The organism is Marinobacter sp. SBS5 (assembly GCF_048285575.1).
Lineage (GTDB): Bacteria > Pseudomonadota > Gammaproteobacteria > Pseudomonadales > Oleiphilaceae > Marinobacter.
This window is the reverse complement of sequence record NZ_JBLWAZ010000001.1, coordinates 114872-172365: the sequence shown is the minus strand read 5'-3', so window position 1 is coordinate 172365 and position 57494 is coordinate 114872. Positions and strand designations below refer to the sequence as shown.

At 55.4% G+C, this 57494-nt stretch carries 53 protein-coding genes (2 of these 53 running past the window's edge); 13 read left to right on the top strand and 40 right to left on the bottom strand.

The window, feature by feature from the left end; all coding sequences use genetic code 11:
- The 4 genes from ACNQ6O_RS00820 to ACNQ6O_RS00805 form a co-directional block, all read right to left on the bottom strand.
- Positions 1-73, bottom strand: the 5' portion of a protein-coding gene (locus ACNQ6O_RS00820; protein ID WP_418051359.1) for a GlsB/YeaQ/YmgE family stress response membrane protein. It extends 170 nt beyond the left edge of the window; only the first 73 of its 243 coding nucleotides appear in the window; its start codon is at positions 71-73; its stop codon lies beyond the left edge, outside the window.
- A gap of 67 nt (positions 74-140) precedes the next feature.
- Positions 141-860, bottom strand: a complete 720-nt coding sequence (locus tag ACNQ6O_RS00815; RefSeq protein ID WP_418051358.1) for a lysophospholipid acyltransferase family protein — start codon at positions 858-860, stop codon at positions 141-143.
- Positions 861-908: 48 nt separating this feature from the next.
- The gene (locus ACNQ6O_RS00810; protein WP_418051357.1) at positions 909-1490 is read right to left on the bottom strand and encodes a class GN sortase; all 582 of its coding nucleotides are present in this window, start codon (positions 1488-1490) and stop codon (positions 909-911) included.
- On the bottom strand, positions 1487-3733 hold the full coding sequence (locus ACNQ6O_RS00805; protein ID WP_418051356.1) for a marine proteobacterial sortase target protein: 2247 nt from the start codon (positions 3731-3733) through the stop codon (positions 1487-1489). The genes ACNQ6O_RS00810 and ACNQ6O_RS00805 overlap by 4 nt, the downstream gene beginning before the upstream one ends.
- A gap of 71 nt (positions 3734-3804) precedes the next feature.
- Here ACNQ6O_RS00805 and pdsR point away from each other — a divergent pair, with 71 nt between their 5' ends.
- From pdsR to ACNQ6O_RS00790, 3 genes are read left to right on the top strand one after another with little or no spacing between them, the layout of a single operon-like run.
- Positions 3805-4506: a proteobacterial dedicated sortase system response regulator gene (gene pdsR / locus ACNQ6O_RS00800; protein WP_418052247.1), complete on the top strand. Its 702-nt coding sequence runs from the start codon at positions 3805-3807 to the stop codon at positions 4504-4506.
- A 3-nt stretch (positions 4507-4509) separates the two neighbouring features.
- A complete protein-coding gene (locus ACNQ6O_RS00795; RefSeq protein WP_418051355.1) occupies positions 4510-6543 on the top strand; it encodes an ATP-binding protein in 2034 nt (677 codons plus the stop codon).
- Entirely contained in the window at positions 6540-7847 is a 1308-nt protein-coding gene (locus ACNQ6O_RS00790; protein ID WP_418051354.1) for a DUF3422 family protein, read from the top strand. The genes ACNQ6O_RS00795 and ACNQ6O_RS00790 overlap by 4 nt, the downstream gene beginning before the upstream one ends.
- Positions 7848-7853: 6 nt before the next feature.
- On the opposite strand, the gene ACNQ6O_RS00785 is transcribed toward ACNQ6O_RS00790, so the two are convergent.
- The gene (locus tag ACNQ6O_RS00785; protein ID WP_418051353.1) at positions 7854-8633 is read right to left on the bottom strand and encodes an ATP-binding protein; all 780 of its coding nucleotides are present in this window, start codon (positions 8631-8633) and stop codon (positions 7854-7856) included.
- A 110-nt stretch (positions 8634-8743) separates the two neighbouring features.
- Here ACNQ6O_RS00785 and cysK point away from each other — a divergent pair, with 110 nt between their 5' ends.
- Complete coding sequence (gene cysK, locus ACNQ6O_RS00780; protein WP_114335329.1) at positions 8744-9715, top strand: cysteine synthase A; 972 nt, start codon at positions 8744-8746, stop codon at positions 9713-9715.
- A gap of 54 nt (positions 9716-9769) precedes the next feature.
- Here the strand turns inward: cysK and ACNQ6O_RS00775 are convergent, their stop codons facing one another.
- From ACNQ6O_RS00775 to ACNQ6O_RS00765, 3 genes are all read right to left on the bottom strand, one after another.
- On the bottom strand, positions 9770-10300 hold the full coding sequence (locus tag ACNQ6O_RS00775; protein ID WP_418051352.1) for a porin family protein: 531 nt from the start codon (positions 10298-10300) through the stop codon (positions 9770-9772).
- Between the two features lie 134 nt (positions 10301-10434).
- Positions 10435-10746, bottom strand: coding sequence for a hypothetical protein (locus ACNQ6O_RS00770; RefSeq protein WP_418051351.1), 312 nt, complete (start codon positions 10744-10746; stop codon positions 10435-10437).
- Positions 10743-11654, bottom strand: a complete 912-nt coding sequence (locus ACNQ6O_RS00765; protein WP_418051350.1) for an esterase/lipase family protein — start codon at positions 11652-11654, stop codon at positions 10743-10745. The genes ACNQ6O_RS00770 and ACNQ6O_RS00765 overlap by 4 nt, the downstream gene beginning before the upstream one ends.
- A gap of 226 nt (positions 11655-11880) precedes the next feature.
- On the opposite strand from ACNQ6O_RS00765, the gene ACNQ6O_RS00760 reads away from it, so the two are divergent.
- A complete protein-coding gene (locus ACNQ6O_RS00760) occupies positions 11881-12486 on the top strand; it encodes an ATP-dependent zinc protease (protein WP_418051349.1) in 606 nt (201 codons plus the stop codon).
- A gap of 4 nt (positions 12487-12490) precedes the next feature.
- On the opposite strand, the gene ACNQ6O_RS00755 is transcribed toward ACNQ6O_RS00760, so the two are convergent.
- The gene (locus ACNQ6O_RS00755) at positions 12491-13378 is read right to left on the bottom strand and encodes a DNA ligase (protein WP_418051348.1); all 888 of its coding nucleotides are present in this window, start codon (positions 13376-13378) and stop codon (positions 12491-12493) included.
- A gap of 209 nt (positions 13379-13587) precedes the next feature.
- On the opposite strand from ACNQ6O_RS00755, the gene ACNQ6O_RS00750 reads away from it, so the two are divergent.
- A complete protein-coding gene (locus tag ACNQ6O_RS00750; RefSeq protein WP_418051347.1) occupies positions 13588-14997 on the top strand; it encodes an SPFH domain-containing protein in 1410 nt (469 codons plus the stop codon).
- Positions 14998-15116: 119 nt separating this feature from the next.
- Here the strand turns inward: ACNQ6O_RS00750 and ACNQ6O_RS00745 are convergent, their stop codons facing one another.
- The 6 genes from ACNQ6O_RS00745 to ACNQ6O_RS00720 form a co-directional block, all read right to left on the bottom strand.
- Positions 15117-15554, bottom strand: coding sequence for a YtoQ family protein (locus ACNQ6O_RS00745; protein WP_114335322.1), 438 nt, complete (start codon positions 15552-15554; stop codon positions 15117-15119).
- Between the two features lie 124 nt (positions 15555-15678).
- Positions 15679-16356: a type 1 glutamine amidotransferase domain-containing protein gene (locus ACNQ6O_RS00740; RefSeq protein WP_418051346.1), complete on the bottom strand. Its 678-nt coding sequence runs from the start codon at positions 16354-16356 to the stop codon at positions 15679-15681.
- A gap of 56 nt (positions 16357-16412) precedes the next feature.
- On the bottom strand, positions 16413-17441 hold the full coding sequence (locus ACNQ6O_RS00735) for an NADP-dependent oxidoreductase (protein ID WP_418051345.1): 1029 nt from the start codon (positions 17439-17441) through the stop codon (positions 16413-16415).
- Positions 17442-17457: 16 nt separating this feature from the next.
- The gene (locus tag ACNQ6O_RS00730; RefSeq protein WP_418051344.1) at positions 17458-18615 is read right to left on the bottom strand and encodes an iron-containing alcohol dehydrogenase; all 1158 of its coding nucleotides are present in this window, start codon (positions 18613-18615) and stop codon (positions 17458-17460) included.
- A gap of 169 nt (positions 18616-18784) precedes the next feature.
- The gene (locus ACNQ6O_RS00725; RefSeq protein WP_418051343.1) at positions 18785-19540 is read right to left on the bottom strand and encodes a hypothetical protein; all 756 of its coding nucleotides are present in this window, start codon (positions 19538-19540) and stop codon (positions 18785-18787) included.
- A 177-nt stretch (positions 19541-19717) separates the two neighbouring features.
- On the bottom strand, positions 19718-20311 hold the full coding sequence (locus tag ACNQ6O_RS00720) for a TetR/AcrR family transcriptional regulator (RefSeq protein ID WP_418051342.1): 594 nt from the start codon (positions 20309-20311) through the stop codon (positions 19718-19720).
- Positions 20312-20499: 188 nt separating this feature from the next.
- On the opposite strand from ACNQ6O_RS00720, the gene ACNQ6O_RS00715 reads away from it, so the two are divergent.
- Positions 20500-21129: a glutathione S-transferase family protein gene (locus ACNQ6O_RS00715; protein ID WP_418051341.1), complete on the top strand. Its 630-nt coding sequence runs from the start codon at positions 20500-20502 to the stop codon at positions 21127-21129.
- 18 nt (positions 21130-21147) lie between these two features.
- Here ACNQ6O_RS00715 and ACNQ6O_RS00710 read toward each other — a convergent pair whose 3' ends face one another.
- Entirely contained in the window at positions 21148-22083 is a 936-nt protein-coding gene (locus ACNQ6O_RS00710) for a LysR family transcriptional regulator (RefSeq protein ID WP_418051340.1), read from the bottom strand.
- A gap of 213 nt (positions 22084-22296) precedes the next feature.
- Here ACNQ6O_RS00710 and ACNQ6O_RS00705 point away from each other — a divergent pair, with 213 nt between their 5' ends.
- From ACNQ6O_RS00705 to ACNQ6O_RS00695, 3 genes are all read left to right on the top strand, one after another.
- A complete protein-coding gene (locus ACNQ6O_RS00705) occupies positions 22297-22473 on the top strand; it encodes a hypothetical protein (protein WP_418051339.1) in 177 nt (58 codons plus the stop codon).
- A 210-nt stretch (positions 22474-22683) separates the two neighbouring features.
- Positions 22684-23262, top strand: a complete 579-nt coding sequence (locus tag ACNQ6O_RS00700; protein ID WP_418051338.1) for a biotin transporter BioY — start codon at positions 22684-22686, stop codon at positions 23260-23262.
- 16 nt (positions 23263-23278) lie between these two features.
- On the top strand, positions 23279-24373 hold the full coding sequence (locus ACNQ6O_RS00695) for a rhomboid family intramembrane serine protease (protein ID WP_418051337.1): 1095 nt from the start codon (positions 23279-23281) through the stop codon (positions 24371-24373).
- Between the two features lie 36 nt (positions 24374-24409).
- Here the strand turns inward: ACNQ6O_RS00695 and ACNQ6O_RS00690 are convergent, their stop codons facing one another.
- The 18 genes from ACNQ6O_RS00690 to tssB all read right to left on the bottom strand — a co-directional run bounded on the left by ACNQ6O_RS00690 (position 24410) and on the right by tssB (position 51450).
- The gene (locus ACNQ6O_RS00690) at positions 24410-25429 is read right to left on the bottom strand and encodes a hypothetical protein (protein WP_418051336.1); all 1020 of its coding nucleotides are present in this window, start codon (positions 25427-25429) and stop codon (positions 24410-24412) included.
- A gap of 14 nt (positions 25430-25443) precedes the next feature.
- Positions 25444-29022 (bottom strand): hypothetical protein, encoded by a 3579-nt coding sequence (locus tag ACNQ6O_RS00685; protein ID WP_418051335.1) that lies wholly within the window; start codon positions 29020-29022, stop codon positions 25444-25446.
- Positions 29023-29061: 39 nt separating this feature from the next.
- Positions 29062-29601, bottom strand: a complete 540-nt coding sequence (locus ACNQ6O_RS00680; protein WP_418051334.1) for a DUF4123 domain-containing protein — start codon at positions 29599-29601, stop codon at positions 29062-29064.
- A gap of 18 nt (positions 29602-29619) precedes the next feature.
- Complete coding sequence (locus tag ACNQ6O_RS00675; protein ID WP_418051333.1) at positions 29620-31743, bottom strand: type VI secretion system Vgr family protein; 2124 nt, start codon at positions 31741-31743, stop codon at positions 29620-29622.
- Positions 31744-31845: 102 nt separating this feature from the next.
- The gene (tssM, locus tag ACNQ6O_RS00670; protein WP_418051332.1) at positions 31846-35439 is read right to left on the bottom strand and encodes a type VI secretion system membrane subunit TssM; all 3594 of its coding nucleotides are present in this window, start codon (positions 35437-35439) and stop codon (positions 31846-31848) included.
- 24 nt (positions 35440-35463) lie between these two features.
- Positions 35464-36903 carry a type VI secretion system protein TssA gene (gene tssA, locus ACNQ6O_RS00665; protein WP_418051331.1) on the bottom strand — a complete coding sequence of 480 codons (1440 nt, stop codon included), beginning with the start codon at positions 36901-36903 and terminating at the stop codon, positions 35464-35466.
- A 10-nt stretch (positions 36904-36913) separates the two neighbouring features.
- Positions 36914-37555, bottom strand: a complete 642-nt coding sequence (gene vasI / locus ACNQ6O_RS00660; RefSeq protein ID WP_418051330.1) for a type VI secretion system-associated protein VasI — start codon at positions 37553-37555, stop codon at positions 36914-36916.
- The gene (locus ACNQ6O_RS00655) at positions 37552-39117 is read right to left on the bottom strand and encodes a sigma-54 interaction domain-containing protein (protein WP_418052246.1); all 1566 of its coding nucleotides are present in this window, start codon (positions 39115-39117) and stop codon (positions 37552-37554) included. The genes vasI and ACNQ6O_RS00655 overlap by 4 nt, the downstream gene beginning before the upstream one ends.
- Before the next feature lie 170 nt (positions 39118-39287).
- The gene (gene tssH / locus ACNQ6O_RS00650) at positions 39288-41960 is read right to left on the bottom strand and encodes a type VI secretion system ATPase TssH (protein ID WP_418051329.1); all 2673 of its coding nucleotides are present in this window, start codon (positions 41958-41960) and stop codon (positions 39288-39290) included.
- Positions 41926-42747 carry a type IVB secretion system protein IcmH/DotU gene (gene icmH, locus ACNQ6O_RS00645; RefSeq protein WP_418051328.1) on the bottom strand — a complete coding sequence of 274 codons (822 nt, stop codon included), beginning with the start codon at positions 42745-42747 and terminating at the stop codon, positions 41926-41928. The genes tssH and icmH overlap by 35 nt, the downstream gene beginning before the upstream one ends.
- A gap of 3 nt (positions 42748-42750) precedes the next feature.
- Positions 42751-44085 (bottom strand): type VI secretion system baseplate subunit TssK, encoded by a 1335-nt coding sequence (gene tssK / locus ACNQ6O_RS00640; protein ID WP_418051327.1) that lies wholly within the window; start codon positions 44083-44085, stop codon positions 42751-42753.
- Entirely contained in the window at positions 44085-44618 is a 534-nt protein-coding gene (gene tssJ / locus ACNQ6O_RS00635; RefSeq protein WP_418051326.1) for a type VI secretion system lipoprotein TssJ, read from the bottom strand. The genes tssK and tssJ overlap by 1 nt, the downstream gene beginning before the upstream one ends.
- Entirely contained in the window at positions 44618-45940 is a 1323-nt protein-coding gene (gene tagH / locus ACNQ6O_RS00630) for a type VI secretion system-associated FHA domain protein TagH (RefSeq protein ID WP_418051325.1), read from the bottom strand. The genes tssJ and tagH overlap by 1 nt, the downstream gene beginning before the upstream one ends.
- Before the next feature lie 15 nt (positions 45941-45955).
- Positions 45956-46972 carry a type VI secretion system baseplate subunit TssG gene (gene tssG / locus ACNQ6O_RS00625; RefSeq protein WP_418051324.1) on the bottom strand — a complete coding sequence of 339 codons (1017 nt, stop codon included), beginning with the start codon at positions 46970-46972 and terminating at the stop codon, positions 45956-45958.
- Positions 46936-48708, bottom strand: coding sequence for a type VI secretion system baseplate subunit TssF (gene tssF, locus ACNQ6O_RS00620; RefSeq protein ID WP_418051323.1), 1773 nt, complete (start codon positions 48706-48708; stop codon positions 46936-46938). The genes tssG and tssF overlap by 37 nt, the downstream gene beginning before the upstream one ends.
- A 258-nt stretch (positions 48709-48966) precedes the next feature.
- On the bottom strand, positions 48967-49404 hold the full coding sequence (tssE, locus tag ACNQ6O_RS00615) for a type VI secretion system baseplate subunit TssE (RefSeq protein WP_418051322.1): 438 nt from the start codon (positions 49402-49404) through the stop codon (positions 48967-48969).
- Positions 49405-49407: 3 nt separating this feature from the next.
- Positions 49408-50889, bottom strand: coding sequence for a type VI secretion system contractile sheath large subunit (gene tssC / locus ACNQ6O_RS00610; RefSeq protein ID WP_418051321.1), 1482 nt, complete (start codon positions 50887-50889; stop codon positions 49408-49410).
- Positions 50890-50952: 63 nt separating this feature from the next.
- Positions 50953-51450, bottom strand: coding sequence for a type VI secretion system contractile sheath small subunit (tssB, locus tag ACNQ6O_RS00605; RefSeq protein ID WP_418051320.1), 498 nt, complete (start codon positions 51448-51450; stop codon positions 50953-50955).
- 271 nt (positions 51451-51721) lie between these two features.
- Between tssB and ACNQ6O_RS00600 the strand changes: the two genes are divergently transcribed.
- Together ACNQ6O_RS00600 and ACNQ6O_RS00595 are read left to right on the top strand one after the other, a co-directional pair.
- On the top strand, positions 51722-51982 hold the full coding sequence (locus ACNQ6O_RS00600; RefSeq protein WP_305896641.1) for an acyl-CoA-binding protein: 261 nt from the start codon (positions 51722-51724) through the stop codon (positions 51980-51982).
- Between the two features lie 150 nt (positions 51983-52132).
- Positions 52133-52444, top strand: coding sequence for a phage integrase N-terminal SAM-like domain-containing protein (locus ACNQ6O_RS00595; RefSeq protein WP_418051319.1), 312 nt, complete (start codon positions 52133-52135; stop codon positions 52442-52444).
- 11 nt (positions 52445-52455) lie between these two features.
- Here the strand turns inward: ACNQ6O_RS00595 and ACNQ6O_RS00590 are convergent, their stop codons facing one another.
- Positions 52456-52929, bottom strand: a complete 474-nt coding sequence (locus ACNQ6O_RS00590; RefSeq protein WP_418051318.1) for a hypothetical protein — start codon at positions 52927-52929, stop codon at positions 52456-52458.
- A 107-nt stretch (positions 52930-53036) separates the two neighbouring features.
- Entirely contained in the window at positions 53037-53549 is a 513-nt protein-coding gene (greB, locus tag ACNQ6O_RS00585; RefSeq protein ID WP_418052245.1) for a transcription elongation factor GreB, read from the bottom strand.
- A gap of 292 nt (positions 53550-53841) precedes the next feature.
- Here greB and ACNQ6O_RS00580 point away from each other — a divergent pair, with 292 nt between their 5' ends.
- On the top strand, positions 53842-54123 hold the full coding sequence (locus ACNQ6O_RS00580; RefSeq protein ID WP_418051317.1) for a hypothetical protein: 282 nt from the start codon (positions 53842-53844) through the stop codon (positions 54121-54123).
- A gap of 2 nt (positions 54124-54125) precedes the next feature.
- Here ACNQ6O_RS00580 and ACNQ6O_RS00575 read toward each other — a convergent pair whose 3' ends face one another.
- The 4 genes from ACNQ6O_RS00575 to ACNQ6O_RS00560 form a co-directional block, all read right to left on the bottom strand.
- Complete coding sequence (locus ACNQ6O_RS00575; protein ID WP_418051316.1) at positions 54126-55604, bottom strand: sensor histidine kinase; 1479 nt, start codon at positions 55602-55604, stop codon at positions 54126-54128.
- On the bottom strand, positions 55591-56271 hold the full coding sequence (locus ACNQ6O_RS00570; protein ID WP_418051315.1) for a winged helix-turn-helix domain-containing protein: 681 nt from the start codon (positions 56269-56271) through the stop codon (positions 55591-55593). Before ACNQ6O_RS00570 ends, ACNQ6O_RS00575 begins: the two co-directional genes overlap by 14 nt.
- Before the next feature lie 104 nt (positions 56272-56375).
- Positions 56376-57155, bottom strand: coding sequence for a hydroxypyruvate isomerase (gene hyi / locus ACNQ6O_RS00565; protein WP_418051314.1), 780 nt, complete (start codon positions 57153-57155; stop codon positions 56376-56378).
- A 22-nt stretch (positions 57156-57177) separates the two neighbouring features.
- A protein-coding gene (locus ACNQ6O_RS00560) for an NAD(P)-dependent oxidoreductase (protein ID WP_418051313.1) crosses the window boundary here: on the bottom strand, positions 57178-57494 show its final stretch. 595 nt of this gene lie beyond the right edge of the window; 317 of the gene's 912 nt are visible here — the last part of the coding sequence; the start codon falls outside the window, past its right edge; it ends in the stop codon at positions 57178-57180.

Below are 57494 nucleotides of genomic sequence, written 5' to 3'. Positions count from 1 at the left end.
CTTTGCCTTTCATAATCAGGCCGGCTAACCAGCCAGCTAGACCACCAATAATCAGAAACCAGATCAGACTCATCTATCGGTTCTCCTAAGCTCATTCATTCAACGATATGCGCAAAGACTGCCCTGTTTCTCTGAGCTGTTCAAGCAGCTCCTGCAGTTCCCGAAAGCTCTTCAATAGCCTCGGCCATCTGCTTGTGACAGCGTTCCATCAAGTCCGTGACATCGGCGTTGGTTAAACCTGCGGTTTCAATCGGAGGAAGAATTCGAACCGGCACCGGAGCCCTGCGGCCAAACAAGCCCTCGGTTTTGCCATGGTAGTTGGCTACGCACACCATCGTAATAGGGGCACCCGCGGCAATCGCCATGTGAAAGGCGCCTTTTTTGAAGCGACCAAGACCACGGCCCCGACTGCGAGTGCCTTCCGCAAACACCCAGATACTTTTACGGTCTTTATTAATGGCGTCGCTGGTGGCTTTCATGATCGCCACAGCTTTATGGGACTGGCTCCGGTTGAGGATAATGTTGTCACCCAACCAAAACACCTGACCAAAGAACGGAATCCAAAGCAGCGCAGACTTACCCACCGCGACCGTACTCGGAGGTAGCAGGTCACCAACAATCATCAAATCGTCGTTCTCCTGATGATTGGCCACTATCACGGTTGGCCTGTCTTTCGGCATATTCTCGGCGCCATACAAAGGGCGCTCCATACCCAGCACCCGCCGACAAAAACGAGCAATGAATCCCGCTAACAAGCGATTGTTGTCCGGGTTGAAAGGCCTCGCCAGATACAGCACCAATGACAACAGACAGATAACAGCAACCGACAACCAAGCCACTAATTTTCGTACGACACCCATACCGCGCTTCCGGATCTCAAAAATTTTGGCGTACAAGTGTACGCCAATTTATAAAATCGCAACAGCACTGTTTGACCCCGTTTGAGACACAGGCCGCGCCTTTACAACATAGCGCAAGGGCCCTCTCGCATCAAAAGAGTCAAATGGGTAACAGGTAATCAACAGCACAGAGTCTTGGGCAAGTTGGAGGGTGTCTATAGCCTCTGTGCGACTGTCTACAATGCTTACATCGGTGACCTCATAATGCCGCCACTGCTGGCTCCGGTCCTGTACACGGATTTGAGTACCGGTCTGCACATTTTTTAGATGACGAAAATGGGTATCGCGGTGACCAGCCAGAATCAGCGGCCCACGCTCGCCGCCAAGCACCCGCCCCGGGCCAAAGGCCAGGCTTTCGCCGTGGCCGCCCTCCAGCACAATCATGGAAACACCCAGCTCCGGCAGATCCAGCTTTGCCACTGGCCAAGTATCCGCCCAAGACCACGGTCGCTGCTCTGTATGTTGGGCCTGGCTTTTAACCCACGCTCTTTCCAGCAGCTCTTGAGCCAGCAGCGCTTTGAACGGTATCCACAGCCCGAACATCAGCATTACCAGCGAGGCACTGGTTACAAGCATAAAAGGCCGGATCATGCTGCAGTCCTCCGGCTCAATAGCGCCATAGCCAGAGCAAACATCAACCCAACTAAACCCAACGCGGTGAGCAACGGCCAGAACGTGGCGGTCTGCGGATAGCGCAGCATGCCGGCCCCACTACCCGCGGGCAACAGGGTGGGCAATTGCTCACTTTCAAGTTTTTCAGTCACCGGCCGGGCAGGTTTTTCTTCTACCGCAACAAAGCTGGTCAACGGAGACATCACATTGTGTGTCATCGACAATTTGATAATGCTGGACTCGTCTGGCGACTCACCACTCAGGCTGGCCGCATCCATCAGCTCACCAATCCGCCCTCTGGCCCAGTGCCGGTTCAAGCCCGTCGCCTGCGCGGCGTGTTCCAGATTTAGCCGAGTGCTCCAGCGGCGACCTCCGGGGAGTTTGCCAGACACTTCCAACTCGCCAGCAGCGGGTATTCCTTGAACCGTCTGCACCAAAGGTCGGCCCCGGAACAAATCGCCGGGCTTGGCCGGCACAGGCTCATAAGATTGCCCCTGAGACGGCCAGCGTACTTCAATATCGGTGAGCACCGGCGCGTCCATAGCGGAGAACAGCGTCTTCAAGGCCTGATTCACCTCACCGCTGTTGTGGATGGCTGTGTACTCACCTCGGCCCCAGCGAGCCGCTTCTCGTAAAAAATGCATGTTCGGCGCCGAACCAATGCCCACGGTAAACAAGCGGCGATCTCTCAGACCACGGCGAATCGTTTCAAACAGCGCCGTTTCATTGCCCACGGCGCCATCGGTGATGAACACCATCTGCTGCACCAAAGCATCAACCGGTACCTGATCCATACTCATGGCCAACGACAAAGCCCCAGCCATCTCTGTACCACCGTCAGCCTGCAGGTTGTGAACATAGTGGCGGGCACGGGCCAGGTAATGCCGCTCCGCCGGCACCGGCTGGGCAAACAGCGCATGGGCTTGGCTGTTGAACTGAATGACATTGAAGTAGTCGCCCGGGCGCAGGGTATCAAGACCACGCAACAAGGCCGCGCGGGCCTGAACCATGGATTCACCGGCCATGGACCCCGAGGTATCAATCACAAACTGCAGCTCACGGCGCAATACCGGGCCTGTTGTTTCCGGGGGCAAGACCATCGCCATCAGAAAGTCCTGCCCCTGCCATTGCTGATGAAACACCGCGGCGGTCGGCTCCCGGCCCGCCGCTGGGCGCCAACGCACGATCACATCCCGATCCATCAAAATTCGATCGCCTTCGGGCTTAACAAGCACCCGGCTGCCGTCGATGTCTGCATGCAGGCTATGGCTCGGGCTGGTAACTTCCGCCAGCGGAAAACCGCTTTCGATATCCAGTTCAATAGTGGCCCGGTGGCTTTGGCGATCTACGTCTCCCGGGCGCACGGTGAAGGGGCTGATTTCATGGGCATCGGGTACTTGTTCGGTAGGCATAGCCCAACCTGCCTGCCAATCTTTTGGTGTCTCAACGGCTGGCTCACCCGGGATGTAGCGAGGCGTTAACGTGGTTGGCAGGCGCAATTCGAAATCTCCCTGACGGTAGCTGACCGGTTGCTGATACTGAATTTCCACCCGAATGGTTTCGCCCGGTGGAATGTTGGCGATCTTGCTGGTGAACAAATTAGGGCGCTGTTGCTCAACGGTCGCGGCATGCTGGCCTGAAGACTTGGCCTTTTCGTAGGTTTGCCGGGCTTTTTCCTTCGGTTCGAGGCGCCCCACCACCCGGCGTTCACCGACGGTCATGACCAAGCCGTATACCGTGGCCTTTTCAGGCAGCGGGAAGACAAAAAGGCCTTCTTGCCAACGGTCGCTGGTGTTCTTGAATTCCCGAGTCAGCCGGGTCTGGGCGAACAGGCCCGACACCTGAACGTTAAAATCACTGTTCAGTATCAGCGCCGGTTGTTGCCAGGCGCTTTGATCGTTCGTCAGATAAAGTTGCCCAGCCCCTTTCCCATCTTCCTGACTGGCTTCGGCATACAACGGGTGCACAAACAGCATCATCAATATAGCCAGCCACAGGCTGATGCCTTCGGCGATACGCAGTCTTTTCTGGGCTCCCAGTTTCAGCTTTAACGGGCGTGTGGCACACAGGTCGGCTCTTGCGGCCGGATTGGCAAACAGCGGTAGCAACATCATCACGTCATCCTTTTTGTGGCAGTGAGTGATGCCATTGCAACAGCCCGACACGGCTTCACCGTGGCAAAAGCGGGCAAACTGACGGAAAACTATGATGAATTGTGGCAATCCAGCTGCTCTTGCTTGAACCGGCTCTTGAGCATGGTTTAATGGAGCGACATACCGCTGAACGACTGGCTATGAAAAAACACATTGCGCTGATTGAAGACGAAGCAGGCATTCGCGACAACTACCGGGCGGCTTTTGAACGCCGGGGTTATCGGGTGTCCACTTATGGCGACCGGCCTTCGGCCTGGCAGGTGCTGCGCCAGAGCCTGCCCGATCTTGCCATCATTGACGTTGGGCTGGGCGACGAACCGGAAGGCGGCTTTACCCTGTGTCAGGCGCTGCGTGCCCAGTCAGCGACCCTGCCCATTATTTTCCTGACAGCCAGAGACAGCGACATCGACACCGTTCACGGACTGCGCCTTGGAGCCGATGATTACGTCACCAAAGACATGAGCCTGGACCACCTGCTGGCCCGGATCACCGCTCTGCTTCGCCGTGCCGAGGCGTGGGCGGAAGCCCTGCAAAAACCCGACGAAGTGGTGCAACGAGGGCGCATGGCGATGAACGTGGACCGTATGACGGTGAGCTGGGATCAACAGCCGGTCGATCTCACGGTGACAGAGTTCTGGATGCTGCATTCGCTGGTACAACACCCCGGCCACGTTCGAAGCCGCGAACAACTGATGGAAGCGGCCAGCACCGTGCTCGATGACAACACCGTGACCTCGCACATCAAACGCATCCGCCGAAAATTTATGCAACTCGATGGCAGCTTTGACGGCATTCAAACAGCCTACGGTATGGGGTACCGGTGGAACGCCCGTGAGGTCTAACCTGTGAGCCTCAAGCGCCAGCTATTTTTGGCCAGCGTGCTGATGTTGCTGATCCCCTGGGCCGGCCTGAAGTTTGTGCTGGAACTGGATAACGCGCTGCGGGCTCAAGCGCTGCAACAGCTGGAAGAGAAAGGCGCTCGCTTGGCCGAACTGGCCGGGGATTTAATGCTGGGCGTGCCGGTGGTGGATGGCGCTGAAGCCCTCTATGCAGCACCCACAACGCAATCACCGAAAGTGGATGGTTTCACCACCACCTGGCCCGATTTCAGGGATCACGAAGATCAGTTGCCGTGGCAATCCCGCCCCGGGCAAGACAACCTGAGGTGGCTGGCGACCAGCAACGATCGCCACCTGTATTTGCTGGTACAGAACCGGGATCAGGGCCTTCAACCCTACAACCCCAGCCAGCCGGAACACCCTCATGATCGCTTCAAATTGGTGCTCCAACCACCCGCTAGCCAGCTCGAATCCGGCCTGCCACGGACATGGCTCATCAGAACCACAGCCCCCGGGGCGAATGTCCCTGCCCTGGTTGATGGTGACCCCAACAAACCTGACCGCCGGCTCGACGTGGCTTGGGAAGATCTGGGCTCTCGCTGGCAGTTAGAACTGCGCATGCCTAAACCCGCACCGGGCAGTCGGCTGGGTTTTCAGGCGTTACAAACCGGTGAGCAGCCAGTTACTCAGGGCACGCCCATCACGCCCCCACCCATTCTGGTGCAGCGCAACACCGGCCTTGAGCGGGCTCTGGAGCGCCAGCTCAGTGATGGCCAACAAGTGACCGTGTTGGAACCGGCCGGCTGGGTAGTCGCCCAAAGCCAAGCGGAAAGCCCGAACTCAACAACCGATTTCGACGAGCTGTCCGCCAGCCAGATCCTTGAACAAATTACCCTTAACGCCTTGCGCAGTTTGGTCAGACTGTATCAGCCTCAGCCCAAAGTGCTGACGGAGGCACATCATCAGCTCCACACCGGCGGTTTGCCGGAACACCACTTGGTTCAGCAAGGCGGCGAGGTCTGGCTGGCAACGGAACACTCATTCTTCGGTGGCCGCTCGCTGCTTCTGAAACAGTCTATGGACCAGCTGCTCAGTGTATCGGGGTCTGCCTTGGGCAGCGTATTGGCCCGTAGCCTGCTGATCATTCTGGCACTGACTCTGGCCCTACTCGGTTATGCCAGCTGGCTGTCCTGGCGTATCGCCCGCCTGCAGCGGTTGGTCAGCGCCAGCGTTGACGACGATGGCCGCATACTCGACACCATTCCGCCAGCCCGTTCGCGAGACGAATTGGGGCAGCTGCAACAACATTTCGGGCAGATGGTGTCGCGCTTGCAGAGCTACAACCACTATCTGGAAAGCTTCTCTCGCAAGCTATCCCATGAACTGAAAACACCGGTGGCCGTGGTTCGATCATCGCTGGAGAATCTGGCGCACAGCCACTCCGAGGTGGAGCGTCAACAGTATCTGGAGCGAGCCTCGTCCGCGGCCGAGCGCCTCAGGCGCATCCTGCACAGCATGAGTGAAGCGGCCCGGCTGGAGCAGAGCTTTGATCAGGCCGACAAGGAGCACTTCGATCTCGCCGAGGTCGTTAGTCAGGCCAGTGCGGCTTACCAACAGCTGGACCCACACCACCAGTATCACTGCTATTTACCCGACACCGCCTGCCCGCTGCTCGGATCCCCGGAAATGCTGGTGCAAATGCTCGACAAACTGGTTGATAACGCACAGGACTTCACACCTGAAGGCGGCGCTATTGAAATGCGTTTGGAGCTCGACCCGGAGCACTACACCATCGAAGTATTTAACGAAGGTTCAAGCCTGCCGGTGAACCCGGGCGTGGACATTTTCGGGGCGTTTGTTTCCCAACGGGAAGGCAAAGCCGAGGGCCATCTAGGCCAGGGACTGCTCATAGTTCGTTTAATTGCAGAGTTCCATAGTGGCCGAATTGACGCCCAAAACCAGTACCTTAATGGCATTGACGGCGTAGCCTTCCGCGCTATCATCCCGAGACTTCCCAACGAACCAAGGACTGCCCCGTGACAGCCAAGCCCGTTGCTTTGGATTTTCATCCCCTGCGTGCTGACCTCTATCAAGAGCTGCATTCACGGCCATTTCAGGTGTTGCCGCCCCGAGCCCGAGTCAGCCACATTGCGGTCGTGACCACACCAGAGCAGCGCAAGAGCCAGTTCAAACACCTGCAAAGCCTGCACCGAATGCTGGGAGAACCTTGGCCGGAAGAAGAAGTGACCTGCTACGAGCAGACCTTTGATCAGCTTCGCGTTCGCCGGGAAGTGCATCTGGAATTTACCGCTTACACCTTTACCAACCTGGCCCCGTCAGACGCAGAGCCCTTCGAGGAAACCGGCATCAGCGCTCTACCTCGCGACTGGCTGGAAAAGCTTGAAGGCACCGTGGTGGCGGCCTTTCATATTGATGTGAGCCCCTCATCGGAACACGCCCGCAACGAACCCGCTTTCATGCGCCGGCATTTTGAAGGCATGCGGCTGGTAGGCAGCAGCCCGCAGGAAGGCGCCGCACGAGTACTGGCCACCTTCCAGCTGCACAGCGACAACTTCGGCCGTTTTATGGTGATCAACGACAGTATGTCGGACAGCCAATTAGGCCGTCTTGTGCAGCGCTTGATGGAAATCGAAACCTATCGATTGATGTCTTTGCTGGCCTTGCCAGTGGCCCGGGAAATCACCCCGGCTCTGAACGACATGGACCAACAACTGGCTACCATCACTCAGGCGCTGGCTGATAACGTCACGCTGGATGAGCAAACCATTTTGGCCAAGCTCACCCACATTGCCGCCAAGATCGAGGCCTTCCGTGCCCACTCCACCTTCCGTTTTTCCGCTACCAAGGCGTACCATCGGCTTGTGCTGACCCGACTGGAAGAACTGCGAGAAGATGAAGTGTCCGGCCACCTGACCATCACCGAGTTCATGACGCGGCGGTTAACCCCCGCGGTCAAAACCTGTGAATCGGTAAGCGTTCGGCTGGAAGACTTGTCGCGCCGGGTAGACCGGGCTTCCGACATGATGCGCACCCGAGTGGAACTGGCCATTCAAAGCCAGAATCAGGAACTGCTCAGTTCCATGGACCGTCGCTCACGCATTCAGCTGATGATGCAGCACACCGTAGAAGGCTTCTCGGTGGTCGCCATCTCCTATTACCTGATCGGGTTGCTCAGCTTGGGGCTGAACGCACTGTCAGAAGCCGGTTTTTCCGTCAACAAGCCGGTAGCGCTGGGCGTTGCCATTCCGGTGGTTCTGGCGTTCGTATTCGTTGCCATCCGGCTGATCCACCACCGGTTTATCCGCATGGCGAATCACCAATAGCGGGCCTTAACTGAACCTAGGGTCACCCGAAAACTGGCGGTAGAATTGCTGGGCAGAGCGGCCGTTGCGCACCCCTTTGCGAGTCGCAAAGCGAACCGCTTCGAGGTGCAATTGCTCACGATCAGCCACCGCGGGAAACAGGGCATCCACCGCCTGCAAGTAGACATCCTGCGAGAAGGGATAAAACGACAGCTGGAGCCCGAAACGGTCTGCCAGCGACACTTGTTCCTCGATGGCTTCAGCGGGGTGTAGCTCTCCGTCACGCACTTCGCTTTTCAGGTTGTCGCTCATGAACTCGGGCATCAGATGACGGCGGTTCGAGGTGGCGTAAACCCGCACGTTCTCGGGTGGCAGCTCCAGGGAGCCTTCCAGCACACTCTTTAGTGCCTTGTAGCCAGACTCCCCCACCTCAAAAGACAAGTCATCGCAGAAGATCACGAATCGGAATGGCAGATCGCAGATGTCATCGACAATTTCCGGCAGGTTCACCAGATCGTCCTTATCCACTTCGATCATCCGCAAGCCCTGATCCTGATAGCGGTTTAACAAAGCCTTGATAAGCGACGATTTACCAGTACCCCTAGAGCCCCAGAGCAAGACATTGTTGGACGGCTGCTTGTTCAGGAATCGTTCAGTATTGCGAGACAGAGCCGCTTTCTGCGTGTCGATGCCAGTGAGATCATCCCAGCTAACCGGGTCCAACCGGCGAATGTCCCTCAAGCCTGACCGATGACGACGCCATACTGCCGCTGGCGTATGCTGCCAATCGAAAAGACTCTCACTCATAACCTTACTCCTTTTGGTTCTTAATTTGCCTGTGCACGGCCTAGCTTTGCTCAGTCGTCCGGGGGTAGGATCTATAACTATTGGATATTACCAGACACTAGGAGCAAAGCATGGCACGTATCTACGACGATAATTCCCTTTCAATCGGCAATACCCCGCTGGTCAAACTGAACCGGGTAAACGACGGGGCCACCATTTGGGCAAAGATTGAAGGCCGCAACCCGGCGTATTCAGTCAAATGCCGTATTGGTGCGGCCATGATCTGGGATGCCGAGAAACGTGGTGTGCTGAAGCCTGGCATGACCATTGTCGAGCCTACCAGCGGTAACACCGGTATCGCCCTTGCTTACGTAGCCGCTGCCCGGGGCTACAAGCTGGTATTGACTATGCCTGCGTCGATGAGTCTGGAGCGACGTAAGGTGCTGAAAGCGCTTGGTGCAGATCTGGTATTGACCGAGCCAGCCAAAGGTATGCCGGGTGCCATTGCCCGCGCGAAGGAAATCGTGGATGCAGATCCAGACAACCACTTCCTGCCTCAGCAGTTCGAAAACCCGGCTAACCCGAAAATTCACGAAGACACCACCGGTCCGGAAATCTGGAACGACACGGATGGTGCCGTCGATATTTTCGTAGCGGGCGTAGGCACCGGCGGCACCCTGACCGGCGTATCCCGTTACATCAAAGGCACTCAGGGCAAGGCGATTACCACTGTCGCGGTGGAGCCGACCGATTCCCCGATTATCGGCCAAGTGAAAAGCGGACAGGAACCGAAGCCTGCGCCCCACAAAATCCAGGGTATTGGTGCCGGCTTTATTCCGGGCAACCTGGATATGGACTTGGTGGATCAGGTTGAAGCGGTATCCAATGAAGATGCGATGGCTATGGCACATCGCTTGATGCAGGAAGAAGGCATCCTATGCGGCATTTCCTGCGGAGCCGCTGTTGCTGCAGCCGTTCGAGTCAGCAAACAGCCGGAACACAAAGGTAAGAACATTGTGGTGATTCTGCCGGACTCGGCCGAGCGCTACTTGTCCAGCGCACTGTTCGCTGACACCTTTGGCGAACTGGAAAATCAGCAGTAATTAAAAAAAGCGCAGCCGAAATCGGCTGCGCTTTTTACTTTCTAAGTTTACGGATCAGAACTGGAATTTCAGACCAACCCGACCGGTATCAAAGTCCGGACCGCTGTTGTTCACCTGGCCGTTAAAATCGTCTTCATCAATGTCAACGTTGTAGCGGTTGTATTCCGCAAAGGCGGTGAGCTGTTCCGTTACCCGGAAGTCCACGCCGGCACCTACAAACGGGTTCACTTCATCGTAGGTTTCGCTTTCATCGAAAGCGTCCACATCAAACGCGGAAGCAAAGGCACCCGCTTTAGCATAGACACCAAAGCTCTGAGTTAAGGGCAGGCGACCAATGGCACTCAGCCCAGCACCTTTGAGTTTACCTTCCACATCATCGTCACCAAAATTGCCGAAATCGATGTACTCGGCCTCAAGCGCAAAGAACTCGTTGAACTGGTAACCCAAAGCGGCACCCAGCATATCGTTTTCATCTTCAAATTCGCCGCCATGGGACTTATAGCCACCATAACTACCACTGATATACGGACCTGAATTATCACGGCTGACATTGTCTTGTGCCCAAACTGCCGGTGCCGTCAGCACAGCAGCACAGCAGCACTTAGAACCGTGACATACACAACATGAGATTTATAGCTCATAACGCGTCTTCCTCCGTGGTTGGGTTAAGCGTGTTATCACCCTACCAAGGACAATCGCGTTTTTGGGTTAACCCCGGACTAAGATTTGTTCATTGTCTCTTCATCTACTGACCCAGCGGCTCTCTGGCTTGGACTCACCACAGCCAGCTCAACAACCATTCGCCCAGCACAAGAAACACTGCTGTAACTCAGCTTTGAAATACCGTGATGACAAGCCCTGACACTACGGCTTACCGGCCGAACGACCGGGATCGCATCCAGCATCTGAAAGGTCTCATCCGCGACAGATAAGTGCACCCGTTTAAGCTTTGTTGCGCCGTGCTGCAAACCGTGACCCAGCACATCCGCCAAGCCCCGCCACCATTGCAGGTTGTTGTTCATATTGTTCATACCAGCCACTCCTGCAGTTGCTTGCTCACTAATGGATGATGAGCAAGACGGACATGATCCACTCCCGGAAAATTAGCCTTCGCCGTCAACTCCCACCCTTTCCGACGCACACCGTGAGCGCTGGACCGATGCACCAGCGCATCGCCAAACCAGGCGTTCACGGGATGGCGCTCACCTTTCATCAACAACCCACTCACAGCAAAATGCCGCGCACCAGGCAGCAAAGGTTTCTCATCCGTTCCCGGTTCAAAAACCTCACCACGGGAAAGGTTTCGGATACCTTCACTGCGCAAATCGATCACTTCACCGACTACCTTCACGTAATCTCTGGGCACTTTATTCAACTTACCTGCAGCCTTATGGGCTCCAATAGCGAGCCAGGAGCCGTCATGAGGCGAGCCGATGTAGACACAATCCAACAATTTACCGGCCCAGCTGTGGCCCTTTGTGGAACCGTAATAACAAGCACTACGGATCAGCAAGCCACCCATACTGTGGCCCAGAAGAATCAGGCGTTTCACCGGCACCGGCCAGTTCACCACCAACCGTTCTATCAGGTCAGCCAAATCCTGGCCATTGCGGTAAATGGGCCGCCCTGAGTTGAAGCGCAGCTTCAAGGCAGTGGTATCGCCTAGGGTTTGTGCCAGCTCAGAGCCGTAATGTTCTTCATCCCTACCGGGGAAATCCCAAACCGATTCCAACTCCATTAAGCCATGAAGGGAGAGGCACAGCGTACTGCCCGGTTCAGCCAGTTCCGGATGGCCTGCATTCAGCACCTTACCACCGGCAAACAGAGTCATAGGCACTGCCAGCCCATTGCCACGAGCTTCCAACCAGTCCCCTAAAAAGCCACTGGCAATGGCCGAAATGTGTTGTTGAATTTTTCCAGCTGACACCGAAACCACCATGAACGTCTCCTCGTTATACGGGCAGTGTACGCTCTTCCCCAGCTTCCGGTATGGCCCATGTGCAGCCTTGCGACGCGCGCAAAGCAAACACTCGGGCAGTGAGTGTTTCAGCCACTTCAACTATTCTTAATAGCGTCGCAATCTCCATATCAAAAGAATACTGTTAGCCTTACGGCTATTCACTCACGAATACACTCTAGTACCGTGCAAACTCAGGAGTTGATGAATGCGTTCTGCCTTAATGATCACCGCTCTGATGAGTGCTTTCTTTATCACGGGCGCCCACGCAGCCTCGCCATCAAATACCTCAGCGAAGGACCCGGAGGTGCTTGGTTTTGTTGAATGGGTGGTGATGGACGACACCGAAGTCAGACTGAAAGCGAGGCTCGACACCGGAGCCAAAACCTCGTCTCTGCATGCCGTTAACGTAGAACCTTTTGAGCAAGACGGTGAGGAATGGGTTAGGTTCAAACTGCCGTTAGGGGACCATGAAGACCAGCCCAGTGAGGGCCAATTGGACCACGAAGATGTCATTCTGGAATTTGAGCGCCCGGTGCACCGTACCGTACTGATCAAGCGAAAAGGCGCACCCTCGCAACGGCGATACGTGGTGAATATGGAATTCTGCATTTCTGGAAACCTACACGAAACCCAGTTTTCACTGACCGACCGAGGACGTTTTTCCTATCCGGTCTTGTTGGGCCGACGCTTCATGCGCGACGACAACATTCTGACCGACTCCGCCCAGAGCTTTATGGCCACCAAAGAGTGTAAATACCGCACACTCGAGGAGCTGGCTGAGCGCCCGGAAGCGCTTAAACGACAAAGCTAAAGGGTTATCGAGCCGTTTCTGGCTCGTCATTTCGAACCCTCAGAAAACTGGCAAAACGGGGCAACCCGGTTGCGGTAAGCCCCCGGTAGCGAAAGGTCACCATCGCCCCGAGTGGCGGTGGATTCCGGCGGTCAGCATTACTGAATCCGGTTCCGATACGGAACCGGCGGCCATTCTCAAGCACCACTTCCAGTGCCCCCATCATGTCCTGATACTTGCCGTTACCGGGTAGGTGATCAACCACTAAGGCTTCTGCATCCTCAAACGTTTTCACCTTGAGTAAATCATCCGAACGCCCGGCGTGGTATAGGCCGGCTTTGCGCTTGAGCATCAAGCCTTCCCCGCCGGCAGCCACTGTCGCTTTTAGCTTCTCCATCAGGGCTTCATGGCCTGCGATCGGGTGCTGTTCAACCAACACCAGATAGCGCGAACCAGACTCTTCCACCAGCCTTTTCAATTGCTGATAACGACTCGCAAACGGCATGTTCTTAATGGGGATATCAAAGGCATGAAAGCGCACACTTTGCCATTCGCCCTCAACCGGTTGCTGCTTGCGAACCACCCCGGATAACTGGGAAAACTTCCCTCGCCCGCTCCATAACTCGCCATCCAGAGGCTGATCCGGAAATTGCTCGGTGAACCACGGCGGAGCAGCGTAAACGTGCCCGCCCCGAGACCAGAATTGCTCGCCATCCCAATAGGCACGCACACCATCTAGCTTCTCGCTGACCCAATAAGCCTGAAGATCAACGCCTTGCTGGTACACATTTGCCAACGGGATAGCCGGAGGCTCCGCCCGGGCTAGCGATGAATGTATGAACGTAGTGAATAAAACGATAAGACCGACCACCAAAGCCCATGCCCTGACAGGTCGGATAGTGAAGAGTGGCATCATCCTTTGCCTTATAACGTCCTGTAAACGGTTCTTTAGCACTGAAGCGAAGGGGCAACTCTAACTTACTGGGACCTATCGCTTTTATGATCTGGTTGGAGCTTTTCAGCACTGCAGACATTTCTCACAACGCCAACTGCAATGGTCCTACACAGAAAATCCGTCGTTAAGGTAATTTCAGCCGCCCCAAAAACCATCAGGATTATCGAATGGATTCCCAAACACTCTCAAGGACCGAACAATGGCTAGGCTCCGTACTGGCTAACCTGAAAAAATACATCCTGGCGATCGTTGGTGTTGCTTTCGCTTTGTTCCTCGCCATGTCGTCCTTCTTTACAACTCAGCTCGGCTACACCTATGTGGTGCAAGATACCTTGTTCGGCAGTATCCGAGTGTTCACCGAGCCCGGCGTTCACTTTAAGGTTCCGATGTTTTCTAACGTTTATACCTACAATCAGGCCATGACGCTCAGCTTTGGCAACCAGGAGAGCGGTGAAAAGATCAAATCCACCCGCCAGCTGACGGAAGTCGAGGTTCAGTTCGCGGACACTTACACTGCCCGCATCCCCGCTACGTTCCGCTTCCGGCTATCGGCCGATCCAGCAAAGATCGTCGCCATGCATCGAGAGTTTCGCAGCTACGACAACCTGATCGACTCCTTGCTCATTAAAAATGCCAAGAATGTCACGGTTGTAACAGCAACGCAGTACACCGGGGAGGAATTCTTTCAGGGCGGCCTGAACAAGTTCAAGGTGCAGCTCGAAGATCAGCTACAGAACGGCCTGTACGAAACCGAAAGGCGCCAAGTGGAAATTGAGCAAACCGATCTTGCCGCAGTCTCTTCCTCTAACGACGACGGCGACCGGCTCGAGCGGAAAGTTCAACTGGTGTGGAAGAACATCATCCTTCAAGACAAAGCGGGGCAAGCCAAGCGAATTGCCAACCCTCTAGATTCCTACGGCATTCAGGTTCGCCAGGTAACCATCGGCCGGCCACTTCCCGAAAAACGTCTGGATGAACTTTTGATCAAGAAAAAAGACCTAGTGGCCAAGCGCATCACCGCGATCCAGGCACAGGAAACCGCTCGTGCAGAAGCCAAGACCGCACAGCTGGAAAAAGAGATCGAAAAAGCACGGGCAATTCAGGACGCTCAGCGCAGCAAAGAGCTCGCCATCATTTCGAAGCAGAAAGAAGTAGAAATGGAACGCCAACAGGCTCAGCTGGAAACCGTTCGAAAAGAGAAAGAAAAGGCCGTTGCCGTTCTGGAAAAGCAGAAGCAGCTGGAGATTTCTGTCGCTGAGCGTGACATTCAAAAAGCCAATGCAGAAGCCGCTACCTATGCCGCTAAAGCCATTCGTGAGCAAGGTATGGCTGAGGCCGAAGTCGCTAAGGCTCACCTATTGGCCAAGCAGGCTGCTCGGGATATCTACATGGCTGAAATTCAGCGGGATATTGCTCAGGTGATGTACCCGGCACTGAAGGATGTCACCATCGACATGCCCGATTACTACGTGGGCGGTGACGGCTCAGGAAGCCCGGTCAGCAGTTTGGAAGTGTTCACCAGCTTGGGTGCCATGGAACAGCTGCGCAGAGCCAGCGGTCAAACAGCGTCCAGATAACCCACGGATAAACGAAACTCAATCTATCCAGAAATAGCCCTTACAAGCGAGAAACTCACCGATTGTAAGGGCTACTAATCCGTCTGGTTGTTGATAGATTCGCGGTTAGACCGTCATCATTACGCGGTAACGTACTTCAACAATTCAACCACCTGCTCGGGGGTTTGCGCCCAAGCCATGGCGGCGGCATCCACTTCTTTCAGCGGGTGCACAATGTCTTCATCGTGCAGGGTGACGTAGGGCGTACCCATCGCAGCACAGTAGCCGGCATCGAATGCTGCGTTCCACTGCTTATACTTGTCGCCGAAGCGAATCACCGCCAGATCACATTGCTCAAGCAAGGTCTTGGTGCGGATTGCGTTGACCTTGGAGGACTGGTGATCCCGCCAGAAGTTGTTCTCCGGCTTACCCAGAAAATCACCGGCCGCATCGCTGGAATCGTGGTCGGTATTGGCAGACACAAACTCTACCGGCAGGCCAGCGGCTTCAGCACCGGCAGCAATCTGCTCGCGCCAGTCCGTATGAATTTCACCGGATAGGTAAACAGTCCAGATCATTATGCTCTCCTGTTGGCATTCAAAGGCTTTGAACTGGGGATGATACGCCAATGCCCGTAGATGTTCACTGCGGGTTACCGACCCTCAGCCGTTAACCCGCATGCCCTATGCGCAGCAGTCTGCGCTACGCCATCAGCTTCAACAGTGCTTCCGCCGCCGCCCCGGAAGACGCCGGGTTCTGCCCGGTCACCAGAAGACCGTCGGTTACGACATAGGACTGCCAGTCATCACCCTTGCTGTAATGACCGCCATTTTCTTGCAGCATATCTTCAACCAGAAAAGGCACTACATCGGTCAGGCCAACTGCGTCTTCCTCGGTATTGGTAAACCCGGTGACCTTCTTGCCAGACACCAGAGGTTTCCCGTCTTCGCCTTTGACGTGGCGCAGCACTCCGGGTGCGTGACAAACCGCCGCTACCGGTGTACCTGCCTGAATCGCGTTTTCGATCAAGGCAATGGATTTCGGATTCTCCGCCAAGTCCCACAAAGGGCCGTGGCCGCCCGGGTAGAAAACGGCGTCGAAGTCTTCGAGCGATACGTCCTCCAGTTTCGCGGTTGACGCCAATGCGGCCTTGGCTTCCGAATCGGCCTCGAAACGATGCGTGGCATCGGTCAGGGCGTCTTGTTGATTGCTGTTAGGATCGAGCGGAGGCTGGCCACCCTTCGGTGACGCCAGGACCACCTTGGCGCCCGCGTCTTTAAACACGTAGTAAGGCGCAGCCAGCTCCTCGAGCCAGAAACCGGTCTTTTCACCAGTATTTCCTAGTTGATCGTGGGATGTCAGTACCATTAACACGTTCATAGTCTTACCTCACCTGATCTGAATTGGGTCGTTCGTTGGCGCGAATGGCGCGCAGGTTATGCTCCGAAATCCACCACCACTTTGCCGAAGTTCTTGCCTTCCAGAAGACCAATGAAAGCTTCCGGCGCGGCTTCGATGCCTTGCACGCGATCTTCTTTGATACGAATCTGACCGGCCTGCAACCATTGGGTCATTTCTTGGGCGAACGGCGCGTACCCGGTTTCGTAATGATCCATGATGATGAACCCCTGCATTCGAATCCGTTTGCGCAAAATCATGCCAGCAAGCATGGGCACGCGATCCGGGCCCTGCGGTAGTTCCGTCGCATTGTAGTGAGCAATCACGCCACACACCGGAATACGGGCGAAATCGTTGAGCAGCGGCAACACCGCATCGAACACCGCACCACCCACGTTCTCGTAATACACATCAATGCCATCCGGTGCGGCTTCGGCAAGCTCTGCCTCGAAATCCGGCGAGTGCCGGTCTAAGCTCACATCAAAGCCCAGAGTGTCTTTTACGTAACGCTGTTTATCGCCGCCACTGGTGATCCCAACCACCCGGCAGCCTTTGAGTTTCGCGATTTGACCCACCACCGAGCCTACCGCACCGCTGGCTGAAGCGACAACAACGGTTTCACCGGGTTTCGGCTCGCCGATATTCAGCAATCCGTGATAAGCGGTGAAGCCGGGCATGCCCATCAGGCTCAAGGCGTATGAGGGTTCGGGCAAGCCTTCGACAGACATCAGTTCAGAGCCGTCAGATACCGCGTACTCCTGCCATCCGCTGCCAGCCAGCACCCGGTCACCTTTGGCGAACTTCGGGTTTCTGGATTCCACCACTTCCGACACGGTGCCGCCTACAATCACTTCGCCGATGTTCAAAGACGGCGCGTAGGACGGAGCCTCACTCATTCGACCGCGCATGTACGGGTCCAAGGACAAGTAGCGGGTTTTGAGTAGCACTTCCCCTTCATTCAGGCTCGGCACCTCACTCTCCACCAGTTTGAAATCCTCGGGTGTCGGTGCGCCGTTCGGACGCTGATTCAAAACCCACTGTCTATTTTTCAACGATGAATTTTCCATGATCTTTTCTCCTCCGTTACAGGCTGGCTTCGAGGGCACGACGGCTGATGTCCGGTGTCACATCTCCGTGCTCACCCAGCTTAGTCATACCGTGGCGCTCAAGCTGGCTGATGATGTCGTCGATGGAACTTTCATCGAGTCCGTAATCTGGCAACCGCGTAGGAATAGACAGGCTTTCAAAAAACTGACGGGTGGCCTGAATCGTTTTTTCGATGCGCTCTTCTTCAGAGCCTTCACGAATGTTCCAGACCCGCTCACCATACTGTAGCAACTTTTCAGCTTTTGACTCGCGACGCACATCCAGCATCCCTGGCAGCACAATAGCCAACGTCCGCGCATGATCGATGCCGTACAACGCTGTCAATTCATGGCCAACCATGTGGGTTGCCCAATCCTGAGGTACGCCAGCACCGATCAAACCGTTCAATGCCAGCGTAGCCACCCACATCAGGTTCGCTCTCAGTTCATAGTTTTCCGGGTCTTCCAGCACTTTCGGGCCGATCTCGACGAGCGTTTGCAGCAAACCTTCCGCAAAGCGGTCCTGCACCAAACCATTCGCCGGATAGGTCAGATATTGTTCAATGATATGAGTGAACGCATCGGCCACTCCGTTGCTGACCTGCTTCGCGGGCAGTGTGAAGGTTTTAACCGGGTCCAGAATGGAGAACGCGGGATAAACCAGCGGGCTGGCAAACGGCAGTTTTGCTTGAAGCGCCTTGTTGGTCACGACAGCGCCGCTGTTCATCTCAGAACCGGTGGCCGGCAACGTCAACACGGTGCCAAACGGAATGGCTTGGGTAATGTTCCGCCCCCGTTTTTCCAGAATGCTCCAAGGGTCACCGTCAAAACCAACGGCGGCGGCTACAAATTTCGTTCCGTCGATTACGGAACCACCACCAACCGCCAGCAAGAAGTCAAACTGGTCCTGCTCGATTAGCGCGACGGCTTTCATCAAGGTTTCGTAGGTCGGGTTTGGCTCGATACCACCAAACTCGGCCACTTGCCGGTCGCCCAACGCTTGCTTGACCTCGTCGATGGTGCCCGTTTTCCTGGCACTTTCACCGCCGAACAGCACCAACACCCGCGCATCGGCAGGCACCAAGCTATCAAGGCGCTGAATAGTGCCTTCGCCAAATACGATTCGCGTGGGATTGTAGAACTCAAAATTATTCATAACGCCTCGCTCTTAGACCAGTCGTCTAGTGATTAGGTAAATAAAAAGCCGATCAGATCGGCTTAGTTTTTAACATCTGCTCTCAGTCTAAAACATGATTAGACCAGTCGTCTACAGCTGCAGGGGAATTCTCTTAATCTTTAGGTGCTCAACTCCGCGTTCTTTTCCCCTAAACTAACGACACCAACGCCATCAGCCCAAAGAACAAACCGAAAATCGCGGCCATGGGCAAAGCCTCTTCATAAGTGCGGAGCGGCTTCAAAAAGCCCCGTTTTAAGGCTTTTATAAAGCGCTTGGGAGTGTAGATATTCTTCCTGTAGTTCGCACGATAATACGCTTGAGTTGCCGTGGGCATAGTGTCTCGATCGAAGCGATACCAGAGTTTCAACACCCCCATCCGATCCTTCTTGCGAGCCCAGTCCCCTAATACTCCCGGCAATAAACGAAAAAACACGGCAGACCCGAAATCGATGATCTTCGGTTCGCCCGCTGGCGAGCACAGCACATTACCGGAGTTTCCCAGATCAAAATGAACCACGCCGCTTCTGTGCATCTGTTGCACGGAGGCGTAAAGCTTCACAAAGAAGTCTTCCGGAACCCCGCCTCGCTTCCCCAGCTCTTTTAGCGGCACTCCATCAACGTGCTGGTACTGAAAAGCTCCGCTGTCCTCAGCACACCGGTACACATCGTTAGGGGTGAACGGCAGACCTTCAACGGCCTTGAGCATTCGGTATTCATGCTTGGCCAGCATTCGAAAGTATTGAGTCAGCGGAAATACAAAAGAGGGGTAGGTTTTCACCACCTGCCTTTCGCCCATTTGGCTCTCGGCCACAACCGTTGCCGGCTTATGCCAACGCCGACCACGATCACTTGCTCCAGCACATTGAGCACTGACATCGAGAAAGGTGCCACCACGAGAACTCATTACGCATTCCTTTTGATTGATATTACCGAGCAATATCGGGGGAATGGCTATTATTGGTGGGCAGGAGGTTTTTGAATAATTCAGAAGCCGTATCCTTCATATCACTATGAGTGATATGAAGGATAGAAAGGGGCCGTCGTTTGTATATTCCGTGATTAAACAGGGTTCAACGCGGTTTTATAGCCCGAGCATTTCTCTAGTCGATGCCAGCGCGCACTCCATGGGATCGCGGTCGCGGGTGATCTTGCTGCGCAGGCTCGCACCGAGCCACAACTGGTAAAGGGTTGAGGCCGTTACCTTTGCGTTCAAAGTCGCCGGCAAGGAGCCGTCAGCGATGCCCTCGGCAACCGCTTGCTCCAAACGAGCGACTACCCGGGATGTTTCCCGAGCCAAAACAGCTCGCATAGTTTCGGACAAGTCGCTGACCTCGGCGGCCAGCTTCACAGTGAGGCATTTGCCTTTCGGATCGCAGGCCGATTGGGTTTCCAGCCAGGTTTCCCAGTAGCTGATCAAGCGCTCGGCACCGCTCAGGCCCGGGCGCGAAAGCATGGCATCCAATGTTTCGTGGTAGTTGGCAAAATAGCTCTTGAGCAACTCTTCACCAAACGCTTCTTTAGAGCCGAAATAGTGATAGAAAGATCCTTTCGGCACGCCGGCAGCCTGCAAGATCTGGTTTAATCCCACAGCACTGAAGCCCTTGCCACTGATAATGACCTGGGCGGTTTCGAGGATGTGGGTGCGCACATCTTGAGTTGCTACTTTTGGTTCCATGGCGAAATTCTAAGCGGGATTAGACCAATTGTCTAGAACGCACACTCCGGCTGCCCGTCAGGAGTTTCCGAAGCTTCATCATTACTCCCGCCTACCAATTTTCAAGATCGATCATTAGGATTAGACCAGTCGTCTATACTGTGCGATAGTGACTGCTGAAACTGCCAACACCTTCCGGAGCTAATCACATGATTCTTGTTCACCACTTAAACGACTCACGCTCTCATCGCATTCTCTGGCTGCTTGAAGAGCTGGGCCTTGATTACGAAGTTCGGCGCTACGAGCGTGATCCCGACACCCATCTGGCACCACCCGAACTTTTCAAAGTTCACCCTTTGGGCAAGTCTCCGGTTATTGAGGATGGCGAGAACATCATTCATGAATCCGGCGCGATTATTGATTACCTCGTACGGGCATACGCGGACAACCAAGCCCTGCAACCTGCACCGGACAGCCCGACCTACGAACAGTACGTTCAATGGCTGCACTATGCCGAGGGTTCCGCGATGCTTCCGCTGCTGTTGAAGATCTATGTTGGCCAACTCGGAGATAGCGGCGAACCTCTGCAGCCACGCATCAACAGCGAACTGGACAATCATTTGGGTTTCATTGAGTCATCACTGGCCGGTAAGACGTATCTGGTTGATGAGCAATTCAGTGCTGCGGACATTCAGTTGAGTTTTGTTGGTGAGGTCGCCCATTCCTTTGGGCTGTTGAGCCAGCGTCCCAACCTGAAAGCTTGGGTTGAGCGCTTCCAAGCCCGCCCCGCCTACAAAGCGGCGGTTGAACAAGGCGGGGCTTACAGTCTGGCCAGCTGACGGAGGCCAGCAATTACCTCAGAGGGACGAGCACGGCGAGGCTGTCATAATTTCTTGCCAGCGCTCCTGAAGAAGCCGCTCAAGGTGATCACGCATCCAAATGATGCCGGGGTCACGATCGTGACGCGCATGCCAGATCAAATAAAGACTGGTCGGGTCCACCTTGAACGGTAACTCACTCATCCATAAACCGTTGACGAAGCCGCAATCCTGACTGATCAGCTCGGGCACTGCGGCGATGAGGTTGGTTTCTCTGAGGAGTTCGGGGGCAATAGAAAATTGGTTGACCGTTGCAGCAATCCGGCGGCTTTGGCCTTTCTGATCAAGGTAACTGTCCACGAATCCATGAGCATCACCGGACATGGTCACCAGCAAGTGGCGCGCTTCCAGAAATTCGTCCAGCGTGATGGGCCTTCCAGCAAGAGGGTGGTCTTCGCGCATCGCCAAAACATAACCACTTTCAAACAACCAGGTACTACGCAGGCTGTGATCGTGGTGATTCAACACGCCCACCGCTAGGTCAACGTTTGCTTCCCGAAGATCATCATGAGTACCGTCGGGCGTGTACGGTACGGCATAGACATCCACACCCGGCGCTTCTTGCTCCAGCAACTTGATCAATGGGCGCCACACCATCTCTACGATGACATCTGTGACCGCCAGCCGGAACTTCCGCTTAGAAGTTTGGGGATCAAACTGCGTGGCACTCACGGCATTCGTCAGGGAATACATCGGCCCACCCACTTGATCCCACAGGCTCAACGCATATGACGTGGGCTCAATGTTTCTGCCTTTACGCACGAACACCGGGTCGTTCCAGATCTGGCGCATTCTGGAAATCGCATTCGACACCGCCGGCTGGGTCATGGAGAGGCGGTCAGCCGCTCGAGTAACCGACCGCTCCGTCATGATGGCATCAAAAATATAGAGCAACTGGAGCTCTTGGGTTTTCATCAACATTAACCTCGGGTGGGTTTATTTAGATGTTCAAAGGTAATCTTAACAATCGCTGCCAAAACCCTAAGCCCCTACATCATACTCAGTGATGTATCCCATACTAACTCCGAATTATTCACCGACCCAGTTGAAGCTCATACTTCTTGCCATCTGATACCGCGTCACTCACGACCTCGATATCAACCATTGTCCGAAACAGGAGAAAGAATTATGCGCAATATTATTCTGGCCGCCCTAACTTCACTCGTTGCCATCACTGCCCTGCCTGCACACGCAAGCCTTGCAGACCGATACTCAGACGAGGCACGGGTAGAGACTACAGAGCCTGCCCCATACAGTGGCCAAACTGTCATTCGTGGTGAGATCGTGTCTGACAGCCAGGGCTAAGCATTTCATGTTTCATTTGCATCTTGGCACCAGGGACGGTGCGTTTTTTGATCAGCAGTTCAAGTTAATCCAGACTGACTGACACCCCCTTCCTCCAACGCTCGCTTGGCTTATCCTCATCATTTTCCTTCCGTTTTAGTGGCTCCCACTACCCGACTCCGTTAGAGTTCTAGACCAGAATCCCGCGCTCTAGATAAGGTAAGAAAGATGATGTCTGAACCCAGCCGTAGTATCAGTCCTGCTGGCCCAAATGCTCTGTCAGTAAGCTGGAAGCTGGCGCTTATCGCCATCGCCGTTGTGTGCCTCTCCATCGCTTCGTACATTGAGATCCCCATGGTGCCCGTGCCTATTACCGCGCAAACCTACGTGCTGCTTACCGTTGCTGGGGTTCTAGGCTGGAAACTGGGCACCGTCTCAACGGTTTTATGGCTGGCGCTCGGCGCTACAGGGCTACCGGTTCTTGCGGGCGGCGGAAGCGGGCTGGATTACTTCTTCGGACCAACAGCGGGCTACCTTTTTGCCTTTCCCCTAGCCGTTGCCCTTGTTGGTTTTCTCTTTGCCCGTGGCTGGGACACCAAACACCTGAAACTAGCCTTCATCGCAATGCTGTTGGGCCATGCTGTATGCCTGGGTTTTGGCGGGGTATGGCTCGCTTTTACCATCGGGCCAGCTGATGCATTCCTGAAGGGTGTTCTGCCGTTCTTGCTCGGGGGCGTTATAAAGTCCGCTCTTGCGGTTGCTACCGTCGTTTTCGTTAATCGTTTTACCGTACAGAGTACTTCCCGCTAGGGGAAACAGGGACCTCATGCCTAAAACACGTGCTTATAACTGCCCTGCATGCTCCAACTCTTCTCTGGTGGCTACCGGCAATCCGTCGATCTTTAACTGCCGACACTGTCACGGCCTGTGGTTTGAAGACGGTGCGCTGAACCAAGCCATTGCAAACCAACATGACCACATTAATGACTACGACCATGAGCGCCACCTAGGCTCCGCGCTGCGGACCAGCGACCGGCAATGCCGGCGCTGCCGGGTTTCGATGGTTCATTACCAGCTGCTGGAACACTATACGACCGAAATCGACTGCTGCCCGACCTGTGACGGTGTTTGGCTGGATAAGCATGAAGTCGAGCAAGTGATGCACTCTCCGGAACTGAAACGGGCGCTGAACAACCTCAATGAAAAGGTGAGCTGGAAATCTTGGCTATTTCAGTTTTTTACGGCCATGCCCGTGGAATACAACATTAAGCCCCACCGCACACCTTGGGTCACCCGAGCATTAATTACACTTTGCAGCATCGTGTTTATCGCCGGCCTGCTCTCCCCCGAAATCAACGACTGGGTGTTCGCATACTGGGGGTTCAACTCTGAAAACCAGAGCCCTGCACATTTTGCCATCCAGCTCCTCACCTACCAGTTCGTCCATGGCGGTTTCATGCACTTGGCCGGCAACATGTATTTTCTTTGGATCATTGGGGACAACCTGGAAGACGCTCTCGGGCATGGCGCCTTTCTCGCGCTGTACCTGTTTGCCGGCGTGATGGCGGCTTTGGCAGAACTGCTGTTCTTCGACAGCAGCCAAGGCCCGCTGCTGTTGGTGGGAGCCAGCGGGTCTATCGCCGCGCTATTCGGCCTCTACTTAATGTGGTTCCGCCACGCCAGCCTGACCTTCATGTTCTTTGTCTACCAGAAGAAACTCGCACCCCATTGGTACTTCCTGATCTGGAGCCTGATTAATCTGGTTGGCATGTTCTCCGGCCAAGGCGGTGTAGCTTGGGTGGCCCACTTGGGCGGTTTCGCACTTGGCCTATTGTTGGGCTATCTGCTGCGGGATTATGTGTTCAGGAAGAATCCGCTGATTGCGATGCTGAATCGGCCAGAGGCTGAGTTGCGGCGGTAGGGTGTCAGTACCAGACGTTTCCTAAAAATTTTGTCACTACCACTTGTTGTTATACAACTTATGACGATTGTCTTTCATAAACTGCTCGTAATCCTGCTCGCTCATATCCCGCCAGTAACGGGGGTTACGGCTGTTTTTTTCATCATGGCGTACAGTGCGCGGATCTTCGTGGCGAAAGGACTCGAACAGCGGAATATCCGGCAGTGGCTGGGTGACATCCATATACCTGCAAATCATCAACCAGAACGCCAAAACATCTTCCCGATTGGTGGTGGCAGGCATAAGCTGGTTCAGAGGTAAGGCCCATTCTTCAGTTTTGTGCACTAGGTTCAGACGATACCAGAGGTTACCCTGACGATCTGGCAAGGTAACAAGGTAACCATCCCACTCGTCAAAAGGTGCCTGAGCACTTATCTGCCCCGCTCGCTCGTCGGTGTCCGGGTCATAGTAGAGGGTGACCATTCCGGTACGGCGGTTTAGTTCCCATTTGGGACCTTTGGGCCGACGATAGATTATGTGAGGGAAGTATTTTTCGACGACATAGCCAACTGCCCAGCATATGGACATCGGAAAATAAAAAAAACCAAGGAATGGAAAAACAGCTTCCCACCAGAAGGTACTCCACCCTGTTTTTTCCCCCAGCTCAAACCACATCATTAGCATGGCTAGAACGAATGGTATTAATAACCAAGTAGACGCAAATCGACCGCCATAGCGCATCCAAAGTAGAGCCCAACTGACCCTAGGAAGAGTGGCATAACGAATACTATTTCCGTTGATCCAGCCTGCGGGGTTATAGGGCTCTCCACCGTCTGCTGCTTCTTTCTCAAATTGCTCTCTGTAGTTTTCTTCCTCGACTATTCCCGCCGGCGTCCACGTTTCCAAAGCCTTAGGGGGAAAGACGCCAGATCGACTACTCTTCTCAAGTGGTCGGCTCCCTTGGGTCCAGCCCTTCAGGAACAGCTTGCTATGCCCCGTGGGCATATTTGGTTCGGGACTCTTCCTGTTACCGCGATAAGCGGTATCTTCATACTTTATCCACACAGTATTGGTCATAGCATCATGTCTGTTTAGCTTATACCGTGAGTCTTCTGGTTAGCCCAGAAGGACTGGTTAACTGATGTAAAATCCGGATCTTTATGGATTTCGGGATCAAATCGGGTGTCGTCAGCCAGTTTTGGTGCAGGAAAAACCAGCTTCAAACATTGATCAACACCATTCCAGATCGCCGACCATTGAGCTCGTACTTCAATCCTCGAAACCGTAATACCAGACTTGCGTTCAGGTACCACCAAATACAGTTTTTTCCCGCTTGCATTGGACTGTTCAGCCACAACCTTTACACTTTTAACCTTCGTTACCTCACGAGAGCCAAGCCCCCAGTTTGATCCTCTATACGATGCTTCAACTAGTCTTATTTCTGACCTTAATAAAACCTCATCCAGCAAACCGCACAAATTGTTCTCTATAGTTACTTCCGTATTTACCTTGGAAAACTCTCTTTCCTGATCTGCGGTCAAAACAACACCACGTTTAACTACATTACTGTTAAAATTAGAAGCATTCTTTACAACAATTCGTGGCCGGCAAAGCAAGTTGGTTAACCGATAGAAAGACTCGTCTGGATTATTCCTTAAATACTTAAACTCGTTATCATGCTCGCCACCAAAGGGGCCACGCTTCAGCCATTCTTCCAACGGCTCGTCGTCGAGAAAAATCGCTGCAACTCCGCCAGCAATTGCTAATGTCAGACCAAGCGCCACCCAACCCCAAGGACCTGCCAGGGCTAACCAACCCGCGCCTTGTCCAGCAACTTGGGTCATCAAAACCCCTCCGTACATCGTCATTCCTGTGCCAATAACTGACACTCCATACGCGGCCGCGGAATCATAATCGGCCGTATCGACTTCGTGAGCCAAATCTAACACCGACACTAAAAGCGCAAAACCACCAGTTGCCATACCAGCCACTATACGAGTTGTGATCACTTCCGGAAGAGCTTTTGCCAATGTAGGAAATAACCTGACGATTAGTGATCCTTCGGTCTTCAGTAGAGCGTGATCCAAAACACCCGGCACCACCTTCCAAACACCTAGCTCTTTACTGATCCTTTCCGCTACTAGGGCGCTGGCAAAGGTGAGATCTGCAAAACCACTCACCAACCCGGCCGCTAAACGGGTTTTACCTTTATCGTTTGCTAGCTGAGATAACAAATGTCTTTCTTTCAATAGATTGAAAGCTTCGATGGCAAACACAAAATAAGGAATTCTCGCATGATAAAAAAAACGCTCCCACTTGGTCGTCGATCGCAGCTGCCTATGGGTTTTAACAACCTCAGAATCCTCAGGCGCTACAAATACCTGGACATCCCTTGCTTGTGGCGAGGTACCGAGATCAATATCCTCGACTAATGATCCCAAGCGCGCTTTTGCTGTCGAAGCTAGAATGTTGCCGTCACTATCATAGAATTCCCCGTAAAACCTTTTGTGCATATTCGCTTTATGGCGATACTCATGGTCAGCCTCGGTCAAACCATACTTCAGTCCGATTCCCGGATCTGAAACCCCCAAGATCAACCAACCTTGGGGAACAGCATTTCTGGCAACCAGTTGCACTGTATCGAACAAATTCGGGTCCCGGGCCTTGGCCATACGTAGCAAAGGCCCATAGAATTTAGCGGTTAGCGAATAACTACGAGATTTCAGTTTATTCAGAAGTGCTTGTGAATGCTTCTGCAAACCATCCAGTAACGTGTTAACTGCCGCACTCCATCGCTTCAATTCCGTTACCAACTCAAGGCTTTTGTCATCCTTAGCAACAGCCGCGAGAGCAACTGCGGCTAGGGATTGAGAATCCTCTATCTCCGGCAAAGATTCCGAAATTCCTTTAAGATCATCCGGTCTACACCGGCCATCACCGCATTCTTCCGGCTCCGGAGGTTGGCTCCTTGCAGCCAAGGCTTCATCACTGGGAAAAATCATCGCGTGTAACGGCTGATCGCTCCCCTCTTCGATGATTTTGAGCAAAAGATCGTTGGCGTCCTGTACTTGGTATTCACTGACAACGTCCCGCTCGGACTCTGTATTCCAGTCATTCGGATTTTGGCACAGGACCTGGAAGATGTTGCTGCACACCGAGAATCCTTCCAGATAGTCTGTTTTCTTCAGGGTAAAAAGGTCGGCAAGAGCTGACTGGTATTCGGCTGATTTGATGGTATTTGTTACGAGGTTCTGGGCCCGGGCCATTTCTTCGCGGGCAATGCGCCGTTGGGCAGAGCGCAACGTCATGTGAAGTGGCCCGAAATAGGTCGTATCAAGGTGACGGGCAAAATCATTCAACGGGTTTTTCTGTCCGCCCAATTTCTCAGGCAAGATTACGGACTGTACTAAATGCGCGCTAGCGATATGTCTCGACTTTTGGGCTAATCGAGCCACAGCCTCAATCAAAGACTGGGCTGATAAGGCTTGGGTTACGTGGAGCCTGACACAAAACAGATGATCTTGCAGGATGATTCCTGAGTACCCTTGCTCTCGTGGCTTAGCCAAGCTATCGCCCGATACCCCAATCGGTTTCCAGAGTTCGCTCTCTTCTCCGGATATTTGGCTTTCCAATGCAGCCAACCGTGCAGATGCGGCGCCTTTCAATGCTGCATCCCGATACCCGACTGCTTCCCAAGCTTCCCTAGCGGATTCCTCATTTGCAGCAAAAGCCTCAGCTTCTTCTTTAGCCTGAGAAAATAAACTACGGGAATATTGACCATCGAGGTCATAAACACTTTTCCAAGGTTTAGGGAGATTCTGCTCTAGGTATGGTTCGCGCAACCTCATTTCGGGCAGACCACGTAGCGAGATAAGGCGACCGGGCCGTTCCACATCTTGCGTTTGTGATGCTACTTCAGCAACCGGTTCTGGACCAATTAAAGGCTGGCAACGCTCCTTACGAGCCGAATCAGATGTTTCCAAATACGCCACGCGCTGAGCAGACCACTGCACCTCGGAAAATGCCATCTCAAACTCGTGGAGGAGTGAACGATTCATTTCACAGACTGGTGTCCATATTGCTGTCTGGGCTTTACCTACTGCTGGCCGGCGATCTTCAGTCAGGACTTTTCTGCTGCCTTGTCGATAATCAGCCAAACGTACATCCCGAAACTCCACGCTCCCCTGATCAGTGTACTGTGCCTCCAACTCCCTCCAGAGACGACCTTGACGGAACACGTAAATGAATCCAGGGCGCACAGGTACAACATGCTCCTTCGTATGCTCAGGTTCAGGTTCCGGATCATGAATCAACGTCAGAGGTACCAGCGGTAAAATACGGTTCCACTGTCTCTCTACTTCTCTTTTCGTGGCAGACACCCCTTCAAACAGCGGCACCCGAACGTCAGCGCCTTCTTCTGCCTCGATGTCCAGCCACACATTTCGACCGCCCGCATTCTGCCAGGGCCAGACATTAAGAACTGAATTATCCAGGGTCTCTATTTCAACCTGTTTCTCCAACCACTCTTGCTGTTCATAGTTGGTTTCATCATAGATTCGGAAAGTATGCCCCTCCGGGTGCTCCTTACCTATAACTTCAATAATCAGCGATTCGTCCTCGCAAGTCGGGCTACAACCGGCCGCCAACTGCTTTGCACTATTCTCAGACATCCCTGTCATTCCTTGCGTTCTAAGCGTATCAATTCGGACTCAGGCATCAGGCGTGTTCAATGCCTGCCACTGAGTTTCTGAAAGCGTCGGTACGGGCAGCATAGTGAACAGATTTGGTCTGTCGGTGGTTTGCCAACGTTCCTGACCGCTTTCTCCGTACCAATAAATAACCCGCTCAATCACATCCGCCTGGTCTTGAGTGCCCGGAGATAAGCGTTGCCATACCTCAGGGTCGTAAAGTCGAAGCAGACCCTGACGTTCTCCGTCAAAGCGCACTTTCAAACGCGCCCTTAGCCAACTCGTCACGGACTCAAGGCTCTCAGAGGACTCCAGGATCAGACCGATAAGCCGCCCCTCCTTCAAACCTTGCAAAGCCCACTGATACTCCGGGCTCTTCTGTTTAGCTTCCAGAACAACGGGACTTTCAGCCAGGTATTGTTGCCAGTCAGTCTCAGCAAACAGATATAGCCACTTCGGAACGTCTGTTTGTTCATACAATGACTGCACAACCGATGGTTTCTGCTGCGCTTCCAGCACTAAAAAACGCTCCTTGTCAGTCGAGGGTTTTGCAAATAGCACAACCGGCTCCTTCACGTATCACGCTGTCTGATTCTTATCGCAAGGACAGTTCCCAAGCGGACAAGTGCCATCGGGTTTCTGCTGGCACTGCTCAACAGTAGCCGTTCGATTCATCCGAGCCTGTTTCAGTCGATGGGCAACGATGGCTTTTGGCTGAGCACTCGCTCTCTGGCTAACCTCCGCCAACGCCTCCGGCGCCACTGACCCGCCAGCAGCAGTCACCAACCCCGGCATCTCCGGCACCTGCACCTTCTGCCCGCTGCCCTTACCTGCAGCTCCTCCGGCATTCATCTTGATGCTCGCACCACCGATAGCCACACCGGCGGGATCGATCTTCACGAAGCTGCCGCCGGCCTTCAGGGTGATTTCGGCGCCGGCTTCGATCACCGCTTTCTGGCCGGCCTTGATGTGCAGTTCGGTGCCGGAATCGCTGAGCCAGGCAGTACCGGCTTTCAGGTGTAGGGTACCGCTTACGTTGAAGCTGTGGTCTTTACCTGTCAGCTCGCGCTTCTCGCCATCTACGGTGTGGTGGCTGTTACCTTTGGTGTGGCTGAAGCGGTTGTTTTCGACCGTCAGGTGACTGTCGTTCTTGATGACTTCGGTACGGTTGTTTTCCGTGAGCAAGTCCAGGTCTTTCTGGGCATGAACGTATACCTGCTCTTCACCGGCTTCATCCTCAAACCGCAGTTCGTTGCTGCCTTCACCCTTATGGGTTTTGGTTTTTAATGTGGTGCGGGTTTTGTGTTCCGGCAGTGGGTACGGTGGTGTGTTGGTGGCGTGGTAGGTTCGGCCGGTGATGATGGGTTGATCCGGGTCGCCATCGAGGAAGCTGACAATCACTTCATTGCCGATTCGGGGCAAGGCCATAAAGCCATACTGGCCGCCAGCCCAGCCTTGGGAGACGCGGAGCCAAGCGCTGCTGTGTTCGTCGTTTTTCGAGTAACGATCCCAAGGGAACCGCACTTTTACGCGGCCGTATTGGTCGCAGTGAATTTCCTCGCCTTCCGGGCCGGTCACGATGGCGATCTGGGGGCCGTCCATCATGGGTTTGTGCTCACAAAGGGCACGCCAGGTTTTATCGGCGGGAATGGCGGTGAATTCGTTGGCGTAGCTAGTCGGTTCACTACCACCCTCTTCTTCCAGCGCTTGCGGTTGTTTGCCGGTGTGGGTAATGGCGGTGAGCAACCATTCCCGGTTCAGGCTTTGGCTGTCGTGGTCTTGCAGGTCAACTTTGGCGCCAGCGGCAAAGTCCGGGCGGTTGCTTTTGCCTTTGGCGACGGAGGCATCGTTTCTCAGTGCGTCTAACCGGTTCTGGGTAAACGGCTGGCCGCTGGCGTCGGCTTTGTAACGGCCGGGGTAGTCGTAGTGCTGGTAGTCGTCGCGGTGGTTCACCCCACCGGCACTCTGTTCGTGCATCAGAGCGTAAGCCGGGTTCTTGAAGGTGTAATCTTTCATCGCAACCGATGAAGCCCGCACCCGTTCTTCGTAGGCGAAGCTGAATACACAGGCGTGCTGGGTGCTGCCGCCGGCTTTGGTGTTGCACTCTACGGGATCGAGTTTGGGCGCATCACCGTGATGGTCAGCCAGTACTAATGCGGGTTGTTCTTCGCCGTCCACGCTGCCGTGTTGGTAGCGGAAGTGCCAACCTTCTTCAGCGGCCAGTCGTTCTACGAATTTCAGGTCGCTTTCACGGTGTTGTACGCAGTATTCCCGTTCTTCTGGCGAACGCTTCAGGTCGAACACCGTATCCACAATGCCCCGCTCCTCCAATAGCGTGCGCACAATGGCATCGGTGGTCTGTGCCTGGAAGATACGGCTGTTGTGCATTAAGCCCAAGCGCCACACCGGAGGCTGAATCACCACTTCGTAATGGGTGCGGCGGTGGCCGGTGTTGCCCCGCACGAACTCGTTCACCACGCCGGTAAAGCGGCGAAGAGGCTGGCCGTCTTGCCAAACCACCAGATCCACCGGCTGCTCCAGAACATCCGCAGCTTGCACGTCCGGGTCGGTGCTGGCCAGTTTCAAGCGGCCATGGGAAAGCGTGGATAAACCTTCGGTGAGCACAAAACTGGCAACCACGAAGTGGTCTGAGGAGAATTCGCCAACTCGGGCGGTAAATTGCAATCCGCTTGCCTGGGGCATAACTTCAGTCCCTGAAGAATGAACATTTCCTTTTCAGCCAGCGCCATCCGGGTGCCGACTCCCGCCAACCCGGGCACACATGCCCGGGCGACGGCACACAGTCTAATACAAGCTGCGGGGTATTCGGTACCCTGCAAGCATCTGCTGTGTGAACGGGTTGGTATTACTGGCCGCATGCAGGCGATAACGCATCTCGCCATCGTCCACTTTGAACATCACATCCACGGCGTTACTGCTAACTCCGGTGATCTCTGCTTTGTTCAACAGGCGGAAGAGCGCCCACGGGCCACGCTCGGAAATGCTGCGCGGCGAGCGGTTCACCTGTATCGGCACCAGGGTGATGCGGCTCTCGACGCTGTCGCGCAAGGTATTCGGCCAGACCAGCGGGATGCTTTGGCGAGGTCCATGGGAGAACTCTACCAATTGCCCGTCGATATTCACCACGGCGCGGCGCTTATTGTTGGTCAAGTTCAGCGGCTCTAACGCGAACTCAACATCCAGCGTACCACTACGGGTGAAGAAAGCCTGACGAATCTGGCGTGCCCGCTCCAAGGCGGCGCGCACATCGCGGCGCACCAAGCTCGCGCGGCGGGCATCCCCCACCTGCTCGGGGTGGTCTTCCAAAAACAGCTTCAGGTTATTGTTGTAGAAGGCTTCCAGAATGCCGTCGGGAGCAAAGAAGCGCTCAAAATCCTGCAAGGCTGCATCCCGGTTCGCGTCTGCTGCAAAGGGGTAATGCCGGGCAAGGGTTTGCTGGAACGGCTGATACACTTCCCGGTACCACTCCCGCTCAAGCTGGGCCACGGCACGATCAAGCACCACTCGCCAGCTTTCGGTAGCCAGTCGGCTTAACAGGCGGTTCAGCGGCTCGGGCTGATGACTGGCCATACGCTGGAGCGTGAAGATGGGGTCTGACCCCTGAAGTGCCATACGCGCTCGGGCAGCACTCAGTGCAGCCTTGCCGGAATCCGGTGATTCCTGAATGCTGCGCATGTACTCGTGCAACTCGGCCACTACCACCATGACTTCTTCCAGACCACTGGGCTGATCGCTGTTTTTGCGAGTCAGCCGGTTCAGGTCATCAAACTGGCGCTCGATATCCTGCAGCATTCGGTAATGCGGCGATTCCTGCAGTAACTTACGAGCCACTTCGGCTTCACCTTCACCGGCAGGAATCAGCTTGGTATTGGCCTGCACCTGGCCAAGCAGGCGCGCCAATGGCTGATGGCCGCTGGTCAGGCTTTCAAGAATACGCACACCATGATTCAAGTCTTCGAAACGGTGCACGTCGATTCGGCTGAGCGCGGTGCGCCACACGTTGGCGTAGTTCTCGGCATAGAGGGTCTGCAAGCTCGACAGCAATTCGGCTTCGTCAGCTTTACTGAAATCCACGTCGTTCCGGCGCCCTAGCACCCAAGCATCGACCAGCGCCAGTTCCGTCACCGAGCTTGATTGTCGCAGGAACCATTTTTCCAGGCCATCCCGGGTCAGCAGCGCCGGAATGGAGAGCGGGTCGTCCTCTGCCGGCAAGGCATCGCCCTGCGGCTCGCCGTAGGCATCCACGCGAGTGAAGACGGTGGCAAAGGCCGGGCCAGAGCTACGCGCCAACTCCAGCGGCGACTGAAAATCCCGACCGGCTTCAGCTTTCAGATCACGATATACCCTGTCCGGGGTGCTGATCCGCCCCAGCTCGTGCTGCGCCCACTGCACACTGCTCCGGAAAGGCGCCAGTGCCATGCTAGCCGCCTGATCACCCTCGGCGGCCATGCCTGCAAGATTGGTGTGCACCATGGCGTACTGCAAATGACTGTGCAGCCGGTTCTGGACTTCCCGCTGCCCGGGGAAGCGCGCTTGCCAATACTCGCGCATGTATTCCGATACGATGTCGCCACGGCGACCGCTTTCGTCATACATCATGCGCAGTACCCGCAAGTGCTCCAATCGCTCAGTGCTGTTATCCGGTGCTTGCCCCATTTCTTCCATCACACCGAACATCAATGCCGGCAGGTACTGGTACGCCAACATGTCGAGATAGGCGGCATCCACTTCTGGCCCTACTTTGTGGCCTTGGTACAGCCCCATGTCGGTGACCAGCGGCCACTCTTTGCGGTAGTCGCCGAAGGCCAATGTGGCTTCTCGCAACTCATCCAGTGGCTGCAGCAGGTTTCGGCCGGTTGTGTCCGGTTCGTAGCCAACGGGCTGCCAATCGTTCAGGAACGCCTTAACCCGGTTTTCCACCTGAGCCGCCGCTTCGGCATTCTTAATGAAATAATGCTGCCAACCGGCGGTCATGCCCGCACCGGCACACAGAGCTATGATTGAAGCCATCGCGACTTTGCGGTGGCGCTTTTTGATCACTTTTCGGTTATCACCCGCCAGGCCGGCCTCGCGATAGATCACACCCGGGAACAGGTTCTTGGTGAACAAACTGACTGACTGGGCATTCCGCTGCGCCGGTTGAATCGGACCGCTCATCTGGTAGTTACGGGCGGCAGCGGCCACGAAGGCATCTTCAGGCACCCCTTCCTGCAGAACAGAGGTAAAATAAGTACCCCGTACTAAAGCCGGTGTCGAGAATGCATCGGCGGACAGCAAGTCGCTGAGGAACTGCTCTACCGCTGGTTTGAGGCCCGCCAGCTGGCGCGTGAAGGAATACGCTGCCGCCCGTTCTTCCGCGTCCCGGGTATCAGCAAGCACGTCTGGTAAGCGCTGGCTCAGTTCATCCACCAACTCGGTGTATCGTTCCGCAAACTGTTCAAGCCATTCGTCGTGATCTTGCTGGTTATCCAGATGGAAGGTGAAGCCGAGCGCCTGATCTTTTTCGGCCTTCGACATGGCCCTAACAAACGGGGCAAAGCCGTACATCAAGTCCATTTTGGTGAAGGTGACGTACACCGGCAGGCGCGAGCCCAACTGCTCCATGAGCTCCCTTACCCGGGTGCGTAATAAAATGGCGTGGGCTTCCCGCTGTTGTTCGTTGGCGGTACTCAATCGCGCCAAATCGACGGCAACGATCAGGCCGTTCAAGGGTCTCTGCGGGCGGCTATTTTCCAGCCAGCCCATAAAGTGATTCCACAACCGGTTCTGGATTTCACCGGTGGCCCCTTCGCCCTGGTTCTGGCTCAGCAATTCACCGTCTGGATCGATCAGAACGCCGTTATCGCCAATCCACCAATCAAAACCGAAAGGGTTGCGATCGCCCCGGTTGTTTCGAGTGACGTTGGTTAAGGTATAAGTCTGCCCTGAACGCTGAATCAGGCTGGTTTTACCGGCGTCTTCAAGGCCCATCACCAAATACCAAGGCAGGCGATACAAGCCTTTTCGGCCGGGTAAGTTGCTCTTTAGTGCCTGCAATTGACGATCCAGCAGTCGCTGCTGGCGACGTTCCATCGGTAGGATCGGGTCTTCATATTCTTGTTGCTCGGCAGCCTTGGCCTTGTTGACCTTGCTCAACCGGCGGGCCAACACCATGCCCCAGAACACCACAACCAACAGAACAACGCCGAGTGTAACCAGCGCCCGCATTTGCCAGGCTAGTAACGGGTACTCGCCGTTGATTTCCAGCCTCGGCCCGAGCCACCAGGTAGCCACCAGCAAGGCGATTACGCCCAGTGTCAGCGTGACCGGGGCGGCGTTACGAATGTATGGCAGCAGCCATCGACCAATGAGTAATGCTTTTCTCCACATGGTTTCCATTCCTGCGTTTGATGCGTTTGGCGGTTACGCCAGCCGTTCCATTTGTTTGATCAAAGCCGGTTCCCAGTCTTCCAGAACCAACCCGTGAACCTGCCCTTGCAGGTCCTGAATCTGTTGTGCAGCCATGGTTTTCAGGCCGCTTTCTTTCATCAGTTTTGCCGTCGCCAGGCGCCAGTAGAATTTCTCTCTGGGCTCGCGAGCTTCGGCCAAACCTTGCTCCAACAAGTCCAGAGCGGATGACAGCTTATTCTGCTGCACCAACTCGAGCGCCGTTTCCAGAGCTTGCTCCCAAGGGTTTGAACTGCCCCCACCGGCTTTGGCTGATACCGGGACGGTATACATCCACTCTGCCGCTTGTTCACTGAGAAACGGTGTTTGGTCGTTGAAGGTCAGCTCCGCAAGTTTCGGTAACTGTTCAACAAATGTTTTCAACGCTTCTCGTATCGCTTCCGCACAGCGGTTATGACCCAGAGCTTGGGCTGCACGGGCGCTCAGCCAATGGCCATCGAGCCAGAACGGGCTCACCGATAAGCTTTGTTCAATGCGCTGCCACAAGTCGTTGTCGGGCGTTTTTTCCAGCGCTTCTTTGTAGTCTGAAACTCGGTCTGCACTGACGGCGGCCAAGTCGGTACGAATGCCGTCCCGTGTCGGCGGCAAGCTGGTGATGCTTTGCCAAATGGCGTAGCGGCGCAGCTGATAACCCAAAGGGTTATCCGGTTCGGTGCTGGTCAACAACTCCGCCACTTTCAACAAGCTTTGGCGGGTCGCTCGTTCGTTGCCCGGGTCCAGCGTGAGGTTGCCCAATGCCACTGGGGCCGTGGCCGGCTGTGCTGGCGTTTGGGCAGGCTGCGTTTGCGAGGGGCTTGCAGGTTCCGCCGTTGAAGTGGCCTGATGGCTGCTGCTTTGATCCGGCTTTGGCAACTTATCCACAGCCCGTTTCAAATCAAACAGCGGGTCATCCGGTAAATCCCGACTCCGCGCCTGCTCTTCCAGCTTCGCAATTAGGTCTAGGCAGAACTGGCGACCATCACCCACGCTCGCATCAAAACTTAGGCCGTCCACGCTTTTAATCGCACGCTGCACAATCTGGGTGAACAGCATTTTGCGGGCCCGCTGCCCCTTGGCACCCGGGTAGGGCCACGCGTTTTCCCACCAGCCATCCAACACCCGATGCAGCAGATACAAGGACAGGGCGAAATGCTCGCCGTCTTTGCCCTGCTGTAAACTCAGCATAAAAAAGCCCAACACTTTCAGGTCTTTGCTGCGGTCCGCCAGCAACTGCAGGGCTTCGCTCTGCACTTTTTGCCAATTGATGTCGTTGTGAGCCAGTGAGCCCACTTTCATCACTTCGTCTTCCAAAAACTCCAGCACCGAATCATCGGCAAGGTTGTCACCAACACCGGAATCCCCTGGAATGGCTGCGAGGACCTGATCAACGTATGGGTGCTGTTCAATCACTTGCATAACGTTCTCCTCACCAACCACACGCTTGTCGCAGCGGGCGAATGGCATCGCTGTAACCGGTCAGGTCGAACAACAAGCCGTCCAGTTCCGGTGCACCGGCCTGAATGCGGACATCCGGTTGGTGCACAATCTCAAGTGCCGAGCGAATCGCCGGCAGGCCTCGGCCGGCACTCACCACCAAACCTTCATCCCGCACCCGCCACTGACTGGGTGCCGACGCCAACGCGACGTCCACCCGCTCCCGACTGATCGGTTTGGGCAGCATCACAGTCAATTCCGTGATGTTGTTATGGCATTGCAGTGTCAGCACCGGCCTTGGAGGCTGAGCCCCTAGCGCAGCCACCGTTACCAAGTGCCCTGCGGCTGAGCCGGTATTCCGGTAAATCGGACCACTGGCATCGTTTTGCCCGGCTTGCGCAAACGCCTGGCGCCAGCGTTCAGGCTGGTGGATAGCCGGGCCAGTAGAGCCGCTTTCGTAACGAGCCAAAGGGGTGTCAAACACGTCATCGAAGCACGCCAATCGGGCCAGCCGATTGGGTTCTTCGGTACAGGCTTGAGCATCACTCAGGCGGGTATCCGCTTGCCCGACAGTGCTCATCAGCAGGAGCGCGAGGCCGATGAGGCCGGCTCGGGTTCGGTCTTTCAGGGTCATACGTCAGTTACCTGATACTTCAGACATTTATGGGCCAGTGTGCGCTTGGGTAATCCCAAACTCTCGGCGGCTTGGGCCCGGTTGCCACGGTATTGCTGCAGGCGTTCACGAATGATGGCCGCCTCAAAAGCTTGTGCGGCAGCTTTCAGATCCCGAATTTCCTCGGCCACGGGGATGCCGGGAATGGTTGCCGCTTCCGCTGCGGTAGGTGCGGCTTGTCCGGCGTCCACCAGCAGGTCATCCAATCGCAATGCATCAGGCTGGATGTCGCCGTTGGCGTCCGTTTGCAGGCAGGCCAGTTCAATAATGTTGCGTAATTCCCTCACGTTACCGGGGAAGTTATAGCCTGCCAGTCGTTTCAACGCGTGGCTGCTGATACCCAGCGGCCCGCTGCCTTCCCGCTCAACGTAGAGTCGGATGAAGTGTCGGCTCAGCGCTTCGAGGTCTTCGGTACGTTCGCGTAGGGAGATCACCCGCAGCGGGAATTGGCTCAAGCGATAGAACAGGTCCCGGCGGAACAGGCCGTCATCAATGCCTTGCTGCAGCGGTTGGTGAGTCGCCGCCACCAGACGGAAGTCGGAAAACTGCTCTTCCCGAGCGCCCAAGGGGCGGAACTGGCGGCTTTCCAGAACCCGCAACAATTTGGACTGCAGAGCCATGGGCATGTCGCCGATTTCATCCAGGAACAGGGTGCCGCCGTTGGCCTGAGCCAGTAGCCCTTCCTTGGCTTGATCGGCACCGGAGAAGGCGCCTTTGGTGTGGCCGAACAGTTCGCTTTCCAGCAGGGTGTCCGGGATAGCAGCGCAGTTCACCACAACCATGGGGCCCGTCGCGCGTTCGGATAGATCGTGAATGCCCCGGGCGACCACGTCTTTACCGCAACCGGTTTCACCTTGGATCAGCACCGAAAGCTGGCTGCTGGCCGCGCGCACGACTTGTGCCCGGAGGTTGGTCATGGCTTCGGAGTTGCCCACCAAACTGTGGGACAGTTGCTGGCAGCGCTGGCGCACGCTTTCGGCATCGTGCAGGTGGTCCAGGGAGCGTTTGAGCATGCGCCGCTGCCATACTTGGTCGCGGGTTTGCAGCTGGCTGATCCATTGATGCACCAGCAGTTGTTTCAGGCCGGTGTACAGGGGTTGGCCGACAATGCTTTGCCAGTCGTCGTGGTCACCGCATAGGGCGAGTATGCCGAGGGTGCGACCGTCTGTGCCGGTGAGCGGTTCGAGCCAAAGGCTTCTGGGGCGGTCGCTGAGTTCAAACAGGGTTTGGAAGCCTGTGTGGTCGAGCCGGTAGCTGGCGGCGCGTGTGAGTTCGCGCGGCTTGCCGGTTTGCAGTACGTGTGCGAAAGGGTGGCTGAAGTCACCACAGTCGAATTCGCTGGCATCACCTAACTGGCCACAGTGGAGTGTTCGGCCACTGAGGTCGAGTTCGAGGGCCCAGCATTTGCTGAGGCCAAAGGCGTTTTCGAGTTGGCGCGTGGCTGTGTCGAGCAAGGCAGGGAGTGTGTCCTGCTTGATCAGTGCTACCGCCAGTTCTATGCCGGTGTGCAGTTCCATCTGCATCCGTCCCATGCTTTCTATCCCAGAACAATGACTTAGGAGATTGTCGCCCGCGCAGCCTGCGGGGTGGCTTTCCAAAACACGCTGTGAATACATCCTTGTACGCTCCGCCATCCATGGCTCCACAAGGTTTTGGAAAGCTCAACCCCACGGAGCGCTATTTCGCCGTTAACCTAAGCCACTGTTCCTATAAACTTTCCGTCGTTCACTCCCAGCGCGACCTTGGTCACCGGCTCTCTTGCCGCCAGTTTTTCCAGCAGCGCCAGCGACACCGGTGGCAGCAATTCACCTTCAATGATCGACTCCAGCATCCGTGCGCCGTTTTCGCTTCGGGTGGCGCGGCTGCGGATGGCTTCTACCAGGCCGTCTTCCAGCTCCACGTCTGTGTGGTAACGGGCCGTGATTTGGTCAGCCAGGCGCTGGAGTTTGTCGCCCACGATGCGGTTGAGGGTGTCTTCGCCCAACGGTAGGTAGGGCACCACTTCCATGCGGGCCAGCAGGGCCGGTTTGAAGAAGTTGGCCAGTTCTGGGTAGAGGGCTTCTTCGATCTTTTCCGGCTCTTCAGCGTGGTTAACGATGGTCTGGTAGCCAAGGTTGGAGGTCAGGAAGAAGACCACGTTTTTGCAATCGATCAATCGGCCTTCGCCGTCTGCCAGTTCGCCTTTGTCAAAGGCTTGGTAGAACAGGTTGAGGACTTCCGGGTGGGCTTTTTCGACTTCGTCCAGCAACACCACAGAATACGGTTTCTGGCGGATGGCTTCGGTTAGGATGCCGCCTTCGCCAAAGCCAACGTATCCCGGGGGTGAGCCAATCAGGCGGGAAACGGTGTGTTTCTCCTGGTACTCAGACATGTTGATGGTGGTGAGGAGTTGGCGGCCGCCGTAGAGCAGTTCAGCCAGTTGTACCACGGTTTCGGTTTTACCCACGCCACTCGGGCCAACCAGCAGGAAGGCGCCCATGGGGCGACCGGGCCGGCGCAGGTCGGCGCGGGCAGTGAGCAGGTGCTGGTGCAGGCAATCGATGGCGGTGTCCTGGCCTTTGATGTGGGCCTGCAGGTATGCCGGCAAGTGGGTGATTTTTTCCAGCTCGTCAGTGGTCATGCGGTTGACCGGAATGCCGGTCCAATCGGCGATGACTTCGGCCACTTGGCGTGCGTCGACTCGTGCGTGAACCAGTGGTTCGTCGGCCTGAAGTTCCGCCAGCTCCTGTTCGATGGCAGCGGCTTCGTTTTTCAGGTCTGGGCGTTCTTCGTTGTCGGCATCGGTCGTTGCTTCCAGAGCTTCAGACACTTCTCCGGTTAGCAGTTGTTCGCGGATTTCGACCAAACGAGCCACCAGCTCTCGCTGGTCGTTCCAGCTTTGCTCCAAAGCCTCGGACTCGGCCTTGAGCTCGGCAATGCGCTGTTCCAGTTCCTGCTCTCGCTCGTTATCAACCATTTGGCCGAGTGTGTGGTCACGGCTCAAAAGGTCTTGCTCCATGGCCAGCTGGTGCAGCTCGCTACGTACGTGACTTAGGCGGCGTGGCGGGGTGCTCAGGTTCAGGCTAACGCGGGCGCAGGCGGTGTCCAATACGTCGATGGCTTTGTCCGGCAGTTGGCGGCCAGCCAGATAGCGGGCAGACATTTCGGCTGCGGCTTTCAGGGCACTGTCGGCTACCAACACTTTGTGGGCTTTTTCGTAGACGGTACGCAGGCCACGAAGGATGTGGACAGCCTCACCCGGCGTGGGCTCGTCCAGCGCGACGGGCTGGAAGCGGCGGCTCAGGGCCGGGTCTTTTTCGAAGTATTTTTTGTACTCGCGCCAAGTGGTGGCGGCGATGGTACGCAGTTCGCCACGGGCCAGTGCGGGTTTCAACAGGTTAGCGGCGTCAGAACCGCCCTCGCTGTTGCCGGCGCCGATCAAAGTGTGAGCTTCGTCGATGAACAGGATGATTGGGGTGGCTGAGCCTTTGACCGCTTCAATGACACCTTTCAGGCGTTTTTCGAATTCGCCTTTAACTGAGGCTCCTGCTTGCAGGGCGCCCATATCCAAGGTCCAGAGTTCGACGCTTTTCAGACGATCCGGCACATCACCGTTAACGATTCGCAGGGCCAAGCCTTCCACCAGGGCGCTTTTGCCAACACCGGCGTCGCCGACCACGATGGGGTTGTTCTTACGACGACGGCAAAGGATGTCGATCATCTGATCGATTTCTGCATCCCGGCACACCACGGGGTCGAGTTTTTCTTCCCGGGCCAGTTTGGTGAAGTCGGTGGCGTAGCGCTTGAGCGGGTCCATGTCTGCTTCGGTGACCGGTCTTGTAACGCCATTCTCCGCCAGCTGCGGACGTTCCACAGAGCCTTCGGTTACTCGGTCGAACTGCTTTCGCAGTTGTTCCCGGTTAATGTCCACCAATGCGTGTGCGACTCGTGGCATCAGGTAACGGTCGGCGTTCATCAACAACGCCAGGAAGACGGCGCCAGAACGCAATTCGGTGTGGCCGAGCTCCGTTGAGGCCAGCAGCCAGGCATCCTGCATCAGCTCCACCAGCAAGGGAGAAAAGGATGGGTAAGGCTCGGCGCTTTGTGGCTCGCCGTTCAAGCTGTCGCCCACCAGCGGCTGCAGTTGCTGATGGTCGATGCCGGTTTGTTCCAGAATCTGGCGTACATCGGAAAACGGCGTTTCCAGCAGTTTGAACAGCAAGTGTGCCGGCGTAATTTCCGCCCCTTGTCGGCTGATGCACAGCGCGGCAGACCCTTCCAGAGCCTGACGGGAAATCTCGTTAAGGCGCCCAATCAGCGCCGGTAGTTCTACCCGAATCACAGTGATGTCCTTATTTCGGTAGTTGTTCCAGTACGCTGAGCACATCCTTGATGCGTTCGTTCAGCGCTACGTTATACAAGTGGTAAATCCCGACCATGGCCGCGGCAAACACGCCGGTGATGAGCCAGATGGGCAAGCCCGTTCGCAAGCGGTTGCGCGCCGGAGCGACGTTTTCCAAGGCATCGGCCAGCGGCCGGGAATCGCTGTCTCCACGAAGGTCCCGCAGTTGTTCGTATAGGCCGCGCACAATCCGGTCGTACTCGTCGCGCCCGCTTTCCATCACCTTGTAGCGGCCTTCGAAGCCCAGACACAGGCACAGGTAAATGAACCCGAGCATGTCCCGGTAACGTTCCGGCTCTTTTTCCATCCGAGCCAGAATCGCGAACACTTTTTCGCCACCCCAGGTTTCGTTGTGGAAGCGCGATAGCAACGAGTGCTGCGACCACACGCTGTGCGCGCCCCAGTCGGTGCCCAAAACGGCTTCATCGATAAAAGCGCAAAGCACATAGCGGTAGGCCACCACGATGGGCCGTTCGTGGCCTTGTTCGATCAGTTCGCGGTCAATGGCCGCCACTTCATCGACCACCTGCTGATACAGGCTTTCCACATCATGAAAATCGGCCAACCGGCGAACCCGGATGACTAACCCCAACAACGATGTGGCGGCATCAATCAGGCGATTTTCTTCCAGCCCGCGAAGCTGAAAATTGGCATCAGCCAGCTCGGTGCGGTGGCCGGTGCTGTCGGTGTCGGCGAACAACAGTTCACCGAATGCACTATCACCCGAGTCCGTGGTGGTGTTTGGTCGATCCATTACCGGTGCATTGGTCATCATTTAGCTCCTGATTGCCCAGAACTGCATTTCCAGCCCCGGATAACTGCCGGCTACGTGGAAGGCAAAGCCGCTGGCGTTGTCGAGCATTTGCCAGGCCTGACTCTGGTCATCCAACCGGAAGTACACAAAGCCGGCGTGATACGGCAACTGGCGCGGGGCCACTGGTAAAGCCGACAACGGTATACCCGGCAGCTGCAAACTGATGAGGTCGCGTATTTTTTCCACCGAGGCCACTTTGCACTGCTGGGTAAACTGCTTGCGCAGGTCGTCCAGCGGCATGTCGGCTTTGACCGCCAGAATGAACTCGGCATCTTTGATTAGCTGACCGTCCTGAACCGGTGCCACCGTTAAGCCGTATTGGCGCTGCTGCAGAGCAATAGACAATGCACGCGGCTCCAGGACGGTGCTCAGAGCTTGTCGCAGCACCTGCATCAGCGGGCTGAAACAGCCTTCTGGCAGGTCGTGATCGTAGGGGGTGTATTCCCTCGGCATGCGGCTTTCATCGGTAAACGTCACCAACTCGCCGCACAGCTCCAGCAAGGCTTCGTACAACCGCTCGGGGTGCAACTGGCGCAAGCGTGCTAAGTGCATGAACTTAGGGTGCGCCCGGTTCAGCATTTGCAGCAGCATGAAGTCCGAGACATCGGCAACACCGCCCTGCCCCGGCGCGCCTACTCGCCCGGCAATGTTGCGGGCACGTTCCTGCATCAAACCGGCCATTTCACCGACAAATCGCTGCAACCGAGGCGCCGAGCGCACGCTGAGCATAGTGGGCAGGAAGTTGGGGTCCATCACCAAGCTGCCGTCCGGCCGCTTTTCCAGAATTCGGCCAATGGCGAGCGCAGCGTAGGCACTGCGGTCTTCACGCTCCAGCATCAAACGCGGTGCCACTCGCCCGACATCGATATTGTGGGCATCGCCATCAACTGAATGCAGATCACGAACTTCCACCGACAACGCCCGGAAGCGCCCGGCAACCGGCGCATCCGGCCACTCCACTTCCGCCAAAGAATCGCTACCGAGCGGCAACGCCAGATACACCACCTGATTGGCCACCGAGGCATCGGCGATTTCCAGCGGCTCCGGCATTACATCGTCTTGCGGTAGGTTGAATCGTGTACCGTCCGGGAACAATCCGGTAGCCCGCACCAAACCAACTCGACCAAAACTCAGGTATTCGGCATTCAGTTCCAGATCGCTGAAGCCGTAGAGGTAGTCAGAGATGGCCAAGGCACGCTCGTTGATCTGATGCTCCAGATACCGTTGTTGTTGCTGGAAGTGCTGCGGCTTGATGAACAAGCCATCACTCCAGACCACTCGATTGCTAACAGCCATCAGCTTTCATCCGAACGTGTCAGTTTCACTTCCCGCTCGCGCAGGTTGACCAGCAAATGGTAGGTTCCACCGATCGGGTCTACCTTCACCACCTTCTTCCACTGAGACAAGTTGGGGTACGCGTAGAAGGCAATAACACCAATAAACCGGGTGTCTTTGCTGATTTCGAACGGCTCCACAAACTTGAACTGGCCAGGCACCAAGGTGTAATCGCTGTGGTCCACGTAGTTGCGCCCCAACGAGTCTTCAAGGTTGTTGAGCAGCTGGTCGAAATCACCGGCCATCAACAGCGAACTGTCCCGAAGTTCTATGATCTGAAACGCGATCGGCGTGGGTGCTAATGATTGATTCGGGTTAACGCTCGGCTCTGCCAGCATGGTCAGATCCACCCGGCTGGGCTGATCTTCCGGGTAGCCCACAGGAATGTCGGGATCCCACAACACTTTGGCGGTTTTGGTGACCGCGTTATAGGGGGTGCTGCACCCCACCAGCAGCATAACAATCGTCAGCAAGCTCCATTTGCAGTACTTCACTAGCCATTCTCCCTCTGTAATTGGCGCAAGTGTTGGTCGTATGCCTGGTCGAACACCTCTTGGAAAAGGCGTTCAAAACCCTGCTGACGACTGGATCTAAGTTCTTGGTAGTAATGTTGGTACATGTCCCAGGCCCAGCGGCCTTCGTCTTCGTTATCCTTGAGCCCACGGCGGTAACCGTGGAATCTTCTCAGCAACGCCTCCGGTGAGAAGGCGTGCAGGATCGCGTCCAAGGCTTCGCGAATAGCTTCCTGCGTAGCCCGTTGGTGGTGGTTCAAGCTATCGAGGCTCTCTCTCACCGCAGCGGGCGCAGATAGGTGAACCGGACTACGTTCGGCGGCAAACAAGGTTTGAATGGTGCCCTGATAATCATTTCCCAGTCGCAGTGGGTTATCTTCAAGGGGCTGCAAACGGGTACGCAGTGCCTGGTGCCGGGTATCTTCGCTCTGGTGCAGTGTGAGCAGGCCATCAACCACCGCTTTCAAGGTTTGCCCGGCTTCTTCCAGAAACAGCTGCATTTCTTCGCTGTCAGTAAATTCAATATCCGCTTGTAACCCTCGCAATAAGGGCGCTCCGCTGATGTGCTGACGACTGGCATCGCAGGTGGGTGCTCTGGTGTCTGACATTCCCTGTCGCTCCTTTTTCTGATCGCTCTGATTGCGGGCCGTGCGGTTTAAAGGCAGCCCCATCGCCACATCCCGGTTTTCCCGGTATTCCTCGTCCACATCGGTAGAACGGGCAAACCAGCGTTCATCGCTAGCCAGCAGTTCTGGCGACATTTGATCACCCGCTGCCTCAGGCCTATGCCAGGGAGCCAGAGGATCGTTACTGTGCAACTCGTTGTCCGGATTTTTCAGGCCGATCAAAGGTTCGCGGCCTTCCGGCAAAGTTTGGCGCTGGCTTGAACGCAACAATTCGCCTTCATCCACATTCACCAACCGATGATCTTCCGCGTTCGACTCACTCAACTCGCTTTGTCCTGAAGAGCCACCCTGCAGTTCCGCCCGGATCTGGTACCGGCCAATGGTGACGGTATCACCGTGGCTCAAGCGCGCCCGCCGCCCGCGGCCGACAGGCTGGCTGCTGCTGTTGATATAGGTTCTGCCGCTGCGATCGATCAGGCAGAAGCCACCGTCCAGAAAACGCACCTCAGCATGCCCCGCCACGGCACCGGTACGGTGAGGCGATAAACGCCAGGTATCGTTGGCCGCGGTGCCTATCGAACCACCGGTTGCGCTGAAGCGATGTTCGATGTTGGTACCACCTCCCGCTTCCGTGGGGTTGGTGATCACCAAGGTTAATTCTGCTGTTTGCGTGGTCACTCTTGGCTCCTTGCCTTAACGTCTGATCTGGATTCGAACTGCCGGGCGCTTGCTAGCCCGCTCTGGTGTCACGAAGGAGTTCCAGCCCAAACGTACCTCTTCCCCCATCTGCATGGGCCGTATGTCTTTCGGTCGCATTTCCAGCTCAAGGTCATAGGCCAGTTGTTCCCGTGTGGCGAATTCCACCAGCTTAACCAGCCGTTCGTGCTCTGCTCCGTTGGGCAGAAAATCAGCAAAGCGCTGTCGGCTCAGGTTGCGCAGACGAAGTATGAACTTGCCACTTCGATCCCGGATGCTCGCTCCCACGAGGGTGTCGTGGCCGAGACTGGCATTCGCTTGCCCCAAGCGGGTCTGTTGATCTTCTGCAATCGCCACTTTTCGTAGCACCCACTGTTCAATGCTGACGTCGTCCAGATCAAAGCAATGCGCAACAATCCCGCTGACGACTTCCGGAGACCGACTGCGCCCAGCCATCAAACCGGCATAGGCCAGCATTTTCGACCAGTTAACCGGTGTAGCTTCCCGCAGGCGGCGGTCGCCCAACCCAGTCAGGGAAAAAACCAGTTCCGAAAACCCGTCACTGGCACCCGGCTGAAACCGAATGTAGTAGCGGTATTTGCGCCAGGTCCGGTGAAACAATGTCACCAACCGGTGGTTAAAAAAATCCAAAAAGTGCCGGCGCACGCCCAAATTTTGGCCCGCTTCCCAAGCCAAATCTTCCAGGTAATACCCCGGTAACGGCGATTGGGAACCGTGTAATCCAAGAAAGCTCACTTCCATCTGGTAGGGCGCATGCTCGTGCTCCGGCGATAACGCCGACACCACATCACTGCCCGGAAACCCCAACCCGGCTGAAGCCGAAAACCGGATGCGTTCCTGCACCGGATCGCCCGAGCCGGAGCGTTCCAGATCGTCGCCATGGTGCCGGTGAATCAAATCAACCAGCTGAAAAAAACTGTAGCGCCGCGCGTTTCCTAGAACGGGTTCCAGCCCGGCTACATCAGCGGCTGCTGACCTTGCTGTAACGTCCATGTGTACCGTTCCTGATTCTCTGTATTCACCACTTCCAACTGGTGAAAGGCGTTAATGCTGGCGTAGAGCGCAAAGAACTGGCTCAACACCGTGCCAAACAGGTACAAATCACCTTCACTGGCGAAATTCTGTTGGTCGAGCTTTAGCTCTGACCGAATACCCCGCACCGGCAAACCGCGCACCATCCGGTCAACCGGTTGCGTATTTATCTCGCTGATACCTGCCAGCCGCTTCTGGGACACCCGCTCGGCTTGGCGATCCACCAAAGCCCGGAAGTCATACACCCGCAGCACGGTGCGCAGCGCATCCACATCCAATAGGGACAAGTAGTTCAGCGACAAATTTGAAATCAGCGTCCATAACAGGCTGCCATCCAGTGTTGGCCGCAAGGTGGCAGTGGGTCGCGTAATGTTGCTGAACGAAGCGAAGGCCGGCGTGGTTTCCGTAGCCATGCAGACCTCACCCACCGCAAGCTGCTGCGGCAATTGCCGGTTGGTGCAGGTAAGCGTCAGAGATACGGCTTCTTGTCGGTTCATGCAGTCGGACTCGTCGGCCCGTACAAAGGAAATGTAGTGGTCAAAGCCGTCGCCCCGAACACTTTCGCGAGTGCGTACCCGGTAATACAAAGCGGTCCGGCCGCGGTCCCGTTCTACTTCGTGCTGAAAGCTCTCGAACGCGGTATACAGGCGCGGCTCACCCCGGCCCGAGCGGCCTTCCAGCCAGCCTTCAACCTGTTCGATGCTGAACACTTCGTAGTGCTCGGGGCAGCGACTGGACGGCGAGATCCGGTACTCGGTTTCACGACCGTTCAGGTCCACCGGCTCGCCTTCGTGACTGAACAGGTTAACGGCCGGCGTGCAATACAACTGCAAGGAATCCCGGGTGACTCGAGTATCCGGCGGCAAGATGCGACTGAAGTGAAAGCGCAGGCTGGCCTCGTCCGCCTGAATCGCCGGTAGGCGCTGCTTCAATCCGGTGACATCGATAAACCGAAAGGCCTCTGGAAAACTCAGATACTCCTGAATAATCCGGTAACCGGAATAGGCATTTTTGGGGTACGGCAGGATGGCTTCATCGGCGGCAAAGCCCACTGGCTTGAGCAACGATGTGGGCAGGTTATATACGTTGTCGCCCACCACCAACTCCATGCGGCTTAGATAGTGGTTCAGCCACAAGTACAGGGTTTCTGCGGTATGGTTGTCGCCACCCAGGTAGAAGCGGAGGCTTTCCATGCCTATCTGGTTCAATGGCTGGTCGGTGTGCAGGGCCAAATCTACCGATACCGAGGACACTTCTCGGGAGTGTTCAGCGTAGGCTTCTGCCACGCTGACGGGAAAGATATCCACAGCCCGGCAGGTGCGGAATCGGCACTGGGTTTGGCGGGTGCTTTCACCCACCGGCCGGCTTTTGATTTCGGTGTGGCGCTCTACCCGCTGGCGTTCGCTGATGGCGTGCAGCTGGGGATCAAAGCGCATAATGGTGCAACTGGGCACGGGCCGCAGGTAATTGGGCCAGAGCATGTTCAGCAGCGAATGCGTCAGCTCCGGGAATTCGTCTTCAACTTTTTCACGCAGCTTTCCGGTCAGGAAGGCAAAGCCTTCCAGAAGGCGTTCTACGTCTGGGTCGGTGCTTTGTTCGGATAAAAATCGGGTGAGCTGCGGGTGTGCATCGGCAAATTCCCTGCCTTGCAGTCGCAAAAAACTCAACTCATCCCTGTAGAACCGATTCAACTTCATAAATACCGCACCAATGTTCCGCAAAGGGGTGGGGATGCTTTTCTTCTGGGAAAAAAGATGTCTGAGCGAAGCGAGTTATTTTTTCCCAGAAGAAAAGTATCGCCATCCCTTCAGGCTCCGAGCGAGGAGCAGAAGCCCTTTCCAAAAGACGCTTCGAGCCCATCCGTGGGGCGCTTGAGCTTCGCCATCCATGGCTACGCACACTTTTGGAAAGGGCTTCTGCCCCTCACTCTCTTCCCTGCATTCAACTACTGGGTTTCAAACAACCCGGTAGTATCGTTTTTCATCCAACACCAGATCGATCGTGGTTCTGTCATCACTTCCCGTGACACTCAGATAAACCGTGACCTCAAACTTCAACTGCAACGGGTTCGGGCCCGGCGGCAGCGCCACCACGTCCACCCGCTTAACTCTGGGCTCAAACTTCTCGATACACTGACGGATGGCCCCGCGAATCTGGATACTCAGGTCATGAGTACCCAAGGTGGCGTCGTTGAAATCCAACAAGCCCAGGTCCGGTACGCTTGCGCTGTTGCCCGGATGGGCGTTCAGCAATCGCACCAAATGGCGCTTGATGGATTCCACCACATGGGTCACTTCTCCCATGCCCTGTCCCGCGGGGGCGGCAGCCTGCTCGAGCCGTTCGAACAGGCTGCCGGTGTTACGAACACCGTCAGTCGCAGTGTCGCCGAACACGGATTAATCCTTGTCCAGTCGACCAACCAGCGAGAGCTCGAAATTCGCACCCATGTACTTAAAGTGCGGGCGTACCGCCAACGAGATCTGGTACCAGCCCGGATCGCCTTCAACATCTGACACCACAACCTGCGCGGCGCGCAGTGGGCGACGGCTGCGAACTTCCGCCGGCGGATTTTCCTGATCGGCAACGTACTGGCGAATCCAGGTGTTCAGCTCACGCTCCAGATCCTGACGCTCTTTCCAGGAACCGATCTGCTCACGCTGCAGCACTTTGATGTAGTGAGCCAGGCGGTTCACGATCATCATGTAAGGCAGCTGGGTGCCCAACTTGTAGTTGGTTTCCGCTTCTTTGCCTTCCTTGGTGTTCGGGAACTGCTTGGGCTTCTGCACTGAGTTGGCAGAGAAGAAGGCGGCATTGTCGCTGCCCTTACGCATAGTCAGGGCGATGAAGCCTTCTTCAGCCAATTCGTATTCACGACGGTCGGTGATCAACACCTCGGTCGGGATCTTGGCTTCCAGCTGGCCGAAAGACTCGAAGGTGTGTACCGGCAAATCGTCCACAGCACCGCCGCTTTGCGGGCCGATAATGTTCGGGCACCAGCGGTATTTCGCGAAGCTGTCGGTCAAACGAGTGCCTAACAAATAGGCTGTGTTGCCCCACAGGTAATGTTCGTGATCGCCGGATACGTTTTCTTTGTAGTTAAAGCTACGCACCGGATTTTCAGTGGGATCGTAGGGCGTACGCAACAGGAAGCGCGGCGCGGTCAGGCCAAGGTAGCGAGCGTCTTCGGACTCACGCAGGGAGCGCCATTTGGCGTATTTCGGTCCTTCGAAAACAGCACTCAGTTCCTTGATCGCGGGCAGCTCCTGGTAGCTATCGACACCAAAGAATGACGGCGCAACGGAAGACAGGAACGGTGCGTGCGCCATAGCGCCTACAGAAGACACATACTGCAGCAGTTTCATGTCTGGAGTGGCCGGACTGAAGGCGTAGTTACCGACAATGGCACCGACCGGCTCACCACCAAACTGACCGTACTCGGCTGAGTAAACGTGCTGGTAAAAACCGGTTTGGGTCACGTCCGGGGCAAATTCGAAGTCTTCCAGCAGTTCCTGCTTGGTGGCGTGCAGAATGTCTACTTTGATGTTTTCACGGAATTCTGTGCGGTCGACCATCAGTTTCAGGCCACGCCAGGACGATTCCAGCTCCTGCAGCTTGGGTGCGTGCAGAACTTCGTCCATCTGCGCGCTGATTTTGCGGTCCAGCTCCACCACCATCTGGTCTACCAGAGCCTTGTTAACCGGTTGGCCTTTTTCCTCGCTTTTTAGCAGGTTGGCTATAAATGTAGCGACACCCTTACGAGCGACATCGTAACCTTCGTCAGCGGGCGCCATGCGGCTGTTGGCCATAACCTGGTCAAGCAGAGAACCCTCTGCCACGGATTCGGAGGCAGCAGATTGCTGCACAGCAGTATCAGACATACCACATCCCTTCAGTACGTAATTGATAATTGATGTTGGGTGTAACCGGTTTCGGAAACGCGCTTATTCGCCGTTTTCGGTCGCCAGTTCCAGCTCCGCCAGCAGCGATTCCCGTGCACTTTCATCATCCAGCAGCGCTTGAAGCTTTGAGCGGAATGACGGCACATTGCCGAGCGGGCCTTTGAGGGCAACAAGGGCTTCGCGCAGTTCGATTAGCTTTTTCAGCTCCGGAACCTGGCGAGCAATGCTGTCGGGCGAAAAGTCTTCCAGACCTTCAATCTGCAGGTTAACCGGCAGATCATCAGCGCCTTCTTCCAGCTTGTTGGATACAGAGGTAGACAAAGTAAGGCCGGCTTCCTTCATGACAGAACGGAAGTTGTTCTTATCCACAGAAATGGCTTTACGGTCTTCAATGGGGGTTTCTTCTGCGTGGCCCTTAAAATCGCCAACCACGAACATCTTCAGCGGCAGCTCGGTTTCAGCCTGCTGATCGCCGGTGGCGGGGACATACTTGATATTAATGCGCTCTTTTGGCGCGACAGAACCATCTTTGCCAGACATGACGTGCTCCCTGTGCAATTCATTTGCAACGTATTTCAATCCCTTATGTCTGCCATCCCGGCAAACAACGGCTGAGACTCTACACCGGTGCTTGGGCTAGCTCAATAAGCCATCGGCCACAAATGGCTCAAAATGAGGACTCGGGCAAACTTTTGCCAGATTGCCGTAATGCCCAGTGGAACGCTCTTATAGTCAATGACGGGTCTGGCGCTCAAAGCTATACTTCGGTGATCCTGATAGTAAACAACCATACACACCAAGGAACACAACCATGAGTGACCTGAAAGCCAAGTTTGAGGAATCGGTAAACTACATCCAGACCGCTGAAGGCGACTTCCAGCCTTCAAACGAACTCAAGCTGGAGTTTTATGCCCTGTACAAGCAAGCCACTGAAGGCGATGTCACTGGCAAGCGCCCGGGCATGATGGATTTCGTTGGCCGCGCCAAGTACGACGCGTGGGACAAACTGAAAGGCACTTCCAGCGAAGAAGCCATGCAGCAGTACATCGACAAGCTGGAATCGCTGAAGTAAGAGCGTTTCAATAGCGGTCGCAGGTTCTTGCCAGCGACCGCTACTCATTTTTCGAACACCCCTTCCTGACCCCTGCCTTTGCGCCTTTCAAACGTTTGTCATATGATGCGCGCACCATAAGAACAACAAGTCATTCGGAAGACCTTACTAATGAACATTACTGAAGCGCTGGAGCAATCACGCCCCGGCTTGGTTAGCCGTGTTCAGGCAGCCATTCACAAACGCGAACTTAACCAGCGGGCAGAACAAACCTATCTGCACTGGATCAGCCGTTTCGTGCTGTTTCATGACTTAAAAGATCCCGGCACCCTTGAAGAAGAAGATCAGGCGCGGTTTTTTGAGTATCTAAGCGAGCAGCTTCGATTGTCCCGGGCAAGGCTCAATCAAGCCAAGCAAGCTCTGGAATTTTTCTATCAGGACGTGCTGAGCAAGTGTGACCAACCAGATACTGCCGCGGCATAACTCCGCAGCAGTTAGGGGCGCTCTGTCATATTCACATTAAGAGCGTCGTAGGAACGGTTCTGAGGCGGGCGGATCACATAGTTATTGCTGTGAGCCTGCCCCGGCACGACTTTCGGGTTCGCGAAGCGAATATCCACAGGAATCTCAGACCGCCCGAGATCGGTACGTTCGTCTCGCGGTTGCAGCGCTAACGGGTCGAGATAGAAGTCAGCGTCTTTACCCGATTGCACCGGTACACCCGCCGCTGGCGCCGCTAACCCGCCTTCTATAACCGTGTTCGCCAACACCTCTTCATCCATCGAGCTGAACGGGATGGTCTCGATGGTTGAGCGCTCTTCGTATTCAAAAACCGGAGCATCGCTCTCGCTGATGTCCGGCTGGCTGAGGGCCGACATCGAGACTCCCAAACCCAGCACCAAGCCGATACCGACCTTCCAAAGACTTAGGCCTGCACCTTTTCCGATAATGTTATTCGCGGCATTCATGGCAATCATCCTGATCAGATCGCGCCCCCATTGGAGTGACATTTTTTGATCAGTGTATCGCCTAAATTGACTAATCGCTCACCAATCAGACGATTTTGTGACAGTTCTCACTTACCGGACGTGTCAGAGTTATATCGAATGTCTGTGATGACGACGGTTTTCCAGCCTTCCGGGGTTTTGACAGACACTTCGTCATCCAGTTGTTTTCCAATCAGCGCTCGCGCCAGTGGTGCATTGATACTCAAATAGCCCTTGGTCAAGTCAAACTCATCTGCTCCCACCAGCCGGTACGATTGCTCCTCACCGTTTTCATCCTCGACCGTTACCCAAGCCCCAAAATACACGCGGCTTTGATCTTCCGGCAGTCGGTCTACCACCGTCAGCTCATCCAGTCTTTTGCTGAGAAAGCGCACGCGGCGGTCAATCTCCCGCAACTGTTTTTTGCCGTAGATGTACTCCGCGTTTTCAGAGCGATCGCCCTGTGCAGCAGCTTCTCGAACCGCTTGGGTCACTTCAGGCCGCTTAACCTTCCACAAATACTGAAGCTCTTCGCGCAGCGCTTGTTCGCCGTCCGGTGTGATGTAACGAGGCGGGTGTCCGGAAGATGTTGGCTTCACCATGATGCTTTTGCGCTCAACCTGACTGAAAAAATGTGGGGGCATAAAAAAACCCCGTGGATCACGGGGTATAAGGCTAGCGCTGTGCTGGAGGAAGAAGCAACCTTAAAAACAGGCTTCTTCATCTACATCTACTATTATGCATTTAGACCATTACCCCGCCGTGGCCATCGCATTACCTTTTGGAAAGAGGTGAGTCTTTCTTTGGTCACGGGAAATTAGGTTGCACACTCTAGACGCAATCGATAGTTTCGCGCCATATTACCCTTATTCAACATTTTGTGGAGACACCACTATGAACACTCAAAAGATTCTGAATCTGGCGCTGAAAGGCGTAGATAGTCTGGGCTTCAAACTGGAAGAACTGGGCATCACCAACAAGGTGAACCGTCACAACATCGCGGCGTTCATGATGTCCGAGCAAAAGCATCTGGAAGGTGAGTGGGACAGCCTGCAGGTGAAAGTGGATCACCGTCGCGCTCAGTTTGAAGCTCTGACCCAGCAAGTTGAAAATCGCGCTGAAGCAATCTTCAGCCCGCTAATGGCGCAGGTTAATCGGTTCCGCGCCAGCCACTGAGATTACGCCTGACTGTCTGCGGATGAGCGAGCCTCATCCGCGCCGTCAGCGATCTGCTCAACCTGAGCCGCTTTTATACGTTTTCTGACCCCCGTAAACGCGGGCATTTTTACCGCGACCGTTAGCCCAGGCATCTCCGCTTCGGGGTGACTATCACTCAGCAAAATTTCCCCTTGGTGGATTTCCGCCACCGCACTGACCAGACTCAAGCCCAAACCGTTACCGGGCAACGAACGACTCTTGCCAACCCGATAAAAACGCTGAAACACCTGGTCTTTTTCGTCATCCGGGATACCAATTCCGGAATCCTGAACCTCAAAAACGGCGCTGGTTCCTTCTTTACGAACCACTACCACAATGCCGCCATGCTCCGGCGTGTACTTGATCGCGTTGTCGATCAGGTTACTGACCATCTGAAACAACAGATCCCGGTCACCCTCAATCATCACTTTGGGTTCCATCACCTGCTTGAACTGCTGATCTTTGTCTTCGGCCAACGCTTCGTAGAGTTCACAAGCATCACCCACCAACTCATCCAGCGAGATCACTTTCATGTCTGCGGTGTTGCCGCGGGTTTCCAATCGAGCAATTCTCAACAACGCATTAAACGTTGCCAGCAACTGATCTGCCTCGCCCACGGCTCGGCCAACCTGTTCCCGGGCCTCGTCGTTATCCACAGAAATCAGGGTTCTTTCCAACTGGTTGCGTAGCCGTGTGAGCGGGGTTCTCAAGTCATGGGCAATACTGTCGGAAACATGACGAATACCTTCCATCAGATACACGATACGGTCGAGCATCTGGTTCAGGTTTTCAGCCAGCTGGTCAAAGTCGTCTTCGGTACCGCGGGTAGGAATTCTCAACGAGAGGTGGCCGTTCATGATGCGGCGGGAGGTGTTGTTGATCACTTCAATGCGGCGGGTGGTGCTTCGGCTCATCAAAAAGCCACCCAATAAAGCCAGCGCCAAGGTAATGCCCATACCCCAGTTAATCGCCCCTTCGATCACACGCTTGAGGTTGGTCAATTCATCGACGTCACGCCCAACCAACAAACGCAGGCCGCCCTGCACATCAAAGATGCGGGCACGCGCCAGCCGTTCGGGGCCCTGCCAGCCGACGCTGGAGTCTAGGGTGAAGTTGATCCAGCCACTATCTGCCGTGCGACTGCCTTCCGGCCAGGCTTCGATGTTGCCCGCCAGCTTCAAAAGGTCATCCGTGGAAAGAAGGTAAACCGTTTTAGCGTTGGGGTCCCGGGCGACACGTTCCCGGATGATAGTGATCAACCCGTTTACGCCGCGCCCCCGGTACTGCTCCGCGAGACCTGCGATTTCGGCCTCGATCGTCTCATCAGTCTGAGCAGTCATGAATCCAGCTGTGCGCCAGTATATAAATGCCAAAAGCAAAAATACCGAGGTGGCAAACACCACCATATACAGCAGCGCCAGCTGGAAAGACGACGTTCTGAGCTGACTAAGCAGTTTCACGCAACATGTATCCCGCACCCCGAACCGTCTGTAGCAAGGGGGTGTCGAATTCCTTATCGATTTTCGCGCGAAGGCGACTGATGTGCACGTCGATCACGTTGGTTTGTGGATCGAAGTGGTAGTCCCAAACTTTCTCCAGCAGCATGGTCCGAGTGACCACTTGGCCGGCATTGCGCATCAGATATTCCAGCAACCGGAACTCACGGGGCTGAACATCAATGTTCTGACCAGAGCGCTTAACGGTACGCGCGAGCAGATCCATCTCAAGATCGGCCACTTTGAGTACGGTTTCGGTTTCTGCTGCCTGCCGATTACGACGAATCAAAGATTCAATACGCGCCAGCAGTTCGGTGAACGAGAACGGTTTGGTCAGGTAATCATCACCGCCACCGCGCAAGCCTTCAACTCGGTCATCCACATCGCCCAGCGCGCTCAAAATCAGCACCGGGACCTGATTGCCGGTTGCCCGCACCGTCTTGATAATGGAAAGGCCGTCCATACCAGGCAGCATACGATCCACAATCATGATGTCGTATTCTTCACTCGCCGCCATCATCATGCCGTCTTTACCGTCGGCAGCATGATCCACTACGAAGTCGGATTCCTTCAGCCCCTTTACCAGGTAACTTGCTACATCCTGATCGTCTTCGATTACCAGTGCTTTCACCGGTGAGCCCTCCTGATAGCGGATTACATTAACTCTAAGGTTACGAAGAACCGGCAGTTCGGGCCAGTTACGATCTTGTAAGAGGGTGTCGCGTCTGACGACGGTCAAGCCGTAGCGCTGAACCACCCCAGTGTTTGCTCGGTTAACGCTGAAGGCCTGTACTCAGCGCTGGCCCAGCCTTCGTACCCCATACGATCAAGCGCTGCAAAAACATTCGAAAAGTTAATCTCACCGGTGCCCGGCTCATGCCGGCCCGGATTATCGGCAAATTGCACGTGCGCAATCCACGGCAGCAAACATTCCATGGAGCGGACCAAATCCCCCTCCATAATCTGCATGTGATAGATGTCGTACTGCAGGCGCACATTGTCTGCGTCCACCTCTTCGATCAACGCCATCACCTTACCGGAGGTATCTAACATAAACCCGGGCATATCCACTCGAGAGTTAATAGCCTCCAGACACAAGGTCAGCCCCGCCTCGGAAAAACGCTCGGCGGCATACTGAACATTCGCCACCAGCGTACTCCAAGCTTCGTCCTCACTCAGCGCTTCCGGCTTCAGCCCCGCCAGACAGTTCAACTGCTTGCAGCCCAGCACCTTCGCATAAGCGATGCCTTGATCGACCCCCGCCCGAAACTCCTCAACCCGGTCCGGCAAACAGGCAATGCCCCGCTCACCAGCCTGCCAATCCCCCGGCGGCAGGTTAAACAACACCTGAGTCAGCTCGTTAGCCTTCAGCTCCGCGGCAATTGCCTCGGCGGGCCACTCATACGGGAACAAATACTCAACGCCACTGAACCCGGCAGCCCGGGCCTTGGCAAAACGCTCAAGAAACGGAACTTCAGTGAACAGCATCGACAAATTGGCCGCAAAACGGGGCATAGCAATCTCCTGGTTTCGAGTCTTATGTCTTCGGCCCACGGCCCAAAGAACCCATCAACGTACCGTTCAGGTGCTCCAACTCCAGCAAAAGCCCACTGTGGTCCACCTCACTGTGCCCGTTCGCCACCAGCGACAAATACTCATTATGAACCTGCTGAGACAAAGGCAGCGTCAGCCCCTCGGCACGGGCTTCATCCAAAATCATCCGCAAATCCTTCAACTGAATCCGAGCCGGCGCACCCGGCGCAAAATCCCGATCAATCATCCGCTGACCATGCAATTCCAGAATCCGACTCCCGGCAAACCCGCCCATCAAAGCCTCCCGAACCGCCGCCGGAT

Excerpts from the sequence above, each read along its gene's own strand:
- ACNQ6O_RS00815 (WP_418051358.1), bottom strand. The coding sequence starts at position 860 with ATGGGTGTCGTACGAAAATTAGTGGCTTGGTTGTCGGTTGCTGTTATC.
- ACNQ6O_RS00810 (WP_418051357.1), bottom strand. The coding sequence starts at position 1,490 with ATGATCCGGCCTTTTATGCTTGTAACCAGTGCCTCGCTGGTAATGCTG.
- pdsR (WP_418052247.1), top strand. The coding sequence starts at position 3,805 with ATGAAAAAACACATTGCGCTGATTGAAGACGAAGCAGGCATTCGCGAC.
- ACNQ6O_RS00785 (WP_418051353.1), bottom strand. The coding sequence starts at position 8,633 with ATGAGTGAGAGTCTTTTCGATTGGCAGCATACGCCAGCGGCAGTATGG.
- cysK (WP_114335329.1), top strand. The coding sequence starts at position 8,744 with ATGGCACGTATCTACGACGATAATTCCCTTTCAATCGGCAATACCCCG.
- ACNQ6O_RS00770 (WP_418051351.1), bottom strand. The coding sequence starts at position 10,746 with ATGAACAATATGAACAACAACCTGCAATGGTGGCGGGGCTTGGCGGAT.
- ACNQ6O_RS00765 (WP_418051350.1), bottom strand. The coding sequence starts at position 11,654 with ATGGTGGTTTCGGTGTCAGCTGGAAAAATTCAACAACACATTTCGGCC.
- ACNQ6O_RS00760 (WP_418051349.1), top strand. The coding sequence starts at position 11,881 with ATGCGTTCTGCCTTAATGATCACCGCTCTGATGAGTGCTTTCTTTATC.
- ACNQ6O_RS00755 (WP_418051348.1), bottom strand. The coding sequence starts at position 13,378 with ATGCCACTCTTCACTATCCGACCTGTCAGGGCATGGGCTTTGGTGGTC.
- ACNQ6O_RS00750 (WP_418051347.1), top strand. The coding sequence starts at position 13,588 with ATGGATTCCCAAACACTCTCAAGGACCGAACAATGGCTAGGCTCCGTA.
- ACNQ6O_RS00745 (WP_114335322.1), bottom strand. The coding sequence starts at position 15,554 with ATGATCTGGACTGTTTACCTATCCGGTGAAATTCATACGGACTGGCGC.
- ACNQ6O_RS00740 (WP_418051346.1), bottom strand. The coding sequence starts at position 16,356 with ATGAACGTGTTAATGGTACTGACATCCCACGATCAACTAGGAAATACT.
- ACNQ6O_RS00735 (WP_418051345.1), bottom strand. The coding sequence starts at position 17,441 with ATGGAAAATTCATCGTTGAAAAATAGACAGTGGGTTTTGAATCAGCGT.
- ACNQ6O_RS00730 (WP_418051344.1), bottom strand. The coding sequence starts at position 18,615 with ATGAATAATTTTGAGTTCTACAATCCCACGCGAATCGTATTTGGCGAA.
- ACNQ6O_RS00725 (WP_418051343.1), bottom strand. The coding sequence starts at position 19,540 with ATGAGTTCTCGTGGTGGCACCTTTCTCGATGTCAGTGCTCAATGTGCT.
- ACNQ6O_RS00720 (WP_418051342.1), bottom strand. The coding sequence starts at position 20,311 with ATGGAACCAAAAGTAGCAACTCAAGATGTGCGCACCCACATCCTCGAA.
- ACNQ6O_RS00715 (WP_418051341.1), top strand. The coding sequence starts at position 20,500 with ATGATTCTTGTTCACCACTTAAACGACTCACGCTCTCATCGCATTCTC.
- ACNQ6O_RS00710 (WP_418051340.1), bottom strand. The coding sequence starts at position 22,083 with ATGAAAACCCAAGAGCTCCAGTTGCTCTATATTTTTGATGCCATCATG.
- ACNQ6O_RS00705 (WP_418051339.1), top strand. The coding sequence starts at position 22,297 with ATGCGCAATATTATTCTGGCCGCCCTAACTTCACTCGTTGCCATCACT.
- ACNQ6O_RS00700 (WP_418051338.1), top strand. The coding sequence starts at position 22,684 with ATGTCTGAACCCAGCCGTAGTATCAGTCCTGCTGGCCCAAATGCTCTG.
- ACNQ6O_RS00695 (WP_418051337.1), top strand. The coding sequence starts at position 23,279 with ATGCCTAAAACACGTGCTTATAACTGCCCTGCATGCTCCAACTCTTCT.
- ACNQ6O_RS00690 (WP_418051336.1), bottom strand. The coding sequence starts at position 25,429 with ATGACCAATACTGTGTGGATAAAGTATGAAGATACCGCTTATCGCGGT.
- ACNQ6O_RS00685 (WP_418051335.1), bottom strand. The coding sequence starts at position 29,022 with ATGTCTGAGAATAGTGCAAAGCAGTTGGCGGCCGGTTGTAGCCCGACT.
- ACNQ6O_RS00675 (WP_418051333.1), bottom strand. The coding sequence starts at position 31,743 with ATGCCCCAGGCAAGCGGATTGCAATTTACCGCCCGAGTTGGCGAATTC.
- tssM (WP_418051332.1), bottom strand. The coding sequence starts at position 35,439 with ATGGAAACCATGTGGAGAAAAGCATTACTCATTGGTCGATGGCTGCTG.
- tssA (WP_418051331.1), bottom strand. The coding sequence starts at position 36,903 with ATGCAAGTGATTGAACAGCACCCATACGTTGATCAGGTCCTCGCAGCC.
- vasI (WP_418051330.1), bottom strand. The coding sequence starts at position 37,555 with ATGACCCTGAAAGACCGAACCCGAGCCGGCCTCATCGGCCTCGCGCTC.
- ACNQ6O_RS00655 (WP_418052246.1), bottom strand. The coding sequence starts at position 39,117 with ATGCAGATGGAACTGCACACCGGCATAGAACTGGCGGTAGCACTGATC.
- tssH (WP_418051329.1), bottom strand. The coding sequence starts at position 41,960 with ATGTGCTCAGCGTACTGGAACAACTACCGAAATAAGGACATCACTGTG.
- icmH (WP_418051328.1), bottom strand. The coding sequence starts at position 42,747 with ATGACCAATGCACCGGTAATGGATCGACCAAACACCACCACGGACTCG.
- tssK (WP_418051327.1), bottom strand. The coding sequence starts at position 44,085 with ATGGCTGTTAGCAATCGAGTGGTCTGGAGTGATGGCTTGTTCATCAAG.
- tssG (WP_418051324.1), bottom strand. The coding sequence starts at position 46,972 with ATGGACGTTACAGCAAGGTCAGCAGCCGCTGATGTAGCCGGGCTGGAA.
- tssF (WP_418051323.1), bottom strand. The coding sequence starts at position 48,708 with ATGAAGTTGAATCGGTTCTACAGGGATGAGTTGAGTTTTTTGCGACTG.
- tssC (WP_418051321.1), bottom strand. The coding sequence starts at position 50,889 with ATGTCTGATACTGCTGTGCAGCAATCTGCTGCCTCCGAATCCGTGGCA.
- tssB (WP_418051320.1), bottom strand. The coding sequence starts at position 51,450 with ATGTCTGGCAAAGATGGTTCTGTCGCGCCAAAAGAGCGCATTAATATC.
- ACNQ6O_RS00600 (WP_305896641.1), top strand. The coding sequence starts at position 51,722 with ATGAGTGACCTGAAAGCCAAGTTTGAGGAATCGGTAAACTACATCCAG.
- ACNQ6O_RS00595 (WP_418051319.1), top strand. The coding sequence starts at position 52,133 with ATGAACATTACTGAAGCGCTGGAGCAATCACGCCCCGGCTTGGTTAGC.
- ACNQ6O_RS00590 (WP_418051318.1), bottom strand. The coding sequence starts at position 52,929 with ATGAATGCCGCGAATAACATTATCGGAAAAGGTGCAGGCCTAAGTCTT.
- greB (WP_418052245.1), bottom strand. The coding sequence starts at position 53,549 with ATGGTGAAGCCAACATCTTCCGGACACCCGCCTCGTTACATCACACCG.
- ACNQ6O_RS00580 (WP_418051317.1), top strand. The coding sequence starts at position 53,842 with ATGAACACTCAAAAGATTCTGAATCTGGCGCTGAAAGGCGTAGATAGT.
- hyi (WP_418051314.1), bottom strand. The coding sequence starts at position 57,155 with ATGCCCCGTTTTGCGGCCAATTTGTCGATGCTGTTCACTGAAGTTCCG.